This window comes from Pseudomonas sp. NBRC 111123 (assembly GCF_001320205.1).
Taxonomy (GTDB): Bacteria; Pseudomonadota; Gammaproteobacteria; order Pseudomonadales; family Pseudomonadaceae; genus Aquipseudomonas; species Aquipseudomonas putida_J.
The window spans coordinates 1-55,320 of the sequence record NZ_BCAZ01000020.1; the positions used below are offsets into that span (position 1 = coordinate 1).

General features: G+C 63.7%; 58 protein-coding genes and 2 pseudogenes (1 of these 60 only partly in view). 28 read left to right on the forward strand and 32 right to left on the reverse strand.

The genetic code is table 11. The features are described 5' to 3' along the window. The 6 genes from pgm to APH27_RS12365 form a co-directional block, all read right to left on the reverse strand. The coding region (pgm, locus tag APH27_RS12340; protein ID WP_060484946.1) for a phosphoglucomutase (alpha-D-glucose-1,6-bisphosphate-dependent) at positions 1–1,633 on the reverse strand (1,633 nt) is incomplete at its 3' end. A gap of 86 nt (positions 1,634–1,719) precedes the next feature. Then, entirely contained in the window at positions 1,720–3,981 is a 2,262-nt protein-coding gene (locus tag APH27_RS12345) for an ATP-dependent DNA helicase (RefSeq protein WP_060484947.1), read from the reverse strand. Continuing rightward, on the reverse strand, positions 3,978–5,627 hold the full coding sequence (locus APH27_RS12350; protein WP_027918742.1) for a VRR-NUC domain-containing protein: 1,650 nt from the start codon (positions 5,625–5,627) through the stop codon (positions 3,978–3,980). Before APH27_RS12350 ends, APH27_RS12345 begins: the two co-directional genes overlap by 4 nt. A gap of 85 nt (positions 5,628–5,712) precedes the next feature. Next, the gene (locus APH27_RS12355; RefSeq protein WP_060484948.1) at positions 5,713–7,026 is read right to left on the reverse strand and encodes a PLP-dependent aminotransferase family protein; all 1,314 of its coding nucleotides are present in this window, start codon (positions 7,024–7,026) and stop codon (positions 5,713–5,715) included. Next, positions 7,026–8,390, reverse strand: a complete 1,365-nt coding sequence (locus APH27_RS12360) for a hypothetical protein (protein ID WP_060484949.1) — start codon at positions 8,388–8,390, stop codon at positions 7,026–7,028. The genes APH27_RS12355 and APH27_RS12360 overlap by 1 nt, the downstream gene beginning before the upstream one ends. A 462-nt stretch (positions 8,391–8,852) precedes the next feature. Beyond that, positions 8,853–9,875: a zinc-dependent alcohol dehydrogenase family protein gene (locus APH27_RS12365; protein ID WP_027918745.1), complete on the reverse strand. Its 1,023-nt coding sequence runs from the start codon at positions 9,873–9,875 to the stop codon at positions 8,853–8,855. Between the two features lie 206 nt (positions 9,876–10,081). Between APH27_RS12365 and APH27_RS12370 the strand changes: the two genes are divergently transcribed. Then, positions 10,082–10,996, forward strand: a complete 915-nt coding sequence (locus tag APH27_RS12370) for a LysR family transcriptional regulator (protein WP_060484950.1) — start codon at positions 10,082–10,084, stop codon at positions 10,994–10,996. Positions 10,997–11,226: 230 nt separating this feature from the next. Here APH27_RS12370 and APH27_RS26840 read toward each other — a convergent pair whose 3' ends face one another. The 3 genes from APH27_RS26840 to APH27_RS26850 are packed head-to-tail and all read right to left on the reverse strand — an operon-like array spanning position 11,227 to position 11,781. Beyond that, positions 11,227–11,370, reverse strand: a complete 144-nt coding sequence (locus APH27_RS26840; RefSeq protein ID WP_256250580.1) for a hypothetical protein — start codon at positions 11,368–11,370, stop codon at positions 11,227–11,229. 12 nt (positions 11,371–11,382) lie between these two features. After that, positions 11,383–11,508, reverse strand: coding sequence for a DUF1214 domain-containing protein (locus APH27_RS26845; protein WP_371262710.1), 126 nt, complete (start codon positions 11,506–11,508; stop codon positions 11,383–11,385). Between the two features lie 15 nt (positions 11,509–11,523). Continuing rightward, positions 11,524–11,781, reverse strand: a complete 258-nt coding sequence (locus APH27_RS26850) for a hypothetical protein (protein WP_256250581.1) — start codon at positions 11,779–11,781, stop codon at positions 11,524–11,526. A 154-nt stretch (positions 11,782–11,935) separates the two neighbouring features. Here APH27_RS26850 and APH27_RS26855 point away from each other — a divergent pair. Then, positions 11,936–12,136, forward strand: a pseudogene (locus APH27_RS26855) (transporter); the annotation flags it as partial. 87 nt (positions 12,137–12,223) lie between these two features. On the opposite strand, the gene feaR reads toward APH27_RS26855, so the two are convergent. Further along, entirely contained in the window at positions 12,224–13,123 is a 900-nt protein-coding gene (gene feaR / locus APH27_RS12380; RefSeq protein ID WP_060484951.1) for a transcriptional regulator FeaR, read from the reverse strand. A gap of 270 nt (positions 13,124–13,393) precedes the next feature. On the opposite strand from feaR, the gene APH27_RS12385 reads away from it, so the two are divergent. Continuing rightward, positions 13,394–14,020 carry an NIPSNAP family protein gene (locus APH27_RS12385; protein ID WP_027918754.1) on the forward strand — a complete coding sequence of 209 codons (627 nt, stop codon included), beginning with the start codon at positions 13,394–13,396 and terminating at the stop codon, positions 14,018–14,020. Here the strand turns inward: APH27_RS12385 and APH27_RS12390 are convergent. Both APH27_RS12390 and APH27_RS12395 read right to left on the reverse strand, forming a co-directional pair. Further along, a complete protein-coding gene (locus APH27_RS12390) occupies positions 14,006–14,947 on the reverse strand; it encodes a ketopantoate reductase family protein (RefSeq protein WP_060484952.1) in 942 nt (313 codons plus the stop codon). The genes APH27_RS12385 and APH27_RS12390 overlap by 15 nt on opposite strands. A gap of 83 nt (positions 14,948–15,030) precedes the next feature. Next, the gene (locus APH27_RS12395; protein WP_050437211.1) at positions 15,031–16,242 is read right to left on the reverse strand and encodes an MFS transporter; all 1,212 of its coding nucleotides are present in this window, start codon (positions 16,240–16,242) and stop codon (positions 15,031–15,033) included. 294 nt (positions 16,243–16,536) lie between these two features. On the opposite strand from APH27_RS12395, the gene APH27_RS12400 reads away from it, so the two are divergent. Genes APH27_RS12400 through APH27_RS12410 form a run of 3 tightly spaced genes read left to right on the forward strand, consistent with a single transcriptional unit; the run spans position 16,537 to position 19,450 of the window. Next, on the forward strand, positions 16,537–17,676 hold the full coding sequence (locus tag APH27_RS12400; protein ID WP_060484953.1) for a tyramine oxidase subunit B: 1,140 nt from the start codon (positions 16,537–16,539) through the stop codon (positions 17,674–17,676). A gap of 29 nt (positions 17,677–17,705) precedes the next feature. Next, positions 17,706–18,128: a RidA family protein gene (locus APH27_RS12405; protein ID WP_027918757.1), complete on the forward strand. Its 423-nt coding sequence runs from the start codon at positions 17,706–17,708 to the stop codon at positions 18,126–18,128. Between the two features lie 26 nt (positions 18,129–18,154). Continuing rightward, entirely contained in the window at positions 18,155–19,450 is a 1,296-nt protein-coding gene (locus APH27_RS12410; protein WP_060484954.1) for an FAD-binding oxidoreductase, read from the forward strand. On the opposite strand, the gene APH27_RS12415 is transcribed toward APH27_RS12410, so the two are convergent. Further along, positions 19,426–20,388, reverse strand: coding sequence for a helix-turn-helix domain-containing protein (locus APH27_RS12415; protein ID WP_060484955.1), 963 nt, complete (start codon positions 20,386–20,388; stop codon positions 19,426–19,428). The two genes, APH27_RS12410 and APH27_RS12415, sit on opposite strands and share 25 nt — an antisense overlap. 105 nt (positions 20,389–20,493) lie before the next feature. Between APH27_RS12415 and APH27_RS12420 the strand changes: the two genes are divergently transcribed. The 11 genes from APH27_RS12420 to APH27_RS12470 all read left to right on the forward strand — a co-directional run bounded on the left by APH27_RS12420 (position 20,494) and on the right by APH27_RS12470 (position 29,938). After that, positions 20,494–20,751 carry a hypothetical protein gene (locus APH27_RS12420; protein WP_027918760.1) on the forward strand — a complete coding sequence of 86 codons (258 nt, stop codon included), beginning with the start codon at positions 20,494–20,496 and terminating at the stop codon, positions 20,749–20,751. Between the two features lie 203 nt (positions 20,752–20,954). After that, positions 20,955–22,364, forward strand: a complete 1,410-nt coding sequence (locus APH27_RS12425; RefSeq protein ID WP_027918761.1) for a circularly permuted type 2 ATP-grasp protein — start codon at positions 20,955–20,957, stop codon at positions 22,362–22,364. A gap of 3 nt (positions 22,365–22,367) precedes the next feature. After that, a complete protein-coding gene (locus tag APH27_RS12430) occupies positions 22,368–23,318 on the forward strand; it encodes an alpha-E domain-containing protein (RefSeq protein WP_027918762.1) in 951 nt (316 codons plus the stop codon). Then, complete coding sequence (locus APH27_RS12435; protein ID WP_027918763.1) at positions 23,315–24,094, forward strand: transglutaminase family protein; 780 nt, start codon at positions 23,315–23,317, stop codon at positions 24,092–24,094. Before APH27_RS12430 ends, APH27_RS12435 begins: the two co-directional genes overlap by 4 nt. Positions 24,095–24,135: 41 nt before the next feature. Next, complete coding sequence (locus tag APH27_RS12440; RefSeq protein WP_027918764.1) at positions 24,136–24,858, forward strand: proteasome-type protease; 723 nt, start codon at positions 24,136–24,138, stop codon at positions 24,856–24,858. A gap of 114 nt (positions 24,859–24,972) precedes the next feature. Continuing rightward, on the forward strand, positions 24,973–25,395 hold the full coding sequence (locus tag APH27_RS12445) for a nuclear transport factor 2 family protein (RefSeq protein ID WP_060484956.1): 423 nt from the start codon (positions 24,973–24,975) through the stop codon (positions 25,393–25,395). Next, on the forward strand, positions 25,392–26,144 hold the full coding sequence (locus tag APH27_RS12450) for an SDR family oxidoreductase (protein WP_060484957.1): 753 nt from the start codon (positions 25,392–25,394) through the stop codon (positions 26,142–26,144). The genes APH27_RS12445 and APH27_RS12450 overlap by 4 nt, the downstream gene beginning before the upstream one ends. Before the next feature lie 3 nt (positions 26,145–26,147). Next, positions 26,148–27,395 carry an NAD(P)/FAD-dependent oxidoreductase gene (locus tag APH27_RS12455; RefSeq protein WP_060484958.1) on the forward strand — a complete coding sequence of 416 codons (1,248 nt, stop codon included), beginning with the start codon at positions 26,148–26,150 and terminating at the stop codon, positions 27,393–27,395. Further along, on the forward strand, positions 27,392–28,204 hold the full coding sequence (locus APH27_RS12460) for a DUF1365 domain-containing protein (protein ID WP_027918823.1): 813 nt from the start codon (positions 27,392–27,394) through the stop codon (positions 28,202–28,204). Before APH27_RS12455 ends, APH27_RS12460 begins: the two co-directional genes overlap by 4 nt. After that, positions 28,179–29,438 carry a cyclopropane-fatty-acyl-phospholipid synthase family protein gene (locus tag APH27_RS12465; RefSeq protein WP_060484959.1) on the forward strand — a complete coding sequence of 420 codons (1,260 nt, stop codon included), beginning with the start codon at positions 28,179–28,181 and terminating at the stop codon, positions 29,436–29,438. The genes APH27_RS12460 and APH27_RS12465 overlap by 26 nt, the downstream gene beginning before the upstream one ends. A 2-nt stretch (positions 29,439–29,440) precedes the next feature. Further along, positions 29,441–29,938 carry a DUF2878 domain-containing protein gene (locus tag APH27_RS12470; RefSeq protein WP_060484996.1) on the forward strand — a complete coding sequence of 166 codons (498 nt, stop codon included), beginning with the start codon at positions 29,441–29,443 and terminating at the stop codon, positions 29,936–29,938. Positions 29,939–29,981: 43 nt separating this feature from the next. On the opposite strand, the gene cynR is transcribed toward APH27_RS12470, so the two are convergent. Then, the gene (cynR, locus tag APH27_RS12475) at positions 29,982–30,869 is read right to left on the reverse strand and encodes a transcriptional regulator CynR (protein WP_060484960.1); all 888 of its coding nucleotides are present in this window, start codon (positions 30,867–30,869) and stop codon (positions 29,982–29,984) included. Between the two features lie 111 nt (positions 30,870–30,980). On the opposite strand from cynR, the gene APH27_RS12480 reads away from it, so the two are divergent. The 3 genes from APH27_RS12480 (at position 30,981) to APH27_RS12490 (ending at position 33,428) form a co-directional block, all read left to right on the forward strand. After that, positions 30,981–31,640: a carbonic anhydrase gene (locus tag APH27_RS12480; protein WP_060484961.1), complete on the forward strand. Its 660-nt coding sequence runs from the start codon at positions 30,981–30,983 to the stop codon at positions 31,638–31,640. Between the two features lie 29 nt (positions 31,641–31,669). Further along, positions 31,670–32,140, forward strand: a complete 471-nt coding sequence (gene cynS, locus APH27_RS12485; RefSeq protein ID WP_027918772.1) for a cyanase — start codon at positions 31,670–31,672, stop codon at positions 32,138–32,140. A gap of 64 nt (positions 32,141–32,204) precedes the next feature. Continuing rightward, on the forward strand, positions 32,205–33,428 hold the full coding sequence (locus tag APH27_RS12490) for an amidohydrolase family protein (RefSeq protein WP_060484962.1): 1,224 nt from the start codon (positions 32,205–32,207) through the stop codon (positions 33,426–33,428). Between the two features lie 11 nt (positions 33,429–33,439). Here the strand turns inward: APH27_RS12490 and APH27_RS12495 are convergent. Further along, a pseudogene (locus tag APH27_RS12495) lies at positions 33,440–33,953 on the reverse strand (SDR family oxidoreductase); the annotation flags it as partial. Positions 33,954–33,992: 39 nt separating this feature from the next. On the opposite strand from APH27_RS12495, the gene APH27_RS25865 reads away from it, so the two are divergent. Together APH27_RS25865 and APH27_RS12500 are read left to right on the forward strand one after the other, a co-directional pair. Next, positions 33,993–34,139, forward strand: coding sequence for a hypothetical protein (locus APH27_RS25865; RefSeq protein WP_256250583.1), 147 nt, complete (start codon positions 33,993–33,995; stop codon positions 34,137–34,139). Between the two features lie 81 nt (positions 34,140–34,220). Then, positions 34,221–35,057 carry an outer membrane protein OmpK gene (locus APH27_RS12500; RefSeq protein ID WP_060484963.1) on the forward strand — a complete coding sequence of 279 codons (837 nt, stop codon included), beginning with the start codon at positions 34,221–34,223 and terminating at the stop codon, positions 35,055–35,057. Positions 35,058–35,079: 22 nt separating this feature from the next. Here APH27_RS12500 and APH27_RS12505 read toward each other — a convergent pair whose 3' ends face one another. Genes APH27_RS12505 through APH27_RS12520 form a run of 4 tightly spaced genes read right to left on the reverse strand, consistent with a single transcriptional unit; the run spans position 35,080 to position 38,606 of the window. Beyond that, entirely contained in the window at positions 35,080–36,009 is a 930-nt protein-coding gene (locus tag APH27_RS12505; RefSeq protein WP_060484964.1) for a LysR family transcriptional regulator, read from the reverse strand. Between the two features lie 17 nt (positions 36,010–36,026). Beyond that, entirely contained in the window at positions 36,027–36,536 is a 510-nt protein-coding gene (locus tag APH27_RS12510; RefSeq protein WP_060484965.1) for a flavin reductase family protein, read from the reverse strand. A 24-nt stretch (positions 36,537–36,560) separates the two neighbouring features. After that, entirely contained in the window at positions 36,561–37,592 is a 1,032-nt protein-coding gene (locus APH27_RS12515) for a methionine synthase (protein WP_060484966.1), read from the reverse strand. A gap of 27 nt (positions 37,593–37,619) precedes the next feature. Further along, positions 37,620–38,606, reverse strand: a complete 987-nt coding sequence (locus APH27_RS12520; protein WP_060484967.1) for a DUF1852 domain-containing protein — start codon at positions 38,604–38,606, stop codon at positions 37,620–37,622. Positions 38,607–38,827: 221 nt separating this feature from the next. On the opposite strand from APH27_RS12520, the gene APH27_RS12525 reads away from it, so the two are divergent. Then, entirely contained in the window at positions 38,828–39,961 is a 1,134-nt protein-coding gene (locus tag APH27_RS12525) for an aminotransferase class V-fold PLP-dependent enzyme (RefSeq protein WP_060484968.1), read from the forward strand. 86 nt (positions 39,962–40,047) lie between these two features. Here the strand turns inward: APH27_RS12525 and APH27_RS12530 are convergent, their stop codons facing one another. From APH27_RS12530 to APH27_RS12545, 4 genes are read right to left on the reverse strand one after another with little or no spacing between them, the layout of a single operon-like run. Beyond that, positions 40,048–40,515 (reverse strand): DoxX family protein, encoded by a 468-nt coding sequence (locus tag APH27_RS12530; protein ID WP_060484969.1) that lies wholly within the window; start codon positions 40,513–40,515, stop codon positions 40,048–40,050. A 10-nt stretch (positions 40,516–40,525) separates the two neighbouring features. Further along, the gene (locus APH27_RS12535) at positions 40,526–41,281 is read right to left on the reverse strand and encodes a DNA-binding domain-containing protein (protein WP_060484970.1); all 756 of its coding nucleotides are present in this window, start codon (positions 41,279–41,281) and stop codon (positions 40,526–40,528) included. After that, positions 41,266–42,111, reverse strand: a complete 846-nt coding sequence (locus tag APH27_RS12540; RefSeq protein WP_060484971.1) for a DUF692 domain-containing protein — start codon at positions 42,109–42,111, stop codon at positions 41,266–41,268. The genes APH27_RS12535 and APH27_RS12540 overlap by 16 nt, the downstream gene beginning before the upstream one ends. 16 nt (positions 42,112–42,127) lie before the next feature. Beyond that, a complete protein-coding gene (locus APH27_RS12545) occupies positions 42,128–42,415 on the reverse strand; it encodes a DUF2282 domain-containing protein (RefSeq protein WP_027918783.1) in 288 nt (95 codons plus the stop codon). A gap of 195 nt (positions 42,416–42,610) precedes the next feature. Between APH27_RS12545 and APH27_RS12550 the strand changes: the two genes are divergently transcribed. Beyond that, a complete protein-coding gene (locus tag APH27_RS12550; RefSeq protein WP_060484972.1) occupies positions 42,611–43,192 on the forward strand; it encodes a sigma-70 family RNA polymerase sigma factor in 582 nt (193 codons plus the stop codon). Next, complete coding sequence (locus tag APH27_RS12555) at positions 43,179–43,820, forward strand: DUF1109 domain-containing protein (protein ID WP_060484973.1); 642 nt, start codon at positions 43,179–43,181, stop codon at positions 43,818–43,820. Before APH27_RS12550 ends, APH27_RS12555 begins: the two co-directional genes overlap by 14 nt. Positions 43,821–43,934: 114 nt before the next feature. On the opposite strand, the gene APH27_RS12560 is transcribed toward APH27_RS12555, so the two are convergent. Further along, the gene (locus APH27_RS12560; protein ID WP_027918786.1) at positions 43,935–44,651 is read right to left on the reverse strand and encodes a murein L,D-transpeptidase catalytic domain family protein; all 717 of its coding nucleotides are present in this window, start codon (positions 44,649–44,651) and stop codon (positions 43,935–43,937) included. A gap of 95 nt (positions 44,652–44,746) precedes the next feature. Next, entirely contained in the window at positions 44,747–45,781 is a 1,035-nt protein-coding gene (locus tag APH27_RS12565) for a L,D-transpeptidase (RefSeq protein WP_060484974.1), read from the reverse strand. Positions 45,782–46,041: 260 nt separating this feature from the next. On the opposite strand from APH27_RS12565, the gene APH27_RS12570 reads away from it, so the two are divergent. Beyond that, positions 46,042–47,562: an NCS1 family nucleobase:cation symporter-1 gene (locus tag APH27_RS12570; RefSeq protein ID WP_027918788.1), complete on the forward strand. Its 1,521-nt coding sequence runs from the start codon at positions 46,042–46,044 to the stop codon at positions 47,560–47,562. 275 nt (positions 47,563–47,837) lie between these two features. On the opposite strand, the gene APH27_RS12575 is transcribed toward APH27_RS12570, so the two are convergent. From APH27_RS12575 to pstS, 6 genes are all read right to left on the reverse strand, one after another. After that, a complete protein-coding gene (locus APH27_RS12575; protein WP_060484975.1) occupies positions 47,838–48,458 on the reverse strand; it encodes a hypothetical protein in 621 nt (206 codons plus the stop codon). After that, entirely contained in the window at positions 48,458–49,156 is a 699-nt protein-coding gene (locus tag APH27_RS12580) for a hypothetical protein (RefSeq protein WP_027918790.1), read from the reverse strand. The genes APH27_RS12575 and APH27_RS12580 overlap by 1 nt, the downstream gene beginning before the upstream one ends. A 94-nt stretch (positions 49,157–49,250) precedes the next feature. Beyond that, complete coding sequence (gene pstB / locus APH27_RS12585) at positions 49,251–50,012, reverse strand: phosphate ABC transporter ATP-binding protein PstB (protein ID WP_050437214.1); 762 nt, start codon at positions 50,010–50,012, stop codon at positions 49,251–49,253. Positions 50,013–50,087: 75 nt separating this feature from the next. Further along, complete coding sequence (pstA, locus tag APH27_RS12590) at positions 50,088–50,981, reverse strand: phosphate ABC transporter permease PstA (protein ID WP_027918792.1); 894 nt, start codon at positions 50,979–50,981, stop codon at positions 50,088–50,090. After that, positions 50,981–51,946 carry a phosphate ABC transporter permease subunit PstC gene (gene pstC, locus APH27_RS12595; protein ID WP_027918793.1) on the reverse strand — a complete coding sequence of 322 codons (966 nt, stop codon included), beginning with the start codon at positions 51,944–51,946 and terminating at the stop codon, positions 50,981–50,983. The genes pstA and pstC overlap by 1 nt, the downstream gene beginning before the upstream one ends. A 74-nt stretch (positions 51,947–52,020) precedes the next feature. Then, positions 52,021–53,049 carry a phosphate ABC transporter substrate-binding protein PstS gene (gene pstS / locus APH27_RS12600; protein ID WP_027918794.1) on the reverse strand — a complete coding sequence of 343 codons (1,029 nt, stop codon included), beginning with the start codon at positions 53,047–53,049 and terminating at the stop codon, positions 52,021–52,023. A gap of 187 nt (positions 53,050–53,236) precedes the next feature. On the opposite strand from pstS, the gene ppk2 reads away from it, so the two are divergent. After that, the gene (ppk2, locus tag APH27_RS12605; RefSeq protein WP_027918795.1) at positions 53,237–54,154 is read left to right on the forward strand and encodes a polyphosphate kinase 2; all 918 of its coding nucleotides are present in this window, start codon (positions 53,237–53,239) and stop codon (positions 54,152–54,154) included. A gap of 18 nt (positions 54,155–54,172) precedes the next feature. Here ppk2 and APH27_RS12610 read toward each other — a convergent pair whose 3' ends face one another. Next, positions 54,173–54,664, reverse strand: coding sequence for a GNAT family N-acetyltransferase (locus APH27_RS12610; RefSeq protein WP_027918796.1), 492 nt, complete (start codon positions 54,662–54,664; stop codon positions 54,173–54,175). 170 nt (positions 54,665–54,834) lie between these two features. Between APH27_RS12610 and APH27_RS12615 the strand changes: the two genes are divergently transcribed. Continuing rightward, positions 54,835–55,320, forward strand: partial view of a type 1 glutamine amidotransferase domain-containing protein gene (locus APH27_RS12615; protein ID WP_060484997.1) — the 5' portion only. 198 nt of this gene lie beyond the right edge of the window; only the first 486 of its 684 coding nucleotides appear in the window; the start codon lies at positions 54,835–54,837; the stop codon falls past the right edge of the window.

Genomic DNA, 55,320 nt, shown 5'->3' on the forward strand with positions numbered 1-55,320 from the left:
CAATCGCCGCATCCACCAGCACCTGCGCTTCTTCCACCAGGCGCTTGAGGTGCGCCTCGTCGACGAAGCTCTCGGCGTAGATCTTGTAGATGTCTTCGGTGCCCGATGGCCGCGCGGCAAACCAGCCATTGGCCGTCATTACCTTCAAACCACCAATCGCCTGGCCATTGCCCGGCGCATGGCTGAGGATCTGCACGATTGGCTCACCCGCCAGTTCGGTCGACTTCACCTGCTCAGGTGCCAGCTTGCTCAACGCTGCCTTCTGCCGTGCATCGGCCCTGGCCTCGACACGGGTGGCGAACGGCTTGCCCAGCGCTGCGGTCAGCTCGTTGTACGCCTGGCTCGGATTGCGCCCGGTGCGGGCAGTCATCTCGGCCGCCAGCAGCGCCGGAATCAGGCCATCCTTGTCGGTCGCCCAGACCGTGCCGTCCTTGCGCAGGAACGACGCACCGGCGCTCTCTTCACCGCCGAAGCCAAGCGTTCCGTCGAACAGGCCCTGGGCAAAGAACTTGAAGCCCACCGGCACTTCGTACAGCTCACGGCCCAGGCGCTCGGTAACGCGGTCGATCAGGCCGCTGGATACCACGGTCTTGCCCACCGCGGCGTCGCTGCGCCATTGCGGACGGTTGCGATACAGGTAATCGATGGCCACCGCCAGGTAGTTGTTCGGCTGAAGCAGCCCGTCAGCGGTGACGATGCCATGGCGGTCGTGGTCCGGGTCGCAGGCAAAGGCCACGTCAAAACGCTCGCGCAGGCCGATCAGGCCTTGCATGGCGTAAGGCGACGAAGGGTCCATGCGGATCTGGCCGTCCCAGTCCACGCACATGAAGCGGAAGGTCGGGTCGACTTCGGTGTTCACCACTTCCAGATTCAGCCGGTAGCGCTCGGCGATCGCCGACCAGTAGCGCACCCCTGCCCCGCCCAGCGGGTCAACGCCCAGGCGCAGGTTGGCGCCACGAATGACGTCGAAGTCGATGACGTTTTCAAGGTCAGCCACGTAGTGGGTCACATAGTCATGACGGTGGGTCGTGGCGGCCTGCAGCGCCTGGGCATGGTCCATGCGCTGGACCCCGGCAAGCCCTGCGGCCAGCAGTTCGTTGGCCTTGGCCTCGATCCACTTGGTCACATCGCTGTCGGCCGGGCCGCCGTTGGGCGGGTTGTACTTGAAGCCACCGCTCTGTGGCGGGTTGTGCGACGGGGTGATGACGATGCCATCAGCCAGGCCCTGACTGCGGCCACGGTTGTAGCAGAGGATGGCATGCGACACCGCTGGCGTCGGGGTGTATTCATCGTCCTTGGACAGCATCACCTGCACGCCATTGGCGGCCAGCACTTCCAGGGCACTGGCCGCGGCCGGCGCGGACAGCGCGTGGGTGTCGGCGCCGATGAACAGCGGCCCGTCGATGGCCTTTTCCTGGCGGTACAAGCAGATGGCCTGGGTGATCGCCAGCACGTGGTGCTCGTTGAAACTCAGGTCGAACGAGCTGCCCCTGTGCCCCGAGGTGCCGAAGGCCACGCGCTGGGCCGCCACGGCGGCGTCAGGGCGGCCGGTGTAGTAAGCGGTGAGCAGGCGGGGGATATCGACCAGCACGCTGGCCGGAGCCGGCTTGCCTGCCAAAGGACTGAGCGTCATGCAAAAACCTCGAGTTCAACAGATGTTGGTGTTGGAACACGCAGTGTACTGGGAGTTGCAATGTGGCGCGATGGGGCCGCACAGGATTATTTGGCGGCCACCTGCCACCAGGCCGGGAACATCTGCTGTACTCGCTGTTCGGCGAATCGCTCGTCGATCAGCACCAGCACACCGCGGTCCTGGTCGCCACGGATGACCCGCCCGGCAGCCTGGATGACCTTGCGCACACCGGGGTACAGGTAGGCATAGTCGAAACCAGCGCCAAACTGCCGCCCCAGGCGCTGCTTGAACTGTTCGTTGACCGGGTTGACCTGGGGCAGGCCAAGGGTGGCGACGAAGGCCCCGATCAGGCGGGTTCCAGGCAAGTCGACGCCCTCACCGAACGCCCCACCGAGCACGGCAAAGCCTACCCCTTGCCCGTTTGCCACGAAGCGATCGAGAAAGGCCTGGCGCGCGGCTTCGTCCATGCCTGGCGCCTGGGCCCACAGCGGGATGCCAGGGTGGCGCTCGGTAAGCAGGCTGGCCACCTGCTGCAAGTACTCGAAACTGCTGAAGAACGCCAGATAGTTACCTGGCTGGCGCTGGTACTGGTCGGCAATCAACTCGGTAATCGGCGCCAGTGAAGCCTGGCGTTCGCGATAGCGGGTCGAGACCTGGCTGGCGATACGCACTTCGAGCTGCTCGGCGCGGAACGGCGCTGCCACCTCCAGCCAGGCGGTGTCGGCCGGCATGCCGAGCAGGTCGGTATAGAAGTGCCGTGGGCTCAAGGTGGCGGAAAACAGCGTCACACTGCGCGCCGCCTGCATGCGTGGGGCGAGCAACCGGGCCGGGGTGACGTTGCGCAGGCACAGGCTGGCCAGCTGCCGCTTGCGCGGGCCTTCGCGCAGGCTGATGTCGAACAGGAAATGCTCGTCGAACAGCTCGGCCACCCGGCTGAACTGCAGCGCCTGGTAGAAGAACTGCAACACCTGGGCATCGACCTCGGCGGGTTTTTCGTTCATGCGCTCCTGAATCAGCCCGATGCACTGCTGCAGGGCCCGCAGGAAGGCCTCCGGCAATTGTTCACTGGCCTGGTACGGAGCCTGCTGCCCCTTGTACAGCGCATTCCACTGCCGATTCAGCCGGTCCAGGGCGCTGCCGAGCCCCTGCGGCTTGCTTTGACGCAAGGCGAGCAACTGGCCCTGGTCGAGGGTGGCGCTGTACATGCCGCGGCCGCGCTCGACCAGGTTGTGCGCCTCGTCCACCAATACCGCGACCCGCCACTGGTTTAGCTGGGTCAGGCTGAACAGCAAGGCGTGGGCGTCGAAGTAATAGTTGTAGTCGGCCACCAGCACGTCCACCCAGCGGGCCATTTCCTGGCCGAGGTAATACGGGCAGACCTGATGCGCCAAGGCCACCTCGCGCAAGCTGGCACGGTCGAGCATGGGCCGCAACGCCGCTGCCTCGCGTGCAACGGGCAAGCGATCGTAGAAGCCTTGGGCCAGCGGGCAGGACTCGCCATGGCAGGCTTTGTCCGGGTATTCGCAGGCCTTGTCCCGGGCGATCAGCTCCAGGGTGCGCAACGCGGGCTGCGGCGTGCCCGCGCTGATCTGGCCCAGCGCGTCCAGCGCCAGCGCCCGGCCCGGGGTCTTGGCCGTGAGGAAAAACACCTTGTCCAGCTGCTGCGGGACCATGGCCTTGAGCAGCGGGAACAAGGTGCCGAGCGTCTTGCCGATACCCGTACTGGCCTGGGCCATCAGGCAGCGCCCGGTACTGACGGCTTTGTACACGGTTTCGGCCAGTTGCCGCTGGCCTTGGCGGAACTGGGGGTAAGGAAAGCCCAAGGCTTGCAAACCCTGGTCGCGCTCGACAAGGCGCTGTTGCTGAGCCACGGCCCAAGCAAGAAAACGCTGGCACTGCATTTCGAAGAAGTGTTGCAAGGTATCGGCGCGGTAGTGCTCGCTGATCAGCGTCTGGCTGTCGTTGTCGACATCCAGATAGACCAACGCCACCTCGATGGCTGGCAACTGCCGCGCCTGGCACAGCAGCCAGGCGTAGACCTTGGCCTGAGCCCAGTGCAACTGGCGATGATTGGCCGGCTGCCGCGCCAGGTCGCCGCGGTAGGTCTTGATCTCTTCCAGGCGATTGGCGGCCGGGTCGTAGCCATCGGCGCGCCCGCGTACCTGAAGGCCTTGGTACTCGCCCTCAAGGGCGACCTCCGCCTCATAGCCTGCGGCGCGCCGGGCGACCACCCGGCGATGCCCTTCGATACCTTCCTGAGCCGTGGGTGACGGGGTGAAGCGCAGGTCCAGGTCACCGACCTTGGCGCTGAACTCGCACAGCGCCCGCACCGCCACGCGATAACTCACGCTGGCTCGCTCCAGCGCACGTGGCACACCGCCACCGGCAAGCCGTGCTCGGCGCAGAACTCCAGCCAGCGCAGTTGATTGTCCTGCAAGCGATCACCGGGCCCCTTGACCTCGACCATTCGATAGCGCTGCTGCTCTGGCCAGAACTGGATCAGGTCTGGCATGCCGGCGCGGTTGTTGCGGATGTCCTGCAACAGGCGCAGGAAACACTGTTTCAAGTGCGCGGCGGGCAGGCACGTCAGCGCCTGATCGAGCAACCCTTCGTTGAGCATGGACCAGAACACGAACGGTGACTGCAGGCCTTGCTTGGCCGCGTAGCAATCGAGGATGGCCTGGCGATGGGAGCCATCGTCCAGGCGGCCCAGGCAGGCAGCGAGCTGCACTGCGCGCCGTTGCTGGAAATCGCTGTCATGCAAATCCTGGGGCGCCGCCTGGAACGGGTTGAAGAAGGCCCCCGGCACCGGGGCGAAGATCGCCTCCCAGCACAACAGGCCAAACAGGCTGTTGAACAGTGTGTTCTCCACGTAGTGCGCCTGCCCACCGGTTTGCCCCAGGTACTGCCGCACCGCTTCCTCGACACCCAGCGCTGCCTGCTCGCGCGGCAGTTCCAACTCGATCAGCTCAGGCACAGCCGCGCGCCGGCGTGGCTGTGCGGGGCCGCCGAGCTTGCGTGCCAGCCGCGGCAACATGCGCTCCAAGGCCTGCACTTCCAAGGTGTTGGCCGGTTCGGCAGCCAGCTGCCGGGCCAATGCGTGGGCCTGCTCCCAGCGCTCGCTGCGCTCGAACACACGAACCTGGCGAATACGCGCTTGCGCATGGCTGCTACGGGCATACACCGCCAGCGCCTGATCCCAGTCACCGAGGCGCTCGCATTGCTGGCCCACGGCAAACAACAGCCGGCCATGGCGCCGTGCCAGCCACGGGTTGTCGATCGTCAGGCCGGCCAGTGTCGCCAGGATCGATGCCGGCTCCTCACCCAGTTCCAGACGCTCGCCGCACTGGTGCAGCGCCATGGCCTGGTCGACCTCGCTGCGCTGCTGCAGGGCACGTGAGTCGCGGCTGAAAGGCACCTGCTCGAAACGCAGCAGGCCCAGGTCAGCCAGCACGAAGTCCGACCAGTCCTGATAAAGGTTGCCAAAAAACAACAAGCGTATGCGATCACACAGCGGCTGCAGGCACCACTGCACGATACTGACCGGGGCCTGGGCAAACCACTCGTGCAAGGGCCTGGGAGCCAGCGACAGAGGCCGCAACTGCTCCAACAGGTCGCCCTTTGCCGCGCGCGGGCGGGCCAACTGCCCGGCGAAGCCAAGGGCGAGTTCGTCCTTGCGCAACAGTGCGAACAGTTGCTCGAGGCTCAGGACCTCCGGCTCGCGCACCCAGCCCAGCGCCAACAGTGGCTGCAAGGCGGCCGCAGTGTCACCGATTTCGGCATAGTCCAGGCGGTCGCAGCGAAACAGCTCGCCCTTGCGCATCACCATGCGCACCATCAGCGCCTGGGCCGGCTGCGCCAGCGCGGCAAACGCCTGGACAAACGCCAGTTCCTGCGCATCGAGCAGGTCGGTATAACGTGACTCGACCCAGCGCAATACCTGGCGGAAATTGTGCAGGTAATACAGCGGGTCATCGACGGAGTGGGCAATCACAAGGCGGGGTCGGGCAGTAAAAGTGAGCACTGTTTATACATACAGATTGCGCGCACAGGCAAGCACCAAGGCTCATTCCGCCGGGCTACCGACGAATGGCGTCAAACGCCAAGGCTTTTGCCAGGCGTTCCAGCGCCTCGACCAGCGCCTTGGGCTGCTCGCCCAGCCAGGTCAGCGCCAGGAACTGCCGATAACGCCCATCCAGACCGAACTGCTCACCTGCCAGCACCTGCAATGCCGAGTCCGCCGTCGCTGCCACGGCTTGAGCGCTTACCATCGTAGGTGACAGGCGCACCCACAAGGCATACCCGCCCTCAGGCATGTCGAAGTCCACCTGCCTGCCCAACACCGTGCGCAGCTGCTGGCACATTTGTTCCATCCGCCCATGCAGCAGCGCCCGCGTCCGGGCCAGGTGCTGATCGATTTCGCCCGTGGTGATCATCTGCGCCAGCGCCTGCTGACGCGTTGGCGCAAGTTGAAAAGCACGCTGGGCGAATGCTTCTACCAAAGCTTCATGGCGCCCCAACAGGTAGGCATAAGGTGCCTCGGCCCCTACTGTCGCCTCCAGCGAACCCAGCACCAGCAGCCAGCGCGGGTCCACCCAGTCGCGCAACCGTGAGCACGGTGGCACGGAAAAGCACAGCTCGCTGTCCAGATCATTTTCCAGCAACCAGACCGGGTGCGCTGCCAACAGATCGGCGATCTGCTGCTGATCGCGCTCAGGCATCACTCGCCCCACTGGGATGGCCAGGCACGAAGGCATTATCACCATGCGCACCGGTTCATAGCGCAGCAGCCTGGACAGACTGCCGATATCAAGGCTGCCGCCGCCATCCAGCGGGACTTCAAGGACCCGCATGTCGCAGCGTTGCAGGGCCCGCAGGATACGCCAACAGCACGGTGAGGTGACCAGCACGGTACTGCCCTGCAGCGCCAGAGCCTGCAACAGCGTTTCCAGCAACGCCTGCACATCAGGGCCCAGATGCACATCCTCAGGTCGCCAGTATTGCCGGGAAGAGCGGGTATAGCGCTCGGCCAGGGCGTCACGCAGCCGTGGCCCGCCCAGCACCCGCGTGGGCCGCGCACGCAGCCGCCCCAGGCGCCGCTCATGGGCGAACAACGCGCGCTCCAGCAACGGCTGCGCGGGCAGCCCATGGCCTGCATCAGCCCTGCCGACCTCCAGGCTGACCTGGGCGAAATAGCCGGACTTTGGTACCGACTGCACACGCCCTTCCTGCTCAAGCAGGCTGTAGGCCGCCTGTACCGTCGCCAACGAAACACGCAAGCGCCTGGACAACGCCCTTAGCGACGGCAGGCGTGGCTGCCCGCCTCGCTCGGCCTCGTCGATCAACGCGATCAGGTAACGGTACACCGCCTGGTAGGCAAACTCGCGCCCCATCAGGATGAAGCCTTGCGCATCGCGGAGTCCAAAAACCGCAGTTGCACATCACGCCGCGCCAGGTGGATCAGCAATTGACGGACACCCGGCGCCAAGCGCCCCTTGTAGACCATGCGCAATTGCGCCAGCGGCAGGCCGCTGGTATTCACGATCCAGTCCTTGACGGCATCAGGGCAGGTTTTGCCTTGCAGGGCCCGATGCAGGTAGGGCAAGGCCACCAGCATGTCGGCATGGCGCGATTGCAGGAACCGCTCCAGACCCGCCCCCTGGTTGGCAAAGGGCCGGTACAACAAACAGGCGAGCTGGGTTTGCTCTAGCCCATAGGCCCTGGCAAAGCGCGCCTGCTGGGGCGCCTGAGGCTTGCCAGGAACATCCTGGCCGGCCAGGCGCAATGCTTGCCGGGGGGCAGTAGGCGCCTTGCAGCGCCCGCTTGTCTCGTGCAACTGCGCCAGCGCCAGAGGGTCGACAAATGCCGCCAGCGGTGCGCTTTCGCCCGCCGGCTCGAAGCCCCAGCCCATCATCAGGTCGAGTTCGCCTTCACTGAGCAACTGGGCCAGAAGATCGTCAATCACGATGACCCGCAGCGGCAATGGCCTTTCCTGGGCGCTGAGCGGCGCGCCAATCACCCCGCCCGGTGAGCCTGCGACAACATGCAAATGGCCCAGCGACCTGGCCAGGCTGTCGACGCATTGATGCAACGAGCCAGCACTGGCTACACCTGCCTGGCGCAGGGTCCGGCGGGCCCAGGCCGCAAAACGCCGCCGCTGGCTGGCAGGTATGGCGGTTATCAGGGCATCGGCGCCCGGGTACGCGGCCAGCGCCAGGCGCATGGCATCGGCCAGTTCCAGATGCGTGCGACTGCCCAGCAGTGCTTCGGGGTGTGCATCAACGAGGTGGCCGAACATCAGCAAGGCTTGGCGTGACAACGGCAAATGCCGATCCATGTTGTCAGCCTGGCAACAGAACGGCACCACTGCTGCCCCCTCGACCATCTGCAACTGCACACGCGGATCATCATGCATGAACAAGGTGTTGAAGGTGCGCTCATGCTGCTCCAGCAATACGCCGCTGGTTGCCGGCACACAGGTGACCAGTACCCGCAACTTGAAGGTCACAGGTGCGCGCAAGGCAATGCTCAACTGCGCGGCACGCAACACGGCCAACAACCGGGCACTACGATGGTCTCCCCCGTGAACCACCAGCAACCTGAACGTACCGATGTATTCGGGCCCGCCAGCGGCTACCAGCAAACGCTGGATCAGCAACTGCAGCGAAGCGCGTTGCTCCTTGGTCATATGTTTCAGCAGGCGTTCCAGCACCTGCTGATAAATAAAGTGCATAGCCTGGTCGTGAACAATACTCACGGCATCACCTCACAACTTCATTCAACACAAAAGCACGCCACCTGAGGGTTCAGTGCAGCGGATTTAACTTGAAGAAATTTCCTACAATCAAACAGGAAGCTTTGAAGTTGCAGTACGCTGTCGCCACACCCTTGAAAGAGATGAGCCTAACCAGGAACTCTCCACCGCCTTGAACCGCGCACTGCCGCGCCTATTCGTCTTCACTGCACGCTCCTTGCGCCAACTATCAATGCGCCATTATCGAGCGTTGAATAGGGATTAAAAGATACAGATCTAAATGAAAAAACCATTCAGAAATCAGTAAACACGGGACCTGCAATGTATAAAAGCCTACTAAAGACCCGCTTATAACTCCCCGGCAACATCAACTTACAAAGTTAACAACTACAACCTCATGAAATATAGCCGCGCAGAATGCAAAAAACCGGGCATATGCCCGGTTTTTGTTTGCCAGTTATGCCGTCAGCGCGACGCCATATCCAACACTACCCGCCCGCCACAGGGGCATTCGTCCATGTAGCGATGGGCCTCGACCACATCCGCGAACGGATACACCTTGATGATCTGTGGCGTCAGCAACTGATCGGCGGTGAACTGGTTGATATCGCGCAAGGCCCGTTGCAATGCCACTTGGTCCTGGCTGATGCCCAGCTCCGGCTTGCCGGTGAAGTTGCCGATACAGTGCACGTAGAACTGGATGTTCTTCTGGAACGCCGCACAGGCCGGGAACGGCGTCTGGTTGCCCCCCTGCAGGCCATACAGCACCAGGCTGCCACGCGGCGCCAGCACATCACCCAGCAACGACATCTGCGGCCCGCCCATGCCATCGAGGACCATGTCGACGCCGCGGCCATCGGTGTACTTGCCAACCTGCATGAGCAGGTCCTGCTCTTCGGTGACGATCACCTTGTCGGCACCCAGGCCCAGCAGGTATTCACGTTGTTCGGGCTCCTTGGTGGCCGCGAACACCTTGAGGCCGAGCGCCTTGCCCAATTGCACGAATGCCGGTCCGGCACAATGGCTGGCATCGGTGACCAGCGCGGTCTGTCCGGCCTTGGCACGCGCCAGGTCGACGTAGGCGAAATAGGCGATCAGCAGCGGCGTGTAATGCACGCTGGCTTCGATCGGCGTGAGAATATCCGGATACCGGGTGATGGCGGTGCGCGGCAGGACGATGACATCGCCATACACCGGGTGATCGTTGGCACTGGTGGCCGGGAAACTGGCGACCCGGTCGCCCACTGCGATATCTTCGACGCCTTCGCCGACCGCTGTCACCACACCGGCCATCTCGTGGCCGATCCCCGCAGGCAGCCGCGCTTGAGATGGCGCCAGGTTCTGCCGCCAGAGCACGTCATACCAGCTTACGCCGATAGCCTCGACGCGGATCTGCACCTCGCCGACGGCAGGTGACGGTTCGGCCTGCTCCTCGCAACGGAGCACATCGGCAGCGCCGAACTTGTGGAAACGGATCATGCGGGACATCGCATACCTCGCCTTTGTGAATCTCGTATTACCACGGACTTTATCCGGGCTTTTGCCGTTAGACCATCAGTGGCTATTAATAGTCGACATGCCTGTCATCGATTGGGCACCTGACTTTCCTGTGCATTGGCCCCCGGAAATCGGTGCAGGGTAACAGCCTTTGGCCTTAATATTCACCCCTGCCCCACTTTAGGCGAAGCGCACCGATGAATCGAAACGACCTGCGTCGCGTAGACCTCAACCTGCTGATCGTGTTCGAAACCCTCATGCATGAGCGTAGCGTGACCCGTGCCGCCGAGAAGCTGTTCCTCGGCCAGCCGGCCATCAGCGCGGCCCTGTCACGCCTGCGCAACCTGTTCGATGACCCGCTGTTCGTGCGCACCGGCCGCAGCATGGAGCCATCGGCGCGGGCTCATGAAATTTTCGCCCTGCTGTCGCCGGCGCTGGATTCGATCTCCACCGCAGTCAGCCGCGCCGCCGAGTTCGACCCGGCGACCAGCAACGCGGTGTTCCGCATCGGTCTGTCGGACGACGCCGAGTTCGCCCTGCTGCCACAGCTGCTCAAGCGCATCCGCGCCGAAGCCCCCGGCATTGTCCTGGTGGTGCGCCGGGTCAACTACCTGCTGATGCCGAACCTGCTGGCCTCGGGCGAGATTTCCGTTGGTGTCAGCTACACCAGCGAACTGCCGGCCAACGCCAAGCGCAAGGTGCTGCGGCGCAGCAAGCCCAAATTGCTGCGCGCCGACAGCGTGCCAGGCAGCATCACCCTCGACGACTTCTGCGCTCGGCCGCATGCGCTGGTGTCGTTTGCCGGCGACCTGTCTGGCTTCATCGATGAGGCGCTGGAAGAAATCGGCCGCAAGCGCCATGTGGTGCTGGCGGTGCCCCAGTTCAATGGTTTGGGAAGCTTGTTGGCAGGGACCGATATCGTCGCCACGGTGCCGGACTACACGGCCGATGCCTTGACTGCAGCCGGCGGGCTGCGCGCCGAAGACCTGCCCATGGAAGTGCGTACGTTCGAACTGCACATGGCCTGGCGCGGGGCGCAGGACAATGACCCGGCGGAACGCTGGCTGCGGTCACGGATACAAATGTTCTTCGGGGATCCCGACAGCCTGTGACGCTGGCGCTTACTTTAAAAAGCAGGATACCGAATACTCGGTGTGCTGCCAGGCGCTCGCTTGCCTCCAGGGCGCAATCAAGGCGTTAAGCAGCCAACCTGGCACCCTCGGAGCCAGGCCCGAAAGTGCACTACCCTCCTCACGAATCCGTGCGAAGTCACTTCGACAGGCGGGAACTTGTATCCACCGCCTTGCACTGCCTAGCTTGGGCCAGGCAACCTCAGGACGATTTAGGCATTCTTTTGCGGAATTGGCAGGTAATCAGGGTTGCCCTCGTCACCCTTGGCGCTCCGCTCGAGGGTGTATTCACCTTTGTCATCCGGCTTGAGGGTACGGTCACCGCGGCGATGGCGGTTGATGGCGTTGTGGGCCATCAGGCGGTTGTCTTAGGCGTAGACGGTGAAGGGCCAGAACTGGCTGACTTCAGGTGCCTTGAAGTGCATGACGTAAGGCTTGCCATTGGCGCCATTGATCGGCTTGCCATCGGCAGCGGTCTCGGTGCGCAGGTAGATACTTTCATCCGGTGGCTACCCCCACTGGCCGATGTAGCTGCCCACGGCAAACAGGTCCCGGGGCCCGTCACTCAACTGCTCGCGCGTACCCAGCAGCTTGCCGGCATCGGTCATCTTCGGTGCCAGTTCCTTGTTGTGCTTCATGCCCAGCTCTTCACCCTTCTTCGCGGCCGCCAGTGGCTCCTGGGTGAAGTTTTCCTTGCAGGGCTCGACGCCGACTGACTCGTACTGGTTGAGCCATTCTTGCCAGCCTGGCCCATGTTGCCGTCGCACAGCACGAAGTTCACCCGCTGCAGCCAGTGGGTCTTGGCCGGGTCGGGGTCAGTGCGCTGCTTGGCTTTTGGGCCGGGCTCGCCCAGGTAGGTTGAAAGCGTACGGACGTTCCAGTCGTCCATGCAGGCAAGCGCCTTCTGCCTGATGCTTCGACTTCGATGGCAACGAAGGCGGCAACGCCCTGCTGTACCTGCTCGGTACCAGCCGGTTCATCAGCCACCAGATCGACGCGCGCTCGGCCATCGGCTTTGGCATGTGCGGCAACTTTGGCCTGGCCTTGGACCACGACGATGACTGGGCAGGCCGCTCTTTCACCCAGGAAGCCGCGGTGATCGGCATGTCGATGCAGCCAACCTTGGGGGCAGCACCTATCGCCACCTCCCTGCCAGCTTCCGGGTCGTGCCTGCCCAAGCGATGCAGGCGTTTTAGCCCCCTCCCTGACCTACTGCCCCTGGCTGCGATAGCTGCGTGGCGCCATGCCCAGTTGCTTTTTGAACGTCTTGGAAAAATGCGCAGAATCGGCGAAGCCCCAACGGGTACCGATGTCGGTGATCGAGCGATGGCCATAGGCAGGGTTACGCAAGTCCTGAGCAGCCCTGAGCAGGCGCTCGCGCAGGATGTAGCGGCAGACGCTGTCGCCGCTGGCCTCGAACAGGCGATACAGCTGGCGGCTGGAGATGCCCAGTTCCTCGGCCAGGGCGACAGGCGTCAGGCGCGGCGAGTCCAGGCGTTGCTGGATCAGTGACTGCACTTCGTGCAGGTGCAGGCCGGGCGAACTGTCACGTGCCCGGTATTCCAACACCGAGCCGAGCAGCCCGACCAGCGCGGCCTGCAGCCCGTCACCGTCTTCCGGGCAGGCCCACTGTTCGAGCTCGCCTTCGGCCACCTGGCGCACCAACGTCGCCAGCAACTGGCCACACACGCCGGCAGTGGACAATTTGCCGAAACGGCTGGGGTCCAGGTTGTTCAAGCGCTCACGGGGCACGTGAATGGACACGTGGGAGAACAGCCCGCGGGGGATCATCTTCATCGCCTGCGCCGAGTCCAGCAAGGCCATGTCACCTTCGCGCAGCTCAATTACCCGGTCGCCCAGCTCGATGGCCATTTCCCCCTGCTGTTGTAACACAAGGAAACAATGTGTATCGCCGTCAAGCCCCGCCTCATGCCCCGAACGGGCGATCGCGTGGGCATTGCTACGGATATGGGCGACCTGCGTGGTGCCCAGCAGCGAGGGGCGCAAATCGCCGATGAAAAGGCTCTGGCAGTGGTCGTAGCGCGTTTCGAAGCGCCCGCATACAGCGTGGACACTCGCGTTCCAGACAGACATCGCTTGACCGTTCATGGACCACCTCTATCAAGAGCACGCGCCATATTAGTGCAATATTCACGTGATTTTGGGTAACAAAAAGACTGATAGGCGAACCGTAAGCACATACCGCGCCACATTGCCTTTCGCCACCTACCGCCGGGCCGTCGTTGCACGTAACGCAACAACATTGCGCCTGGCTGTCATTGAGCGCCCCACCCACTGACCGTTAGCGTTTCTTACCGTTTTGCCCGGGCGTTGCCGTGCGGGGAAGGTCCGGGCTTTTTTATCCAGGAGCTACGCTTGATGTCCCACCCTTACGAACTGCTGCGTTTCACCTTGCGCGTGCGCACACCCGGCCAAGCCCTGCCGCGTCTTCAGGAGGCCTTGCAGGCTGCCATGGAAGGTGTCGAGCTGATCGGCTGCTGGGTGTCCGAGATCGGCCCGCAAAACACCATTGCCGTGCTGCGCCGCTTCGCCAGCGTCGAAGTCCAGGCGGCCGAACGCGAGCGTGTGCTGCTGGCCAGCGACGCCTTTGGTATCGGTGAGTTCGTGCTCGAGCAGCACATGGACGACTACCGCCTGTTCCCCTTCCTGGAGCCGCTGGCCCCCGGCAAGCACGGGCCGTTCTATGAGCTGCGCGAGTACGACCTGGTCAGCTCCGGGTTGGCACCGACCCTGGCCGGCTGGCGCAAGGCGGTAGGGCCGCGCACCGCTGAACCGTATTCGCCAGTGTATGCGGCGTTCTACGCCACCAATGGCCGGGTGCCGCGCTACCTGCACATCTGGCCCTACGCCAGCCTGGAGCAGCGCCTGGATGTGCGCACCCGCGCGGTCGGCGACGGCGTGTGGCCGCCGGAGAATTCTGCCCCGCAGTTGCAGAAGATGAACTCGGTGGTGTATCTGCCCGCCGCCTTCTCACCGCTGCACTGACAAAAGCGTACGGCGCCGCTGCGCCCTGCGCAGCAACCTGTCGATGGCGGCCATGGCCGGGGCTTGCACGCCCTGGCACCGGGCATGGGCGAGCAAGGCGCCGGACAGCGCGTCGATCTCCATGCGCCTGCCATGCTCAAGGTCCTGGAGCATCGAAGGCTTGTGCGCGGCGTGCACGACGAATGCCTGCTCCACTGCCTGCGTGACCCGCAGCGGATCCAGCGCCACACCCACTGACGCGGCAATAGAGGCAGCTTCGGCGACCAATGTCAGGGCCACTTCGCGCCCACGCGAGCATCGGCCAAGCTCGCCGACATTCTCCCCCGTCAGGGCACACAGCGAGTTCAGGGCCGTGTTGAAGGCGACTTTTTCCCAGAGGCTGACCTCGATGTCCGGGTCCTCGATGCAGTGCATGCCGCCGCGGCGCACGCAATCGATCAGAGCTTGCAATGGGCCGAGCGGCTGCGGCCCAGGCAACAGCCCGCGCAAGCGCACTTCGCCAGCGCCGCAACTGCGCACGCTACCCGGCGCCAGCACATCGGCCGGGTAGAGGGTCATGCCTATCGCCAGGCAATGGTCAGCCACGAACTCGCGCAGCACCGGCACGCTGTCCAGGCCATTCTGCAACGTCACCACCAGGGTCTGCTGGCCAAGCAGATGCTGGCTTGCCTGCATGGCCTGGCGGGTGTGATAGCTCTTGGTCAGCATCAGCAGGACATCGACCTGGCCGTGCAACTGCTCGGCGCGCGCCGCCCGCGGCCAGTAAACGCGCGCGCCCTGTTCGTCCTCCAGGCGCAGGCCATGGGTGCGCAGCGCGTCGAGCAAGCGCTCATCGACATCGACCAGGGTCACCTCGGCACCGGCATCGATCAACCTGGCGGCAAACAGGCTGCCCATCGCCCCTGCCCCGATCACTGCAATCTTCATGCTTGGTTTCGTCCTTATCTGCGTGAAATGAAAAAGCTCGCCGGGTCATCCCCGGCGAGCCTCTTCTACCCAGGCTGCATCCATCACAGCTTTGGCAAGGTCACCGCGTCGCCAATCGGCTCGCGTTTGCCCGCCTGCTGCGAGCGCAGCACGGCAGCACCGTAGATCGCCAGCACGCTGATCGAGCAGGCGCCGGAGAACAGCAGCACTGCGGTGTAACCGTAAGATTCGATCAGCAGGCCACCGACCGCCGGCCCCACCGCCGCGCCGACCGACAGGCACAGCGCACCCAAAGCAACCAACCGCCCCGACAGGTCGAACTCAGCCATTACGCCGAAGGTGTAGGCGAGCACGAAACTGATCGAGAACAGGAAGCACATCACCCCGGCCACGTAGGTGGTCAGCGAGTCGAACTGCGCCAACAGCACCAGGCCGGCCACCTCGGCCGCGATGATCACCGCCACCGGCAGGAAGCGCCCGGCCTTCAGGCCGACCGACGAGGCGATGAAACCGCCGCCGGCGTTGATGATGAAACCGAGCGCCAACACCGAGCCAATGGTGTCCGAAGACAAGCCGCTCTTCTTGCCCATCAGCTCAAGGAATGCCCACACCGACATGATGCCGGTCAGGAACACCAGGCTGGCGAGCAGGCTCAGCCAGGCAATGGTGCGGCTCTCACGGCACACCACCGGCGCCCCGCCTGCGCGCGCCTCGAGCTGCCGCGCGCTGCGGCTCGGCACCCACGGCAAGGGCGCTACGCCCATCAGCAGCATGCTGATGACCAGCGTCACCAACATGCCCTGGAAGCCCCACAGCGGCGCCACGGCGACCGGCAACACGATCAACAGCACGGCGCCGGGCACCGTCTCCATGCCCAGCTTGAAACCGAATGCCCGCTCAGGTTGCGCGCTGTCGCCGAAAATGGTCATCGCCAAGGCATACAGCCCACCGGTACCGGCGCCTGCCAGGGCCATGAGCAGCATCAGCGTCTCGTACGTGGGGTTGCCCAGCATGCCCGCCAGCGCAGCCGCCACCAGCAGCGAGGCCAGGGTGGAAATGACCCGCCAGCTCAGGCGCTGGATCCACAGCAGCGAGGCCAGGCCGAGCACCCCGAAACCGAGGTTCATGGCCATGGCCAGGCTGCCCAGTTGCTGTTCGCCATAACCGAACTGCTCGGCCAAGGCGCCAAACAGTACCGGCAGCACATTAAGCAGCAGCGCCCCGCCAGCGGAAACCAGGCCTGCGCAGATGTACACGGATGTCTTGTCAATCGGATTGGATGTTGTTGTTTTCATGGGCTGATCCTGAATTGAGGTGCCTTGCGACCGCCACAGTGTGCCGCGCTCGAAGGCGCACGGCATGTACCGCATTGCCGGGCTTTTGGTCATGGCTGCCAACGCCATTGTGGCCCGAAATGCATCGATAACGCGCAAAGCCCCGGGCTAGAGAGCACGAACCGGCATGGCTGCAGTCACCCCGTCATTCCTGACCAATTCGGGATAGCCGCGCGCCCTGGGGCATTCCTAACATCGGCACCGTCAGCAGCAGCCCCCGCTGCAGGCACCTCCCCCATGCCTTCGAGACAAGCCATGACTACAACTACAAAAATCGACTTTCTCTACCTGTCCGAGCAGGACATGATCCGCGCCGGCGTCACCGACATGCTGGCCTGCGTGAACACCATGGAACAGATGTTCGCCCTGCTGCACCACGGTGACTACCGCATGGCCGGGCCGAACAGCGATTCCCACGGTGCGATGATCACCTTCCCCAAGGACTCGCCCTTCCCCAACATGCCCAAACCCACCGCCGACCGGCGCATGATGGCGATGCCGGCCTACCTGGGCGGCGACTTCTGCACCGCCGGGGTCAAGTGGTACTGCTCCAATATCGCCAACCGCGACAAAGGCCTGCCGCGTTCGATCCTGATGTTCACCCTCAACGACCCCGACACTGGCGCCCCGTTGGCGCACATGTCGGCCAACCTGCTGTCGGCCTACCGCACCGGCGCCATTCCCGGAGTCGGCGCACGCCACCTGGCCCGCCGCGACGCGCGGGTGATCGGCCTGCTGGGCCCTGGCGTCATGGGCAAGACCACCGTGGCCGCGTTCATGGCCGTGTGCCCGCAGGTCGATACGCTCAAGCTCAAGGGCCGCGGCCAGAAAAGCCTGGACGACTTCATCAGCTGGGTACGCGACACGTATCCGCAGATCACCACCATCGACGTGGTGGACAGCATCGAGGCCGTGGTGCGTGGCTCGGACCTGGTGACCTACTGCACCTCCGGCGAAACCGGTGACCCGTCCAGCTACCCGCTGGTCAAGCGTGAGTGGGTCAAGCCCGGCGCGTTTCTCGCCATGCCGGCAGGCTGCAGCATCGACGCCGGCATGGAACAGGCCGACGTGCGCAAGGTGGTCGACAACACCGGCCTGTACGAAGCCTGGTTCGAGGAGCTGCCCAAGCCCGCACACAACCATGTGCCGCTGGTAGGCGTGCGCTTCATGGACATGATCGCCGAAGGCAGCCTGCCGGCTGATCAGCTGGAGGACATCGGCAAGATCGTCGCAGGCGTCGCGCCCGGCCGGCGCAACGACGAGGAGATCATCATCATGTCGGTGGGCGGCATGCCGGTCGAGGATGTGGCCTGGGGCACGGTGGTGTACCGCCAGGCGCTGGAACGCGGTGTCGGCGTGCGCCTGAACCTGTGGGAAAGCCCTGCGCTGAGCTGATTCATCCATCCAACCCTGAGGCCAATGCCATGTTGCAAATCACCAAACTGAAAACCGGATCGAAATACGAGACCCTGGGCAGCTACTCGCGCCTGGTGGCCGTGGACGACTGGATCTTCGTCTCCAACACCGCCGGGCGCAACCCGGCGACGGGCGAAATCCCCGAGGACCTGGAGGCCCAGACCCGGCAGGTGTTCGCCAACATCGAAGCCGCGCTCAACGCTGTGGATGCAACCCTCGCCGACGTGGTGTGCTCACGGGTGTTCATCCAGAACCCTGCGGATGTCGCCACCGTGATGACCCTCGTCGGTGAAGTGTTCCGCGGCGTCGACCCAGCCAGCACGGTCACCTGCCCACCTCTGGGCTCGACGGTCTACCGGGTGGAGCTGGAGGTCACCGCCTACCGTGGCGCATCCCGCGCCACCCCCCACCTGATCGACCTGCAGCGCTAGTCCATCCGCTTCGAGGAGAACCGCCCATGTCCCCTGTCATCGCGCCGGTGCACTGCGCAACCACACCCCCCAGTGCCACCACCGTGGTCATCATCGGCGGCGGCATCGTCGGCCTGACCGCTGCACTGACCCTCGCCGAACGCAACATCCCGGTGGTGGTGCTGGAGAAGGGCCGCATCGCTGGCGAGCAGTCCTCGCGCAACCTGGGCTGGGTGCGCAAGACCAGCCGTCACCGCGAGGACCTGCCCATGGCCCTGGCAGCGGACCGCCTGTGGGCGCAGATGCCCGCCCGGGTCGGCCGCGAGGTCGGCTATCGTCAGGCGGGCATCCTGTTCGCCGCCCGCGAGCCCGGGCAAATGGCCCTGCACGAAGCCTGGCTGGCGTCGGTGCAAGGCCTGCCAGTGGGCTCGCGCCTGTTGAGCAACGCCGAAATCGCCCGCCGCGTACCGGGTGGGCAAGCGGCCTGGGCGGGCGGCATCTTCACCGAAAGCGACGGCCGTGCCGAGCCAACCTTGGCCAGCAGCGCCATTGCCAAGGCCGCCATGGCCCGGGGCGCGGTGATTGTCGAGCAGTGCGCCGTGCGCTGCGTCACCACCGCCGCCGGGCGCATCGACGGCGTGGTGACCGAACACGGCGAGATCCGCTGCGAGCAGGTGCTGCTGGCGGGCGGCTTGTGGTCACGGCGCCTGCTGGGCAACCACGGGGTCGCCCTGCCAAGCTTGCCGCTGAACTGCTCGGTGCTGCGTACGGCGCCCATGGAAGGCCCGACCGACATCGCCGTGGGCGGCCCCGATTTCTCGTTCCGCAAGCATATCGACGGCGGTTTCATCATCACCCAACGGGGTGCCCTCGACGCGCACCTGACCCTGGATCATGCCTTGCTCGGCCCACGCTACCTGCCGCAGTTCCGGGCACAACGGGGTTTGCTGCGGGTGTCGTTCGGCAAGCCGTTCTTCAAGGACCTGGCGCTGGCGCGGCGCTGGTCGGCCACCGCGGTCTCGCCATTCGAGCGCATCCGCACCCAGGACCCTGCCGCCAACCCGGCCTTGAACCAGGAGGCGCTGAACAACCTCAGGGCCGCCTGGCCGGTATTCAAGCAGGCGCGCATCGAGCAGGCGTGGGCCGGCACCATCGATGTGACCCCCGACTCGCTGCCTGTGATAGGGCCAGTCACGCAGCTACCGGGGATGGTGCTGGCTACCGGCTTCTCCGGCCACGGCTTCGGTACCTCGCCAGCGGCCGGCCATCTGGCGGCGGACCTGGTCGATGGCAGCACGCCCTTGGTGGACCCGACCCCTTACCGCCTGGAACGCTTTGCCTGACCAAGGCTGTCCTGGCGACGGGTGTGCGAAGGCAGTTCACCGAACAGCGCACGGTAGGCCCCGGAAAAATGCCCGAGGTGGGTAAAACCAAGATCACTGGCCACCCGGGCAACGGTGAACTGCTCGGCTGCGGTGCGCTGCAGCCGTTGACGTACGGCATTCAGCCGTACCGTGCGCAGGTACTCGACCGGGCTAAGGCCGGTGACGCCCAGGAAGCTGCGCTGCAAAGTGCTGCGGCTGACATCCAGCCGCTCGCAGATCTGCAGCACTGACAACGGCTCGTCCAGGCAATCCAAGGCCATCTGGTGCGCTTGCCGGACCAGGTAGGCGCTGACCGCAACATTTCCCCCACGCCCGCTGCCGTCCTGGCTGACCTGATCCAGCAGCACCAGCATGCACTCGAGCAGCGAGTCTTCGAGCTGCGCTTCCACCAGCGCTTCACCCTGCAGCGCCGCATCGATCAACCCCTGCAGTTGCTGACGTACCGCCCCCAGAAAAGCCGGGCTGACGTTCAGCCGGGTGGTGCGGTTCAACGCACGCAGTTCCTGGGCGCTGAATTCACGCTCGGCCAATTGTTCCAGACGACCGGCATCGACACTGACTGCCAGCAGGTCCATGCCCTCGGGCGCATGGACGAAAAACTCCTGACCACTGTGAAGAAGGGTGACATCCGCACTCCCCACGCTGCTGCCCTGGAACACCCCGGCGCCCGCGCTGCCAGCGGGTATTGCCAGGCAAAAACGCCGCGCCGGCGCCACCCCGTGCTGGACTACACGCTTGTCCAGGCACTCATGAAAAATCTGGAAGCGCTCTGCGGTGAGATGGGTGAGTTCGGTGTGGGCGCTGCCGGCGCTGATCTGGTCGTAGGTCTGCTGCCAACCGAGGATCGCGCTGGCATGGGTGTTGACGTCATTGAAGCGATGGCGTTGGGCGTGCATGGCGTTTCTGTTACCTCACGTGCATGTGGCGCAGAGAAGCAAAGAGTGGGCCATCCGGGTAAGCAAGCAGGTTATCCTGCAAGCCCACGCCCTCACGAAATTGCCATGTCCACCGCTGCCGGTGCGGCGCCCATCCTGCGCGCCGATCGAGAGTCGCGCAACGCCGCCCAGGTACTCGGCCTGTGCCTGCCCAGTGATACCCGCGATCTGGGCCTAGGCGGCCGCGGCCTCGGTGCTGGCCCTGGCGGCGCTGAATTGTGCCTGGCAGCCACGGCGTTGAACCTGCACAGGCGGTTGGTGCTGCAAAGGCAAGCACCCACTCGGGTCAAAATCGGCAGCAGGATGCATAACGCGCCTTTTTGATGCACGCCGGGCGGCATCTGCGCCCATGGGCAGCGACCACAGCGCGCTGCGTCGCTCTTCAACGCCTCGATAAAACCACGCAATTTCAGTGATTTACCGCACACCCCCACGCCTTCCAGCGCTGCGCCGAACTTTCGGCACCTTCATTGCAATGGCCTTTTGCATGCACAACGCACTGCCAGCAACGGTGGCAAGGAGTGGCTATGTCCCGGGCTTTTTTCAATGAGATGTACGAAGCGAACGGCAATTGCCGCCCGCATTATCAGGAGTTCGCCCGCTGGTTGGCCAATACCCCGCAGGAGCTGCTGGAGCAACGTCGGCGCGAAGCCGACCTGCTGTTTCACCGGGCCGGCATCACCTTTACGTTGTACGGCGACAAGCAGGACACAGAGCGCCTGATTCCCTTCGACATCATCCCGCGCAGCATTCGCGCCAGCGAATGGCGCATGGTCGAACGCGGCTGTATCCAGCGGGTGCAGGCGCTGAATCTGTTCCTGCAGGACATCTACCACGACCAGCGCATCCTCAAGGCCGGCATCATCCCGCCAGAGCAGGTGCTGGCCAACGAGGGCTACCAGATCGCCATGCAGGGCCTGGACCTGCACCGTGGGCTGTATGCCCATATCGCCGGCGTCGACCTGGTGCGCGATGGCGATGGCAGCTATTTCGTGCTGGAAGACAACCTGCGCACCCCCAGCGGGGTCAGCTACATGCTCGAGGACCGCAAGATGATGATGCGGCTGTTCCCCGAGCTGTTCGCCGCCCAGCGTATCGCCCCCATCGACCACTACCCCAACCTGCTGCTGGACACGCTCAAGAGCGCCAGCCCGCTGGACAACCCGACCGCGGTACTGCTCACCCCGGGGCGCTTCAACAGCGCTTATTTCGAACATGCCTTCCTGGCGCGGGAAATGGGCATCGAACTGGTCGAGGGCGCGGACCTGTTCATCCGTGACGAGCATGTCTACATGCGCACCACCGCCGGCCCGCAACAGGTGGACGTGATCTACCGCCGGCTGGACGATGACTACCTCGACCCGCTGTCGTTCAACCCGGACTCGATGCTGGGCATACCGGGGCTGATCTCGGTGTACCGTGCCGGCAACGTGGTGCTGGCCAACGCAGTGGGCACTGGGGTGGCCGACGACAAGTCGATCTACCCCTATGTCGACGACATGATCCGCTTCTACCTGAGCGAAGAGCCGATCCTCAACAACGTTCCCACCTGGCAATGCCGCCGGCCTGCGGAGCTGTCCCATGTGCTGGCCCACCTGCCCGAGCTGGTGGTCAAGGAAACCCAGGGTTCCGGTGGCTACGGCATGTTGGTCGGGCCGGCCTCGACCAGCGCGCAGATCGAGGATTTCCGCGCCCGCATCAAGGCCCGCCCGCATGCCTACATCGCGCAACCCACGCTGTGCCTGTCCACCTGCCCGACCTTCGTCGACAGCGGCATCGCCCCGCGCCACATCGACCTGCGCCCGTTCGTGCTGTCAGGCAGTGAAACCCGCCTGGTGCCCGGTGGCCTGACCCGTGTGGCGCTGCAGGAAGGCTCGCTGGTGGTCAACTCGTCGCAGGGCGGCGGAACCAAGGACACCTGGGTGGTGGAGGACTGAACCATGCTTTCGAGAACCGCTTCCGACCTGTACTGGATGTCGCGCTATCTGGAACGTGCAGAAAACCTCGCGCGCATGCTCGAGGTCAGTTATTCGCTGTCGCTGATGCCCCAGGCCGGGCGCAGCGACGGCCATGCCGAGCTGGCCATGTCGCTGCTGGCTTCCGGAACGCTGGATGACTACCGCCGCCGGCACACCACGCTCGACACCGAGCGCATGCTGCACTTCTTCGCCCTCGACGCGACCAACCCGAGCAGCCTCTATTGCTGCCTGCAGGCGGCCAGGACCAATGCCCATGCGGTACGTGGCCGCATCACCGCCGACATGTGGGAGAACATCAACGCCACCTGGATCGAGATGCGCAACATCGCCAGCAACGGCCTGGGCCGGTATGGCATCAGCCAGTTCTGCGACTGGGTCAAGGAACGCTCTCACCTGTTCCGCGGGGCGACATCGGGCACCATCATGCGTAACGATGCCTACAGTTTCATCCGCCTGGGGACCTTTCTGGAGCGGGCGGACAACACCCTGCGCCTGCTCGATGCACGTTATGAGATGTTTGGCGAAGCCTCCGAAGAAGTCAGCGACGACTCTGCCCGCGGCTATTACCAGTGGAGCGCCTTGCTGCGCGCGCTGACCTCGTACGAAGCCTTCAACGAACTCTATCGCGCCGCACCCAGTGCCCGGCCGGTGTCCGAGCTGCTGTTGCTGCGGGTGGACGTGCCGCGCTCGCTGCATGCCTGCATCGAGGAACTGGACCAGATCCTGGCCAGCCTGCCGGGCAGCACCGGCCGCGCTGCCCAGCGCATGGCCGCCGAACTCAATGCACGCCTGCGCTACACCGCAGTCGACGAAATCCTCGAAGCAGGCCTGCACCCATGGCTGACCGACTTCCTCGGGCGCATCAACCAACTGGGCCAGGCGGTCCATCACTCCTACCTGGAGGTCGTATGAAACTGTCCATTCGCCACGACACCACCTACAGCTACGCCAGCGACGTCTGCAACAGCATCCAGTTCCTGCGCCTGACACCACGCAGCAGCCAACGCCAGCGCATCCACGAATGGCACCTGGACCTGCCCAGCAAGGTGAAGGGCCAGATCGACCCGTATGGCAACATCCTGCATGTACTGACCCTGGACAAGCCCCATGGCCACCTGGCACTGACCGCCAGCGGCCAGGTAGAAATCGACCCGGCACACGAGCAGGAGGCCGGTGAACAATCACCGCTGCCGTTCCTGCGCGGCAGCCACCTGACCCAGGCCGACGACACACTCAAGGCCTTTGCCAGCCGCCACTGCGGCGCCCACCGCGACCGCGCTGCGCTGATCGGGCTGATGCAAGGCCTGGCCGAGCACATGCCGTACCGCCCGGGCAGCACCTCAGTGGGCACCACCGCCATCGAAGCGTTCAACGGTGCTGCCGGGGTCTGCCAGGACCACACCCACGCCTTCCTGGCCTGCGCTCGCAGCCTGGGCATACCGGCGCGCTACGTCTCCGGTTACCTGTGCACCGAGGACGAGCAGCACCTGGCCAGCCACGCCTGGGCCGAGGCCTGGGTCGACGACGCCTGGTACAGCTTTGACATCACCAACCGCCTCACACGGCCAGAGCGTCACCTTAAGCTAGCCGTGGGCCTGGACTACCTCGATGCCTGCCCGGTCAGGGGCGTGCGCCGGGGTGGCGGCGCCGAGTCGATGCAGGCCAGCGTCCATGTGCACCGCCAGTGACCGGCGCTGCATCCGTTGACAGCGATAACAAGGGAACCCGCATGACTTACTGTGTCGCCATGCACCTGGCGGACGGGCTGGTCTTCATCAGCGACTCACGCACCAATGCCGGTATCGACCAGATATCGACCTTTGCCAAGTTGTTCGTGTTCAGCCTGCCGGGCGAGCGCCTGATCGTCCTGCAGACTGCCGGCAACCTGGCGACCTCGCAGTCGGTGGTGAACCTGCTCCAGCAACGTACCCACGGCCCTGGCCCGCACCTGCTGAATGTTGCCACGCTGTACGACGCCACGGTGCTGGTCGCCGACACCCTGCGCGAGGTGGTCAGCCGCGACCGCAGCAAGCTGACTGCCGGCATCGACCTGAGCTGTTCGTTCATCGTCGGCGGTCAGATTGCTGGCGGGCCCATGGCCATCTTCAACGTCTACGCACAGGGCAACTTCTTCCAGGCCACGGCAGATACCCCCTTCTTGCAACTGGGCGAAAGCAAGTACGGCCGGCCGATTCTCGACCGCAACCTGCGCTACCACACGCCCTTGGACGAAGCGCTGCGCTGCGGCCTGATTTCCTTCGACTCGACCATTCGCAGCAACCTGTCAGTAGGCATGCCGCTGGACCTGCTGGTGTACCGCAAGAACAGCCTGGAGGTGCACGCGCGCCAACGCATCAGCGCCGACGATGCTTACTACCAGCAGATTCGCAGGCAATGGAGCGACGGCCTGAAAAGGCTCCTGGCCGAACTGCCAGCGCCTCCGTACGGTTGAAGGCCAGATGAATGCCGAGTGATAAAACTGTACAGAAATTCTCTTCTGTATAGCGTTATCCGGATACCTGCACTATACCTTGTACATCAGCCTAATTTTGTACAGGTATTGTGCATGTCCAACTACCTGCAGCACTTCACCGAACGCTTTGCCACGCTGGGTGCACACAATCTTGACCAGCTTGGCGAGTTGTACAGCGAGGATGTCACTTTTCGCGACCCGCTCCATCAGATCAGCGGGCTCACAGCCTTGCGTGGCTATTTCGCGCAGCTTTATGCCAACGTGGCCGAGGTTCGCTACACCTTCGAGGGCCTTGACGAACCACAGCCGGGCCACGGCTACATCCGCTGGACCCTGCACTACCGCCACCCACGCCTGGCCGGCGGGCAGCCGATCAGCTTGCAAGGCTGCAGCCATCTGCGCTGGCGCGGGCGGGTTCACTTTCATCAGGACTACTTCGACGCCGGCGCGTTGCTGTATGAGCATGTGCCCGTCATGGGCCGGGCGGTTCGCTGGCTCAAGAGCAGGCTGGCATGAGCCGCTGCTGGCTGACCGGTGCCAGCAGCGGCATCGGTGCGGTACTGGCGCTGCGCCTGCTGGAGCAAGGCCACCAGGTAGCGCTTGGGGCGCGCCAGGCAGACAGCCTGGCGGAGCTGGCCGCACGCTTTGCCGGCCAGGTCCTGCTGGCGGTCGGCGATGTCGACCAACCTGAGCAGGTGGCACGCATCGCCGCGCAGATCGAACAGGCCTGGGGTTCGCTGGACCTGGTGATCCTGAATGCCGGCACCTGCGAGTACCTGGAGCCGGGGCAGTTCGACCCGGCCCTGGTCGAGCGGGTGGTCCGCACCAACCTGATCGGCACCAGCCATTGCCTGGCGGCCGCCCTGCCCTTGCTGCGCCGCGGCAAACGCCCGCACCTGGTGGTCATGGGCAGCTCGGTCAGCTGGCTGGCGCTGCCACGGGCCGGTGCCTACGGCGCGTCCAAGGCAGCGCTGCGCTATCTGGTCGAGTCGCTGCGCCTGGACCTTGCCAGCGAAGGCATCGATGTCACCCTGGTCAGCCCCGGCTTCGTCGATACCCCGCTGACGCGCCGCAACGACTTCCCCATGCCGCAGCTATGGAGCGCCGAGCGCGCCGCCGGGTACATTGCTGCGCGCCTGCCACACCGCCCACTGGAGATCACCTTCCCCGCCACCTTCATCCTGTTGCTGCGCCTGCTCGGCGCACTGCCGGCACGCTGGCGCCTGAAGCTGGGCCAGCGCCTGGCGCGTCAACCCCAGGGCTGAGCCATGCATATCGCCATCATCGGCAGCGGCATCGCCGGCCTCACCTGCGCCCACCTGCTGTCCCGCCGGCATACCGTCACGCTGTTCGAAGCGGCGGACCGGGTCGGTGGGCATACCCATACCGTCGATGTGCACTGGCACGGCCAGCACTATGCGGTGGACACCGGTTTTATCGTCTTCAACAACTGGACCTACCCGCACTTCATTCGCCTGCTGGAACACCTGGGCGTCGCCTCGCGGATCACCGAGATGAGCTTTTCGGTGCACGACCCGCGTACGGGTTTCGAGTACAACGGGCACAACCTGCGCAGCCTGTTTGCCCAGCGCCGCAACCTGCTGTCGCCAGGCTTCTGGGGCATGCTGGGCGATGTGCTGCGTTTCAACCGCCAGGCGCCGGCCGACCTCGACCAACAGCGTATCGATGGCGCGACCACCCTGGGCCATTACCTGCGCGACAACCGCTACGGCCAACGCTTCATCGACCACTACATCGTGCCCATGGGTTCGGCCATCTGGTCGATGTCACGGGCCGACATGCTGCAGTTCCCGCTGCAGTTCTTCGTGCGTTTCTGCCGCAACCACGGCCTGCTGTCGGTCAACCAGCGCCCGCAATGGCGGGTGATCGAGGGTGGTTCACGCAGCTACCTGGCGCCGCTGTGCCGGCCCTTTGCCGAACGCATCCGCTTGAGTTGTCCGGTGCAACGGGTCAGCCGCGACGACGAAGGCGTGGACGTGGCCTGGGCAGGCGGCAGCGAACGCTTCGACAAGGTGGTGTTCGCCTGCCACAGCGACCAGGCCCTGGCGCTGCTGGACGCCCCCAGCGAGCACGAACAGGCCATCCTCGGCGCCATCCACTACGCCAGCAACGACGTGGTGCTGCACACCGATACCCGCCTGCTGCCCCAGCGGCGCAGGGCCTGGGCCAGCTGGAACTACCGCCTGGGCGGCAGCGAACAGGCACCCGCTGCCGTTACCTACAACATGAACATCCTGCAAGGCATCCAGGCGCCGGTCACCTTTTGCGTCAGCCTCAATCAGACCGCGCTGGTGGACCCCACGCAAATACTCGCCCGCTTCGAGTACGCGCATCCGCAGTACAGCCTCGCCGCCGTGGCCGCCCAGGCCCGTCAGGCCGAACTGCAGGGCCCGCTGCACAGCTACTACTGCGGCGCCTACTGGGCCAACGGTTTTCACGAAGATGGCGTGCTCAGCGCGCTGACCGTCGCCAGCCACTTTGGAGAACAGCTGTGAACAGCAGCCTGTGCCACGGCTGGCTCAGCCACCGGCGCTTGACGCCCGGGCACCACGCGTTCCGTTACCGCGTCGGCATGTTCTACCTGGACCTCGACGAGCTGCCGCGCCTGCTGGGCCTGTCCCGCTGGCTTGGGCGCTCGCGCCTGGCACCGTTGTGCTGGCGCGAAAGCGACTACCTGCCCGCATTGACCCGCCAGGGCATGCCCCTGGTCGAGGCCGCACGCCTGCTGGTTGGCCAGGCCACCGGGCAGGTGCCCCAAGGTGCCATTCACCTGCTGACGCAACCACGCTGCTGGGGGCTGTCGTTCAACCCGGTAAGCGTCTACTTCTGCCACGACTGCCAAGGGCAGGTGGCGGCCGTGCTGCTGGAGGTGCGCAACACCCCCTGGCGCGAGCGCTTTCACTATGTGCTGCCGGTGCAAGGCAACCTGGCCCAGCCATTTGCCGTGGCCAAGGCCTTCCACGTCTCGCCGTTCATGCCGATGGACATGGACTACCGGCTGCGCTTCGCCCTCGATGCGCAACGTGTACACGTGCACATGGAAAACTGGCGCGCCGGGCAGAAGGTGTTCGACGCCGACCTCGCCCTGCAACGCCAGCCGCTCGACCGCGCCAACGTGCAACGCCACATCCTGGCCTTCCCGTGGATGAGCCTGCGCACCGTCACCGGCATCTACTGGCAAGCCCTGCGCCTGCTGCTCAAACGCACACCCGTATACGACCATATCGCCAGCCAGCACGACCTGGCGCCAGGCCAAGCCATCCACGAGGAGCCAGACCATGTCCGAACCGACCTTGAGCGTTAGCAAATCAGCCAGCATTGCTCCGCTGCTCGGCGGCCTGGCCAGGCATGCGGTGCTGGCGCAGCTGAGCCAGTTGAGCCACGGCCAGCTGCGCCTGATCAGCCGGGACCGGCAATGGACCTTCGGCGACCTCGCCAGCCCACTGTACGCCGAGGTGGAGATCGTTGACGATGCCGCCTGGGGCCTGGTGGCCGGCAATGGCTCGATCGGCGCCGGCGAAGGCTATATCCATGGCTACTGGCGCAGCCCGGACCTGGCCGCGGTGACCCGGCTGTTCGTCGCCAACCTCGACGTGCTGGACGCCATGGAGGGCGGCCTGGCCCGCCTGGCGCGCCCGGCCCTGCGCCTGCTGCACCGCTTCAACCAGAACAGCCGACGCGGTGCGCGGCGCAACATCCTGGCCCACTACGACTTGGGCAATGCCCTGTTCGAACGGTTGCTTGATCCGACCATGATGTATTCCGCTGCGCGCTTCGACAGTGCCGAACAAAGCCTGGAGCAGGCTCAGATAAACAAGCTCCGGCTTATCTGCGAGAAGCTCGAACTCAAGCCCGACGATCACCTGCTGGAAATCGGCAGCGGCTGGGGCAGCCTGGCCATCCATGCCGCCGTGCAGCATGGCTGCCGGGTCACCACCACCACCCTCTCCGCCGCGCAGCACGCCCACACCTTGCAGCGGGTCAAGGCGCTGGGCCTGGAAGGGCATGTCACCGTACTGCACGAGGACTACCGCGACCTGCGTGGGCGCTTCGACAAGCTGGTGTCCATCGAGATGATCGAGGCCGTCGGTCACCGTTACCTGCCCACCTACTTCCGCCAGTGCGCTTCGCTGCTCAAGGACGATGGCCTGATGCTGCTGCAAGCCATCACCATCCGCGACCAACGCTATGCCCAGGCCCGGCGCTCGGTGGACTTCATTCAGCGCTACATCTTCCCCGGCGGCGCGCTGCCCTCGCTGAGCGTGCTGCTCGACACCGCCAGCCGCCAGACGGCGCTGAACCTGGTGCACCTCGAGGACTTCGGCCAGGACTATGCACGCACCCTGCGCCATTGGCGCGACAACCTGCGCCACTCGTGCACAGAGCTGATCAGGCTTGGTTACGACGAGGCCTTCCAGCGTCTGTGGGAGTTCTACCTGTGCTATTGCCAGGGCGGCTTCGAGGAACGGACCATCGGCGTGGCACAGATGCTGTGGGCCGGGCCCAAGGCGCGACGGGCGCCGCTACCGGGCGCCTGAACATGGGCCGCCGTGGCTGGCTGCTCGGCAATGCGCTGTGGCTGCAGGCCGGCTGGTGGCTTTGTGTATTGGGGGCACACAGGCCCTGGCTGTTGCTGATCGTGCTGGCCGGCCTGCTGCTGCACCTGCGCCTGAGCCCCGGCGGTGAGTGGCGCGTGCTGCTGGCAATTGCGTTGGTTGGCTGCCTGCTGGACAGCACCTTGGGAATGCTCGGCGTATTCAGCTTCGGCCAGTGGCCGCTGCCGCCCTGGCTGGCACTGCTGTGGCTTGTGTTGGCCAGTGGCATGCGCCACAGCCTGGCAGGGTTTGCCCGGCCAGCGTGGCGCGCGGTGTTGCTGGGCATGTTCGGGGGCCCGTTGGCTTACCTGGCCGGCGCCCGGCTGGCCGGTGTCGACCTGCCACTGGGGCGCCTGGAAACCGCGCTGGTCCTGGCGCCGGTCTGGGCACTGGCGCTGCCGTTGGCCTTGCGCTTCGCAGCAAGGGCAAAGCAGACCGTTTGAGCCCACGCCGCAGCTGACCCTCGGCCTGTTGCGCGCACGCCTTTCACTTTTCCAGCGCCGCTGCCACCTCTGCAGCCAGTTCGATGAATGCGCGGGCGGTTGCACGCTGATAACCGCCCCTGCGCTGCATCAATACCGCCGTGCGCTGCAAACGGACCGGTTCGAGTGCAATGGCAACCAGGTCTTCATTGGCAAGGGCAATGGTTGCAGGCAGCAAGGTCGACAGGGACGTACGGCGCACGATCTCGATCACTGCACTGATGGTGTTGGCCTCCATCCGCACCCGTGGGTGAATGCCATGTTGCTGGAAGAAACGGTCGATCTGTTCGCGGGTGGCGAACTCCCCGCTGAGCACGATCAATGATTCAGTGCTCAGCGCTTGCAGCCCGATACCTGTTGCCTTGGCCAAGGGGTGCCGGCGGTTGACCACCAACGCCAAGGTCTCGACCAGTAACGGGCTGGCCTCGATGTCCTGGGCCTGAACGTCCTCGAATGCGATCCCCAGGTCCAGCTCGTCTGCAAGCAGCATTGCTTCCATGCGCTCCTGGGACATTTCACGCACGTTCAGGGTGATGTTCGCATAACGAGCATGGAACGCCTCGACCAAGGGGCCGACCAGGTAGGAGGTGAACGTTGGCGTCACGGCCACCCGCAGCAGGCCGCGGCTGAGGTCGCTGACGTCATGAATCGCACGCTTGGCTTGCTCCAGTTCCTGCGCGGCCCGTCGTGCATAACGCAGGTAGACCTCCCCGGCATCGGTCAGCCGTGTGCTACGCCCCGAGCGATCGAACAGCTGCGCGCCAAGGCTTTCCTCCAACTGCCGGACCTGCTGCGACAGTGCCGGCTGCGACACATGCAGGGCCGTTGCGGCGCGGGTGAAGCTGCGGTGTTGCGCCACGGCGAGGAAGTACTGGATGTGTCGGGCAAGCATGGCAACTCACATAAGATAATCTGATGGAGCCAATCATAAATGAGACTTTTACCTTATGCCACGCGCTCCGTAATCTCTGCTCCAACACACCGCGACATTGAGGCAGCAGCCATGAAAGACATCATCGACGGTTTCCTGAGGTTCCAGCGCGACGCCTTCCCCGAGCGGGTCAAGCTGTTCAAGGACCTGGCCACCCAACAAAGCCCAAGGGCACTGTTCATCTCCTGCTCCGACAGCCGCCTGGTACCGGAACTGGTGACCCAGCGCGAGCCCGGCGACCTGTTCGTCATCCGCAACGCCGGCAACATCGTGCCCTCCTACGGCCCTGAGCCAGGTGGCGTATCGGCCTCGGTCGAATACGCCGTCGCGGCGCTGCAGGTGGCCGACATCGTGATCTGCGGCCACTCGGACTGCGGCGCCATGACCGCCATCGCCACCTGCAAGTGCCTGGAGCACATGCCCGCCGTAGCCGGCTGGCTGCGCTACGCCGACTCCGCGCGGGTGGTCAACGAAGCCCGCCAGCACCCCGACCAGCCGACCAAGGTCGCGGCCATGGTGCGCGAGAACGTTATCGCCCAACTGGCCAATATCCAGACCCACCCGTCAGTGCGCCTGGCCCTTGAAGAAGGCCGCGTGACCCTGCACGGCTGGATCTACGACATCGAAAGCGGCCGCATCGATGCCTTCGATGGCCGCAGCGGCAGCTTTGTGTCACTCGCCGCCAACCCCGACGTATGTGCCGTTTCCCATCAAGCCAGGCACGTTGCCTGACCGCAATTTCCACCCAAGGAGATACCCCCATGATCCACTCGCACGCTACCCAAAGTGCTCGCCAGGCCCTGACCGAAGTCATCCTCATGGCCAAGGCCCGCAAGGACCTGTCTTATGCCCAGATCACCGAGGGCACCGGCCTGTCCGAAGCCTTCGTCACCGCCGCCCTGCTCGGCCAGCACCCACTGCCCGCCGATGCCGCCAAGGTGGTAGGCGAAAAGCTCGGCCTCGACGTTGACGGCATCGCCCTGCTGCAGACCATCCCGGTACGCGGTTGCATGGAAAACGGCGTGCCGACCGACCCGACCATCTACCGCTTCTACGAGATGCTGCAGGTGTACGGCACCACCCTGAAAGCGCTGGTCCACGAGAAGTTCGGCGACGGCATCATCAGCGCCATCAACTTCAAGCTGGACGTGAAGAAGGTCGACGATCCGGAAGGCGGCTCCCGTGCCGTCATCACCCTGGATGGCAAGTACCTGCCGACCAAGCCGTTCTGATCCTGCTGTAAACGGCTCACCGCTCGAGTGCGGTGGGCCCGAGCTGACGTGAGGAGCAACGCCCATGGATATCATCTTTCGAAACGTGCGCATCGATGATGCGCAACCCTTGCTGGACGTGGCCGTGCACAACGGCAAGATCGCCCAGATCGCCCCGGCGATTGCCGCCCGTGCTGCGCAGGAAGTCGAGGGCAACGGCAACGTGCTGATTCCGGGGTTCGTCGAAGGCCACCTGCACCTGGAAAAGGCCAACGTCATGCAGCGCAAGGCCAATCGCTCCGGCACCCTGAAGGAAGCGATCGCGGTGACCGCCGCGCTCAAGCCGACACTGACCCGCGAAGACATCCTCGAGCGCTCGACCCAGGTCCTGCGCGCCCTCGTGCAGGCGGGCAGCAGCCATGTCCGCGCCCATGCCGAGTTCGACCCGGCACAGGGCTTTACGGGGCTCGACGTGGTGCTCGAGCTGCGCGAAAGGTTCCGCGACGTCATCGACATCCAGGTGGTCGCGTTCCCCCAGGAGGGCATCCTGAAACTGCCGGGCATGCAGGCCATGATGGTCGAGGCCATGGAGAAAGGCGCCGATGTCGTCGGCGGTATTCCCTACAACGACGATTCACCTTTCGATCACATCGATTTCGTCTTCGACCTGGCCAAACGCTACGGCAAGGACATCGACTTCCACCAGGACTTCGCCGATGACGCCGAGCAGATGACCATCGAGTATGTGGCCCGGCGCACCATCGCCGAGGGCTATCACGGCCGCGTCTGCGTCGGCCACCTGACCAGCCTGGCCGCGGTCGAGCCCGACCGGCAAGCGCGCATCATCGAACTGCTGCGCGAAGCCGACATCAGTGTGATGTGCCTGCCAGCCACCGACCTGCACCTGGGTGCCCGTGGCGACAGCCATAACGTAAGGCGCACACTGACCCCGGTGCGGGCGTTGCGCGATGGCGGCGTGAACGTCTGCCTGGCCACCAACAACATTCGCAATGCGTTCACCCCGTATGGCACGGGCGACTTGCTGCACATCGCGCAACTCGCCATCCCGGCCTGCCACCTGGGCGGCGCCGATGACCAGGCCACGGTGCTGCCGATGCTCACGACCCGCCCGGCCCGGGCCTTGGGGTTGCGCAACTATGGCCTGGAAGTGGGCAAGGACGCTGACCTGGTGCTGGTGGACACGCAGGCGGTCAGCGATGTGATACTTGATCTGCCGGCACGGCTGATGGTGCTCAAGCGTGGCAAGGTGGTGGCGACTGCGGAGCATCGGCGCTCGGTGGTTTTCTGAAGCGTGCGCCGTTATTGCTGCTGGCGCGTGGCACAGACCACGATCTCCCTGATGCCTACCGATTGCGGCTGGCCATAGGCGAAGTCGATCACTTCAGCGATGTTGTCGGCGGTCAGCACGCCGCCCATGCCTTGCTTCCAGCTGTCGTAGCCCGCCTTGATGGCCTCATCGCTGGTGTGGCTGAGCAGTTCGGTCTCCACCGCGCCCGGCTCGATGGTGATCACCCGCACATTGCTCGGCGACAGTTCTTCGCGCAGGTTCTCGGACAGCCCGCTGACGGCGAACTTGGTACCGACGTAAGCGACATGGTTGGGGAACGTTTTTGCGCCCGGCAACAGAGCTGACGTTGATGAGGGTGCCTTGCTTGCGCTCGACCATGCCGGCAACCACGGCATGGATGCCGTTGAGCAGGCCACGCGCATTGATGTCGAGCATGCGGTCCCATTCCCCAGGATCCTGGGTAGCGATGCTGCCCAGCAGCATCACCCCGGCGTTGTTGATGATCGCATCCACCGGGCCGAAGCGGTCGCAGCCGGGCTGGGCACGGCCATCGTCCCCGAATCACTGGCAGCCGAACACCGCGGTGTGCACGTAGAAGCATTGCCACAGCTGGACCTGCGGCGACGCATCGGCTTGTGTTATTCCGCCCAGGCGCTGGCGCTCGTAGGCGTTGCCCAACTGCGTGACGCGCTCGATTCGGCGGCGAGCTGAGAGGGCCTGCGGAAATTTGACAGCCACCGCCAGGCAAACTACTGAATAAGTGCCTGAAATCGCAATGTGAGGAACATGAACATGGAACGTACCCTGGCTTGCCTGCTGATCGCGAGTGGCCTGCTGGCGGCCGGGCAGGCCCTCGCAGGCGGAAAGGACCTGGCGCCAGGGCCAGTCGTCAACGACGGGCCGCTGCTCTGGCACAACGAAAGCCTGACGTATCTCTGGGGCAAGAACTACAAGGTCGACCCGCCCATCCAGCAAACCTTCACCTTCGAGAGTGCCAGCAACTGGACGTGGGGCGACATCTGGTTCTTCGTCGACCAGATCAACTACAACGGCAAGGACAGCGCCAACAACGGCAAGAGCAGCTATTACGGCGAGTTCAGCCCGCGCCTGTCGCTGGGCAAGATCACCGGCAGCGACCTGTCGTTCGGCCCGATCAAGGATGTGCTGATCGCCAGTACCTACGAGTTCGGCGAGGGTGATGTCGAGGCTTACCTGCTCGGCCCAGCCGTCGACCTGGCCATCCCCGGCTTCGATTACTTCCAGCTGAACGTCTACTACCGCAAGCCCGACGGCAATCGCGTGCCCTCCGGCGCGTGGCAGGTGACGCCGGCCTGGGCCATCACGATCCCCGTCGGCAACTCGGACATCCTGTTCGACGGTTTCATGGACTGGGTCGTCAACAACAAGGACGCCAGCGCCAGCCACCGCAATCAGTCGGACTACCACGCCAACCTGCACTTCAACCCGCAGCTCAAGTACGACCTTGGCAAGGCCATGGGCTACGAGGCCAAGCACCTGTACGTGGGCCTGGAATATGACTACTGGTCGGACAAATACGGCATCAGAGACTCCAAAGGCTTCACCACCGATCAGAACACCGCAAGCGCCCTGGTCAAATATCACTTCTGAGGTTGCCCAACGGCAGCGAATGTCAGGCAGTGGGGCCTGACACCGCATTGACGCCTTCCAGCGTCGTAAAGGAAATGTCTTTTGCAGTGAGCAGGAAGTCACTCATGTACGGCACAGCGAGCATGTCGCTGCGCACCGCCGCGAACAGCGTCGCCTGCAAGCCTTTCTCGCCCAGGCGCCTGGCGATCACATAGCCGCGGGTGGTGTACTCGTGCACCGCCCAGTTCGGCAGGCAGCACACGCCACGGCCGCTGGCCACCAACTGCATCATCATCACGGTCATTTCTGCCGTGCGTACCTGGGCCGGTTCGATGTCAGCCGGGTCGAGGAAGCCGGTGAAGATGTCCAGGCGGTTGCGTTCGATCGGGTAGGTAATCAGCGTCTGGCTGGCGATGTCGGCAGGTTCCACATACGCCTTTTCGCGCAGGGCATGATGCTTGTCGATGGCCAGCATGGCCTCATAGCCGAACAGCGGCACGTAGGTGATCCCGGGCAAGGCCAGCGGGTCGGACGTCACCACCAGGTCAAGATCCCCCCGCTGCAGCGCCGGCAACGGCGCGAACGCCAGGCCCGATGCCAGGTCCAGTTCAACCTCCGGCCAGGTGCTGCGAAACGCGTCCAGCGAAGGCATCAACCATTGGTAGCAGCTGTGGCACTCGATCGCGATGTGCAGCCGATCGGCCGTGCCATTGGCCAGCTTGCTCAGGTTGCGCTCCGTGGTGCGGATCAGCGGCAGCACCTGGTCGGCCAGTTGCAGCAGCTTCAGGCCTGCGGTGGTGAAGCGTACCGGTTTGGACTTGCGCACGAACACCGGCATGCCGACGCGATTTTCCAGCTCCCGGAACTGGTGCGACAGCGCCGACTGGGTCAGGTGCAGGCGCTCGGCGGCTTCGGGCATGCTGTCCGTTTCGCGCAAGGCATGCAGGGTGCGCAGATGTCTCAAATCGATCATGGGAAGCCGGCAAGCCCTCACGCCGCGCCATGCGCGGCAAGGTTGCAATATTGTCCTTTGAAATACAGCAAGGGTTGCGTCACCGCAGTTTCTTGCACGCTCAGCGCCTTCACCTCACCCACTACGATCAGGTGATCCCCGGCAACGTGTTCGGCGTGAATCTCGCAATCCAGCCAGTGCAGGCTGCCCGCAATAAGCGGATTGCCAAACGGCGACGGCTGCCATTGAACGCCACGCCACTTGTCAGTCCCTTTGCGGGCGAACTGCTTGGAGATGCCGACCTGTTCACCCGACAGGATGTTGACCGCGAATCGACCCGCCTGGCGCATGCCGGGGTAACTGGCCGAGCTTGCCATCACACTGAACGAAACCAGCGGTGGGTTCATCGACACGCTGTAGAACGACTGGCAGGTGAAGCCGACTGGCTGGCCCTCGACCCACGACGTGATCACAGTAATGCCGGATGCGTAGTGCCCGAGCGCTTCGCGAAAGTGCAATGGCTCGATGGCCGTACTGGGAAGTGACATGTTGATTCCTGGCGGTCGGGTTCTTCAATGGCTCGCGAGTTCTTTGCGGACGATCTCTGCCCCCGCACTCAAGGCACTCAGCTTGCCGCTGGCCACCCGGCGCGGCAGCGGCGCCATGCCACAGTTGGTGCACGGATAGAGCTTGTCGGCATCGACGAATTGAAGCGCCTTGCGCAAGGTATTGGCGACTTCCTCAGGTGTTTCAATCGCGTGGTTCGCCACGTCAATGGCACCGACCATCACGTTCTTGCCACGGATGAGTTCGATCAGCTCCATGGGCACATGGGAGTTGTGGCACTCCAGCGAGATGATGTCGATGCTGGACGTTTGCAGCTTGGGGAAGGCTTCTTCATATTGCCGCCACTGCGAACCCAAGGTTTTCTTCCAGTCGGTGTTGGCCTTGATGCCGTAGCCATAGCAGATATGCACGGCCGTTTCGCATTTCAGGCCTTCGACCGCCCTTTCCAGGGCGGCCACACCCCAGTCATTCACCTCGTCGAAGAACACATTGAACGCGGGCTCGTCGAACTGGATGATGTCAACGCCGGCAGCCTCCAGCTCCCGGGCCTCCTGGTTGAGAATCCTGGCAAATTCCCAGGCCAGTTTTTCGCGGCTTTTGTAATGGCTGTCGTACAGCGTATCGATCATGGTCATGGGGCCTGGCAGCGCCCACTTGATCGGCTGCCGGGTTTGCTGGCGCAAGAACCTGGCATCCTCGACAAATACTGGCTTTTGACGCTCAACAGTACCCACCACCGTCGGTACGCTGGCGTCATAACGATCACGGATCCTGACCGTCTCACGTCGCTCGAAGTCAACACCGCTCAGGTGTTCGATGAACGTGGTGACAAAGTGTTGGCGCGTCTGCTCGCCATCACTGACGATATCGATGCCGGCGTGCTGCTGCTCTTGCAAGGCCAGGCGCAGCGCATCCTGTTTGCCTTCGATCAGTGCCTCATCTTGCAACTTCCAGGGTGACCAGAGTGTTTCCGGCTGCGCGAGCCAAGAGGGTTTAGGCAAGCTGCCAGCGGTGGAAGTAGGTAGCAGTTTTTTCATCGCAAATAACCTTGTATGCCTTGTCAATCAACGCGTGTAATCAGCGGACCACTGCTCGAGCACCGCGTGGTAAGGCTTGATGAAGTGTTCTTCGACAAAGCGCCCTTGTTCGATGGCCAGCCGGCTACGTTCCTCGCGGTCGTAGACAATGCGAGTCAATGAGTAATCCTGGTGTTGCAGGCTGGGCTGGTAGGCTTTGCCTGCGGCGGAATTGGCATTGTAGATTTCCGGCCGATAGATCTTCTGGAAGGTTTCCATGGTGCTGATGGTGCTGATCAACTCAAGGTTGCTGTAGTCGCCGAGCAGATCACCGGAAAAATAGAAAGCCAAGGGCGCGACGCTGTTCGGCGGCATGAAGTAACGCACGTTCAAGCCCATTTTCTCGAAGTATTCATCCGTCAGTGAATACTCATCTTGCAGGTATTCAAAGCCCATTACAGGGTGCTGATTTTCAGTCCGGTGATACGTCTTGCTGCTTGAAACGCTCAGGCAGATGACCGGTGGTTTGGCAAATTGCTCTTTATACGCCGCTGAGTTGACGAAGCATTTGAACAGCTTGCCATGCAGTTCACCAAAGTGCTCAGGCGTGCTGAAGGCCGCCTGGTCTTTATTGTGGCCCAGCAGTAATACGCTGAAATCATAGTCGCGCACGTAAGACGAAAAATTGTTCCCGACCATGCTGGCAACGCGCTCGCCAGTGGTACGATCGACGACGTTGGTTTTCAGTATTTCAATCAACGGCAATGCATGATCACGGCGTTGCGCGGCGATGCTCATCTCGACGGAAATAATCTCAAGTTCGACGCTGTATCGATTTCCTTCGGGATTGTCCCAATGCGCCAAGGCGTTGAAACGGTTGTCAATCATCTTCAACGTATTGCGCAGGTTTTCCTGACGGCGTGCGCCTCTTGCCAGGTTGGCGAAGTTGGTGGTGATACGCGTGGTTTCAGCAGGACGATAGTGTTCGTCGAAACAGATGCTGTTGATGGAAAACTTGAAGTCTGTGCTCGTCATGGCTGACCGTCTCACTCGAATACTTAAATAATCTCCAACTGATGGGCATTCTAGGTTGTGGGTCTGATCGCATGGAACTGAATTGATTTCACAGCACCTTTAGCCACGCTCATGACGGCCTCGGCACCTTCAGTTGCAGGGGAAATTCCATTTAGTTCAAGAGACCTTTAGCGGCCAGGCGGTGGTCTATGCTGAACCTTCTCTGTCGAAGGAATTACCCCATGTCAAAGCTTTATCCCAGTATTGATCCAGAGGGGCTGATCGAGTACTCGGTGGTCTACACCGACCGCTCGCTCAATCATATGTCGCAGGCATTTCAAGGCGTGATGAAGAACATCTCCAGGACCCTGAAGCAGGTCTACAACGCCCAGGCCGTCGCGGTAGTCCCGGGCAGCGGAACATTCGGCATGGAATCGGTAGCGCGCCAGTTTGCCACCGGCCAGCCATGCCTGGTGATACGCAACGGCTGGTTCAGTTATCGCTGGAGCCAGATCCTTGAGATGGGCAACATTCCGGCGGCCACCACGGTGCTGAAAGCCCGGCCGGTCGATACCGGTCGCCAGGCTGCCTACGCCCCACCCCCTCTGGAAGAAGTGCTGGCGGCCATTCAGGCGCACAAGCCGCAGATTGTCTTCGCCCCCCACGTTGAAACCTCCTCCGGGATTATCCTGCCCGACGATTACCTGCGGGCCGTTGGCGACGCCGTGCATGCAGTCGGGGGGCTGTTCGTGCTGGACTGCATCGCCTCAGGCACGCTCTGGGTCGACATGCACAAGTGTGCAGTCGACCTGCTGATCAGCGCACCGCAGAAAGGCTGGAGCGCTTCCCCGTGCTGCGCCTTGGTGATGCTCAGTGCGTTGGCCCTTGAGCGCATCGAGCAGACGCAGAGCAGCAGCTTTGCCTGCGACCTGAAAAAGTGGCTGCAGATCATGCAGGCCTACGAACAGGGCGGGCATGCCTACCACGCGACCATGCCCAGCGATTCACTCGCGCGGTTCAACGACGTGATGAACGAGATGCAAGCTTACGGTTTCGACAAGGTCCGCAGCGAGCAACAAGCGCTGGGCGATCGGGTGCGGGCCATGTTGACCGGCAAAGGCATCAAGAGCGTGGCCGCAGCCGGCTTTGAGGCCCCGGGCGTAGTGGTCAGCTACACCGATGACGCCGACATCAAGAACGGTAAGAAATTTGCCCGGCACGGCCTTCAGATAGCGGCTGGCGTGCCGTTGCAATGTGACGAGCCGGCCGACTTCCAGACCTTCCGCATTGGGCTGTTCGGGCTTGAAAAACTGCACAATATCGAGCGCACGCTCAGCACCCTTGAGCAGGCTCTGGACGAAGTGATGGCGGACTGAGCCCTCCTCCCCCGGCGGCAGCCTCTGCCGAACGGCAGTACGCGTTCGGCGGCGGGCTGTAACACCGCGGGGCAGGCACTCATCGGTCAGCGCACCTTCAGCAGGTAGTCCAGGGACAGCCTGCCCGCCCCCCGCGCGATCAACAGCAGCAGTAGTCCCGCCCAGGTCAGGTGCGTGGGCCATGCATCGGGGTAGACGAACACTTCGATTACCGTGGTCATGCCCAGCAGCGCCAACGCCGACAGCCGTGTCATCAGGCCAAGCACCAGCAGCAGCGAGAACAGGTGTTCGGCGTAGGTGGCCAGATGCGCCGCCAGCCAGGGGGACAGCAGCGGCAGCGCGTACTCGGTGCGAAACAGCTCGTAGGTCCCCGGTGTGATGGTCAGCCAGCCTTCGACCTTGGTGCGCCCGGAAAGGAAGAACACCGCGGCAATACCGAACCGGGCAACCAGGCACAAGACGGTATCACCAATGTGCTGTTGTACGGTGTCGGCAAGCCGGTTCCAGGTGTGCCGCAGGTTGCTGGCCAATGGCGTGGAGTGAACGCGGTCCATGGTGGTGTCCTCAAGCAAAGCTGAGCGGGCAGAAGACCTGTGCGCCGAGCAACCGGCCGAGCAGGTCGGTGAAGTCCAGGTCCGGTTGGGTGAGTTGGGCAAACTGTGAGGCCAGTTCAAGGGGCTGTCGGGCTGCGCAGGCTTGCAGGAACGCACAACCGCCCTTCTCCAGTGGTTGATGGCAAACGCCCTCGGGGCCGCCGACGAACAGCACGCCCTCGCCGGCCCAAGGGTGATCGTCCGCCCAGTCCAGTTGCTCGCGGCCGCAGCGCCAGAGGCTGTAGGCCGGATGCTGCTCGCACCAGTGCCAGCGGACGCTGCCACGGGGGCGCATGACACTGCGCGCAAGGTCGCTGGCAGTCATGCCCGCCAGCTCGGCAAGGTCGAGGCAAGGTTCATCGAGGGCACTGAATGCCTCGCTCCAGCAGGCATCCAGCCGGGCGACTTCGGCCAGGTAGGGCAAGCCGTGTTGCGCCTGCCACTGCTCAAGGTAGTCTGCAAAGGCTGCGCCGTAGTGAATCAGCCGGGTATCGCTGGGCGGCGCTTGCCCCGCATAGTCCGCTGCAGCCGCTTCCATCCATTGGCGCCCGACCAGGGTCAGGATGCTGGGAAAGTTGGCGCACAGCGCCTCCACGCAACCGGCCATCACCGTGTTGCGGTACACCGCGAACGCCGCCTGTTCGGTGAGCGCCGCCAGCCCGGGCGCCGGGCGCCCCTGCAACGCTGCGACGAAGGCGTCCTGGTACTGGCTCAAGGTAAGCTGCATGGCTGCACTCCCGGACCGCTCAGGGTCGACTGGGCCATGGCGCGTTCGCCAAGCAGCTCGGTGAACGGCGGAACATTGCCATCACGCTCCAGCAGCGTCGGGCGCGGGCCGACCCGTGCGATCAGGCGCCGGTAAAGCGCCCAGACGGGCTCGGCGACACGCGCATCATGGGAATCGATCAACAAGCCGGCTTGCGCGTCCTGGCTGTAGCCCGCCAGGTGGATTTCGCTGATGGCCTGCGCCGGAAAACGGTCCAGGTAGTCGGTGGCACTGAAGCCCAGGTTATGTGCACTGACGTACACGTTGTTAACGTCCAGCAGCAAGCCGCAACCAGTGCGCCGGGTCAGCTCCGCAAGGAAATCGATCTCATCCCAGTCGTGCCCTTCCAACTGCAGGTAATGGCTGGGGTTCTCGATCGAGATACGCCGCCCGAGCGCGTCCTGGCTGCGCTGGATGTTGCTGCCGATGCGGGCCAGGGCCTCGCTGCTGCGCGGGAACGGCAGCAGGTCGGGATGATAGTCGCCGCGCCAGGTCGACCAGGCCAGGTGCTCGGACACCAGCACCGGCCGGACCTGGTCGATCAGCGTGCGTAACCGTTGCAGGTGCAGCGGATCAGGGTCGGCATCAGCCGCCAGCGACAGCGCCACACCGTGCAGCGACAGCGGATGGCGCTCGGCGATGCGCCTCAACCAGGCAAGGCGTGGGCCGCCGACCATGTAGTTCTCTGGGTGAACCTCGAACCAGAGCCCCTCGGCGCTGCACGCGAGGGCCTGGGCGTAGTGCTCGGCCTTGAGCCCGATCCCGGCGCCCAACGCTACATTGCCGTTCATGGTCGGCCTCCTCTGCTCAGGCCTTGACCGGAGTCAGCGAGCCCATGCCCGCTGGAGTCTTGATCGACGTGCAGGTGCCTGCCGGGACGTTTTTCCAGTGCATGCCGTCGTAGTCTTTCTTGGCAGAACCTGCGCAGGTGGTGCCGGCGCCTGCCTTGCAGTCGTTCTTGCCGGCCATGGCGACGCCATAGCATTTTTCCATGGCGGCGCCGCTGCCGGCCGGCTGGGTGGGGGTGGCCGCCAGGGCGGCACTTGCCAGCGAAGCGAGGGCCAGGGCGGCGGTGGCGAGGGCTAAGGTTTTCATGCTGAAGTCTCCAGGGTGTGTGGCCGTGGCACGTTTACCGGCGGCTCATGGAGTAGTTCGTGGCATGCCCGGATCGGGTTACAGCCCTGGAAAAATTTTTCGCTCAACCGGCTGCGGCCACCTAAGGTTTCAATCCAGGGGGCCGCCAACGGTGGGCTCACAGAAAATGCACCCACGGTGTAACCCAGGCGGCCCATGCAGCGAACTAACTCACAGGCACTGCTCGATGCGCGCGAAGCCCAGCTGCAAGCCTTGCTGCTGGCAGGCCTGGCGGGTGATGCGCAGGCTTACCGGGCATTCCTTGCGGCCCTGGCACTGCATATCCGGGCGTTTCTGCGCCGGCGCCTGGCCCGGCGCCCTGCCGAGATCGAAGATCTGTTGCAAGAAGTGCTGCTGGCGGTGCACAACGCGCGGCATACTTACCAGGCGCAACAGCCGTTGACGGCGTGGGTGCAGGCCATTGCCCGCTACAAGCTGGTCGACTACCTGCGCAGCAGGGCCCGCCTGGAGGCGCACAGCACGCCCCTGGATGACGACGCCGAGCTGTTCGCCAGCAGCGATGCCGAGCCGGCTGAAGCCAGCCGGGACCTGGCCAGGCTGCTTGAACAGCTGCCAGCGCGCCAGCGGCTGCCGATCGTTCACGTCAAGCTGCAGGGGCTGTCGGTGGAAGAAACCGCCCAACTGACCGGGCTTTCCAGCTCTGCGGTCAAGGTGGGCATACATCGCGGCCTGAAGGCGCTGGCCAGGCTGATTGGAGGCAAGCATGAAAACCGATGACCTGATCAGCCTGCTGGCCGCAGGTGAAGGCCCGGTGCAGCGCAATGTGCCGAGCAGGCGCCTGGGGCTGGCCGTGCTGCTTGGCCTGCTGGCGGCAGTGCTGATGACTGCGGCCCTTTACGGTGTGCGCAGCGACCTTGCCGAAGTGGCGCGCACCCCGCTGTTCTGGGCCAAGGTTGCCTTGCCTGGCAGCCTGGCGGCGCTGGGGCTGTGGCTGACCAGCCGGCTGGCCAGGCCGGGCGTACGCGGTGGCGTGGCCTGGGGGCTGCTTGGCCTGCCCTTGCTGCTGCTGTGGCTGGGCGCGGCGCTGAGCCTTGCCGGCGCCCCCCTCGATGCGCGCGCCGACCTGCTGTTCGGCCGCACCTGGCGCACCTGCGCGCTGAACATTGCCTTGCTGTCGCTGCCGGGGCTGGTCAGCGTGTTCTGGGCCCTGCGCGGCCTGGCACCCACCCGTTTGCGCCAGGCCGGTGCCGCAGGCGGCCTGCTGGCCGGGTCGACGGCCACCTTGGCCTACTGCCTGCACTGCCCGGAGATGGGAGTGCCGTTCTGGGGCCTTTGGTACGTCCTCGGCATGCTGCTGCCAACTGCGCTCGGCGCGTGGCTGGGCCCGCGCCTGCTGCGCTGGTAAGCCCTGCCCGCACGAAACCACTGGGTATGCCTGAGGGGGCGCCGCAACCAGCCGATAAACTGGGCGAACAGCTCCGATTGCGAGTTGATGTCCAGCCTCGCGCTGCCTCGCTCGCTATTTGCTGGCGATCGAGTGCCCCGCCAGCGGGCAGCTCTGGGCGTTGAGGAAGCGCGACGTCTTCAGCCAGTCCTGCTGCGGGTAGTAGGCAAACACATAGCTGCCGCGCTGCAGCGTGTCGATCAGCTTGCCAGCAATGGCCGGCCGCACGGCAGGGCAGCCCTGGCTGCGCCCCAGGCGCCCCAGGCCGGGCACGACCTTGGGGTCGGCATAGGCGGCGGCGTGCATGACAATCGCACGCGACATGCTGTTGTCGTTGAACCCCGGCTCAAGCCCCTGCAGGCGCAGCGAGCGGCCGTGCTTGCCGCTGTAGGTCTGGCCGGTCTCATACAGGCCGATGGAGGATTGGTAACTGTTCGGGGCATTGGAGAACAAGGTCGGCACATCGGCGCCGCTGTTCTTGCCATGGGCGACCCATTCCTCGAACAGCAGTTTGCGCGCGCGCAAGTCGAACACCCAGAGCCGCTTGTCACGCGAGGCCTTGGAGTAATCGATCACCGTCAGCAACTTGTCCGCCTCGCTGTGGCTGGCGCAGGCGTAGGCGCTCAGTGCCAGGGTCAAGGTCGAAAGGCTGGCGTTCGGCGCGAGCTGCTGCAGCTCGGCGGCGCTGGGCAGGGGTTGCGCCTGGGCACTGTGCCAGGCGCCGAGTAAAAACAGGCCAACACTGGCCACCGAGAGCCGGAGGGCGCCCTGCAAGGGATTGAAAATCGACATGGGTTACCCGGGTAAAGACCTGAACCTGTCAGCGAAAAATCCGCCGGTTTAAGGCCAAAAGCCACCACTTTGCTTGATTTCTAGCGCAATGCCGATCATTTCTTGACCAACGGCTTAAGTTCTTCATCGTCGTCGGTGGTGATCACAGTGAATTTCCCGTCGCTGCGAGTCTCCCGGGTAGACGCCCAATCGGTGATCACCAGCATCGTGCCGACATCCATCGCCGCGCGCAGATGACGGCGGAACTCCGCGTTGATGTTCAGTTGCCCCAGTTGTTCATAGGGCGTACTCCCGTATTCAGGGTTGCTCAGGCCCACCACCGACCACCGTAAGGGTAGCCCGTCATCGAGTGCCAGGGCGGATGGTTTTTGCAGCAGCGAGTAAACCGCCATGCCGCTGCGATGCTGGCTCTCTTCAATGGAAAGGGCGGGTGCCGAGCCGATCAACTGGCCACCGCGGTACACGTAGGCGCGCCGGTCAGCGCGGCTGATCAGGATCGACAGCGGCCCTGACGCCGGGTCCGGGTCGTTCCAGAACTGCTGGTTACTCAGTACCAGCGGGCCCTGGGCCTTGCCTGCGTTGACCGTAGGCGCCAGCACGCCGGGGTGGTAGACCTCCACCGGCGCACTGTGGGTATCGGAAACGATGACCGTGGTCGAACTGAAACCCGTGACCTCATACAGCTTCTTGGCAAATTCCAGCGGCAGGCGCACGCAACCATGGGAGGCTGGGTAGCCCGGCAGGTGCCCCGCATGCAGGGCGATACCGTCCCAGGTCAGCCGCTCCATGTAGGGCATCGGTGCGCTGTTGTAGAGGCTGGACTGGTGCTCGACCTTCTTCTGCAGAATGCTGAATACCCCCGTGGGGGTTTCCCGGCCGGCCTTGCCGCTGCTCACGGTGCTGACGCCAATGGCGATGCCGTTGCGATAAACGTAGGCACGTTGCTCGGTGAGGCTGACCACCACCGTCACCGGCCCTACCGGCGAGACCTGCGGGTACCACAGAAACTGGCCAGGCTTTAGGCTGTCTAGCTGGCTCCTGAGTGCAGCCGGAGTGGGCACCTGCAGCGGCGCCGCCTCGACCAAAGTGGCGGCAAGCAACAGGCCTAGCGCTAGCGGTAGATGCGACATCGACTGACCTCCATGGCAACCTGCCACAAGCTTATTCTGAACACCCCTTGCAAGCCACTTGTTCAACACGTCGAGTGCGCGAGGTACCAACGGTGCACAGTGAACGTGCACATAATTCCCACATGAATGCTCAGGCAGCCAGGGACCTGGCTGGCATGAACGCGCCGGGACCGTGAATTCCCCCTCGTTCACGGATTGGTACGAATCTTGTTTGTATACAAATACCAACAATAAAAGTACACAACCATCATGGAGTCCCGATGGCGTCGATTTCCCGTTCCGATGTTGGCCAGCTTGCCGATCTCCCCGCCGAGACGACTGACCCCAGTCAACTGCAAATGAGCCCGCGCCTGTACAGTGCCGACCTTGCTCCGACCCGCGCGGCAAACCGCACCTGGGGGCGCTACAGCCTGTTTGCCCTGTGGACCAATGATGTGCACAACATCGCCAACTACTCCTTCGCCATCGGCCTGTTCGCTTTGGGCATGAGCGGCGCGCAGATCCTCGCCGCCTTCGCGCTGGGTGCGCTGGTGATCTACGGCCTGATGAACCTGTCTGGCTACATGGGGCAGAAGACCGGCCTGCCCTACCCCGTGATGTGCCGGATCAGCTTTGGCATCCACGGTGCCCAGATTCCGGCACTGATCCGCGCGGTGATCGCCATCGCCTGGTTCGGCATCCAGACCTACCTCGCCTCGGTGGTGCTGCGCGTCCTGCTCACCGCCATCGCGCCCGACCTCAAGTCCTATGACCAGAATTCGATGCTTGGCCTGTCGACCCTGGGCTGGGTTACCTTCCTCGGCATCTGGTGCGTGCAAGTGGCGATCTTCGCCTACGGCATGGAGATGGTACGCCGCTTCGAATCCCTCGCCGGGCCGATCATCCTGGTCGCTTTCACCGGCCTGGCGGGCTGGATGTACTGGCGCAGTGGCCTGTCGATCGCCTGGTCCAGCGGCAACGCGCCGACCGGCCCCACGATGTGGCTGAAAGTGCTCGGTGCCGCCGCGCTGTGGGTCTCGCTGTACGGGACCATGATCCTCAACTTCTGCGATTTCACCCGCAACTGCCCGGACCGACGCACGATCAGCGTGGGCAATTTCTGGGGCCTGCCGGTGAACATGCTTGGCTTCGCGCTGATCGCCGTGGTGCTCGCCGGCGCGCAGTTCAGCATCGACGGCAAGCTGGTACAGAGCCCAAGCGAAATCGTCGCCGCCATCCCCAACACCGCCGGCCTGGTGCTGGCCTGCCTGGCCTTCCTGCTCGTCACCGTGGCGGTGAACATCATGGCCAACTTTGTCGCCCCGGCCTTCGTGCTCACCAACCTGGCACCGAAGGTGCTGAACTTCCGCCGCGCGGGCTTGCTGAGCGCCACCATCGCGGTGCTGATCCTGCCCTGGCACCTGTACAACAGCCCGTCGGTGATCGTGTATTTCCTCGGCGGCCTGGGTGCCCTGCTCGGCCCGCTGTACGGCATCATGGTCACCGATTACTACCTGGTACGCCGCAGCCGGGTAAACCTGCCGCAGCTGTACAGTGAAAGCCCCGAGGGCGCCTATCACTATCGCGGCGGGGTCAACCTGCGTGCTGTGGCGGCGTTTGTCCCGGCCTCGCTGATCGCCATCCTGCTGGCGTTGGTGCCGGCATTCGAAACGCTGTCGCAGTTCTCCTGGTTCTTTGGCGCCGGCCTGGGCGGGCTGATCCACTACGCGCTCGCCAACCGCAGCACCCGGTACCTGGAAGTGTCTGGCGAAAGCATCGCCGTGGACAGCGCGCATCACTGAGTTTTGCCTGCCGTCAGATGTGCAGTGCCTGTGAGATCGAGCGCCGCCCGCGCGGCGCATCGCGGATAAATCCGCTCCTACACCTGTTGCAACGTGCCGAACCTGTTACGCCATGATTGCCCGCCCTGGCGCTTGACTTGAGCCGTGCATACCGGCTGACAACCATGGTTGGCCACGTTGCAACAAATGTAGGATTTATCCGCGATGCGCCGCGCGGGCGGCGCTCGATCTCACAGGCGCTGCATCTCTCTGCGTTTATGAGCCCACTCGGACAGTCAGGAAGCCAGCGCTTGCGAACGCCGCGGCGTCGGTGCCTCGTACCGCTGGGGTTGCTGCCAGGCCAGCTGGGCCTGCACCTGTTCAGCGGCATCCATGACCTTCTGCGCCCAGCGGTCATCTTCCGGGTTGACCACGACCACACGGAAACCGTGGTCATAGCCCTCGATGCCGACCCCTTCGGAATCATCGACGTGCAAGTCGATGTCGAACGCTGGTGGATACTTCGAAGGGGCATTCTCAAGCCCGTGCAGCGACAAAACGTGCTGGTGGCGATCGCTGTTGACCACGCCGTCAACGTGAATGCCGTAAAGCATCAGCCAGCGGCGGATATAGGCCGGTGTGCGCCCCGAAGAGGTGTAGATCCAGATGCTGCAGCCCTGGCGGCGCAGGTCGCGGATCAATGAACGCGTGCCGCTGCGCAGCGGTTCGCCCAGCCAGCGGTGGATGAACGTCGGCAGCTTGCTGTGTTCTTCATCGGCGTGGTGAGGCAGGCAGGCCAGTGTGTCATCGATATCGAAGGAAATGCGCATCTGCGGGCGCCTGAATTTACGCCCGATGGCTTGCCACGCACGTCGCCCACTGGCCCTGCCTTGCTCTAGAATCGAATACCTTTCCATCATCGGCTCCCCTGACGGGCCGGCACGCAGGTGCCGCGCAGGAAGAACTTGTCGGGTTCAGGCGCCTTCGCTTCGAGGAAGGCTGCGTACTTTTTCTTGATCTTGGGCAATTCGTACAAAGCCTTCACACCATGCTTGGCGGAGTTGCGAATGACCGAGGACGGGTTGAAGTAGCCCTCGGCGTTGTCCAGCGTCAACACGAACGGCGGCAACCCTGCACGCATCAGCAGGTAGCTGACGATGAGCGACCCCGTGCGGTTGTTGCCTTCGATGAACAGCTGCGGCTTGCTGAGGATGCGTACATAGACCCCGGCTGCCCGCTTCCAGATCGACTCGCTGCGGTACGAGCAATACCAGTTGTACAGGTCCTTGATGCCGCCTTCGACGTTGTTGAAAAAGCGTGCCTCAGTGGCCTCGAGGTGTGGGGCGAACTCGCGGCGGCGCGCCGGGTCACTGCCGCACAGCACGGTGGCGTTGATCTCCAGCATCAGGTTCAGCTGCTGCAGGTCGAACAGGTCCACACCCCGTGCGACATAGTCGTCAATCAAGGCATAGCCTTCAAGCACATTGAGCAGCACCTCGTCGGTGAACGGATCACGCGGCTCGGTGAAGTGCTGGCTGAGTTCGGCAAAGCGGCCCTGCACTTCGCGAAGTGCGCGCTCTACCGCTGGCAGGTCAAGACGACATGTCGCATCCATTGGTAATCTCTTGAAACAGAACAATCGTTAAAGCGACCCACCCCGCTCGGCCTTCCTGGCCTGCGGGGTGGGTCGCCGGGGGGGTGGCGCTGGCTCAGCTGAACTTGCCGCTGATGTAGTCACTGGTCAGTTGTTCACGCGGATTCTGGAAGATCTGCGTGGTCGGGCCCATCTCTACCAGGTAACCGGTGCGGGTGCCCTGGGAGATGTCGACCGAGAAGAACGCGGTGGTGTCGGCCACACGAATCGCCTGCTGCATGTTGTGGGTCACCAGGGCGATGGTGTAGTCCTTTTTCAGCTCGACCATCAGCTCTTCCACCCGGCGGGTGGCGATCGGGTCGAGTGCCGAGCACGGCTCGTCGAGCAGCAGCACTTCAGGCTCAGTGGCGATCGCGCGGGCGATGCACAGGCGCTGCTGCTGGCCGCCGGACAGCGACAGGCCGCTGACCTTCAGCTTGTCCTTGACCTCATCCCACAGCGCAGCGCCTTGCAGGGCGTGCTTGACGCGGTCGCCGATGTCGCCCTTGTAGCGGTTCAAGCGCAGGCCGAAGGCGACGTTGTCGAAGATGCTCATCGAGAACGGGTTTGGCTGCTGGAACACCATGCCGATATAACGGCGCACCACCACCGGGTCCACGCCCTTGCCGTAGACATCCTGGCCAAGGAAGTGCACATGGCCTTCGAAGCGGAAGCCTTTGACCAGGTCGTTCATGCGGTTGAGGCTGCGCAGCACGGTACTCTTGCCGCAGCCGGACGGGCCGATGAAACCGGTGATCTCGTTTTTCCTGATCGGTACGTGGCTGTCGCGGACCGCCATGAAGTTGCCGTAGAAAATCTTGTCCAGCTTGCAGTCCATGACAATTGGCGCTTCGCTGACCAAGGGAGCGGCTCTTTGCGCTGTAGATACGTTCACGGTCGAATGCTCCCTTTCTCAGTACTTGGGCTTGCCGAAAATACGGCTAAGAATGTTGACTACCAGCACGATCATCACCAACACCAGCGAGGCCGCCCAGGCGAGCTCCAGCTGGTTGTCGAACGGCATGCCGGAGAAGTTGTAGATCAGTACGGCAAGCGATGCCGTGGGGTTCATGACGGCCAGGCTGCCGTCGTGGTAGATCCAGTAGTTGCTGAACAGTGCGGTAAACAGCAGCGGTGCCGTTTCACCTGCAGCGCGGGCCACGGCCAGCATGACGCCGGTGAGGATGGCCGGCATGCCGGTCGGCAGCACGATCTTCCAGATCACCTGGGCGCGGGTGCAACCCATGCCATAGGCGGCGTCCTTCATGATCTTGGGCACCATCTTCATGGCTTCTTCAGCAGTCAGCACGACGATCGGCAGCATCAGTACCGCCAGCGCCACGCCACCGGCCGGGGCCGAGTAGGTACCGGTGGTCATCACCACCAGGGCGTAGGCGAATACACCGGCGAGGATCGACGGCAGGCCGGTGAGCATTTTTGCCGCGAAGCGCGAAGCGTTCGCCAGCTTGCTCTCGGGCCCGAGTTCGGCGAGGAACACCGCCGCCAGGATGCCGACCGGCACCGCGATGGCTGCGGCGATGCCGACCATGACGAAGGTACCGGCCAAGGCGTTACCAAAACCACCGCCCATCTCGAAACCGGTGGGTGGCAGCTCGGTGAACACTTCCAGGCTCAGCCGTGCACCGCCGCGGGTGATCAGCATGTACAGCACGGAAATCAGGGGCACGCTGGCCAGCAGGGCCACGCACCAGACCGTGGAGGTCAGCACCAGGCTGCGCAAGGCGCGGCCTTCGAAGCGACGCTGCAGGCTGGGCAATGCCGTAGTTGCCGCTGTGAGGTCAGTCATTATTTGTTACCCCGCTGGGCGTAGAGCATGATCATCGAACCGAACACGTTCACCAGCAAGGTGATGAACATCAGGACCAGGGCGGCGTACATCAGCACTTCGATCTCGTTCGGCCCGGCCTCAGGGAAGTTCAGTGCCAGCAAGGCTGCCAGCGTGTTGGCCGGGGCAAACAGGGACAGGGTGATGGTGTTGGCGTTACCGACCAGCATCGCCAGGGCCATTGTTTCGCCCAGTGCGCGGCCAAGGCCCAGTACCAGGGAACCAAAGATGCCGGTGGCGGCCGACGGCACCATCACCTTGAGGATGGCTTCCCAATGGGTGGTGCCCATGCCATAGGCCGCCTGCTTGGTCTTCATCGGTACGCTGGTCAGCGCATCCTGGGAAACGGCGGCAATGGTCGGCAGGATCATGATCGCCAGCACCAACGCCGCCGGCAGCAGGCCGGGGCCACTCAGGGAGGTGCCGAAGAACGGGATCCAGCCCAGCTCGCTGTTCAGCCAGGCGGTCAGGGGCCGGATGGCCGGAATCACTACATAGATGCCCCACAGGCCATAAACGACGCTGGGGATGGCGGCGAGCAGCTCGACGATGGTGCGAAACACCGCGGCAAGCCTCGCCGGCAAGAAATCCTGGGTCAGGAAAATGGCCATGCTGACGCCGAAGAAACCTGCGATCAACAAGGCAATCAGGGCGCTGTAAAGCGTGCCCCAGATGGCGGGCAAAATGCCGTATTTGCCCTGGTTGACGTCCCACACACTGCCGAACAGCACGTCGAAACCGTGCTTTTCCATTCCTGGAAGTGCTTTGCGTCCTACTTCGTATACCAACGCGAAAACCAGCGCGAGAATCAGCACAACACCGATACGTGCAAGGGCACGGAAGGTGCGGTCGACCAGGAAGTCCTTGGTGGACGGCGGCTGGCACGCGGAGCCTGGGTTATCCGGTATGGCAAAAGGTGTGTTCATTTGGCTGATTCCGGGACTAGGGGCAAACACGCCCGGCACGGTGGGTCACACCACGCCGGGAGCGCCTGACGGTGTTACTGGATGCTTTGCGACGCTTTGCGCACTTCGTCGACAACCGACGGCGGCAGCGGGATGTAGCCCATCGAGTCGGCGATCTTCTGACCGTGGGTCAGGCCGTACTCGACCATGTCACGCATGGCCTTGGCCTTTTCCGGGCTGCCGTTGTCCTTGCGGAAGATCATCCAGGTGTAGGAAGTGATCGGGTAGGACTTGGCACCTTCCGGGTCAGGCAGGTGAGCAATCAGGTTTTCCGGCATTTTCACCGCAGCCAGTGCTTCGGCACCGCTCTCGGCGTTCGGCACGACGTATTGGCCGGCCTTGTTTTCCAGCTCGGCGAAGTCGACCTTGGCCAGCTTGGCGAAGCCGTATTCGATGTAACCGATGGCGCCCGGGGTCTGGCGAACGGTGGCGGTCACGCCGTCGTTTTTCGGCGACTTGATGAACTTGTCGGTGGCCGGCCAGTTGACGGTGTTGCCTTCACCCAGGTCTTTCTTGAAGTCGGCGTTGATGGCCGACAGGTGCTTGGTGAAGACGGCGTTGGTACCGCTGGAGTCGGCACGCACGACCACGGTGATCGGCAGATCAGGCAGCTTCAGGCCTGGGTTGGCCTTGGCGATCAGTGGGTCGTTCCACTTGGTGATCTTGCCCAGGAAGATGTTGGAGTACACATCGCGTGGCAGCTTCAGGCCTTTCGGATTGCCTGGCAGGTTGTAGGCCAGGACGATTTCACCGGCGGTCATCGGCAGCAGCTGTACGCCCTCGCCGACCTTGGCAATGTCTGCTTCGCTCATGGCCGAGTCGCTGGCTGCGAAGTCGACGGTCTTGTTCAGGAAGTCCTGAACACCCGCCCCGCTCCCCTTGGACTGGTAGTCAACGGTAACGCCAGCAGTGTTCTTGCTGAAGTCCTTGAACCAGGTCAGGTAGATAGGCGCAGGGAAACTGGCGCCGGAACCGGTCAGGCGAACGTTGTCTGCGGCAAAGGCCGAAGTGGCGCTAAGCGAGACGGCAACAGCGAGTGCAGCAGACTTCATCAGGCGTATCATGGAAAAAGCGCTCCGTGTGATGGCCGACACACTTTGCAGCAGCTGTGTTACAGCTTTGTGACTATTGAATGGCAGTCGATGCATTACCCCCCTCTAGTACGGGGGCTGACAGGCAGCGGGCTGTCATTTTGTGGTAACCAAATATGACTAAACACGTTGCCATCATCCCCCGACGCGAGTGCCCGCCATGTCCCCCACCGAACACACCTTGATCAGGCGCATCCATCGCGAGCTGCTGGACCACAGTGATGAAGAGCTGGAACTGGAACTGGCCGAGGACGGCCATGACCTCGATGCCCTGTTTGACGAGGACATGGAGGAAGGCAGCGCAAAGGCCGCGCGACGCACCTACTTCCGCGAGCTGTTTCGCCTGCAGGGTGAGCTGGTGAAACTGCAGAGCTGGGTGGTGAAGACCGGCCACAAGGTGGTCATCCTGTTCGAAGGCCGCGATGCGGCTGGCAAGGGTGGCGTGATCAAGCGCATCACCCAGCGCCTCAACCCCCGGGTATGCCGGGTGGCGGCATTGCCGGCACCCAATGACCGGGAACGCACGCAGTGGTACTTCCAGCGTTACGTTTCGCATCTGCCCGCAGCGGGCGAGATCGTGCTGTTCGACCGCAGCTGGTACAACCGCGCAGGCGTCGAGAAAGTCATGGGCTTTTGCAACGACGACCAGTACGAAGAGTTTTTCCGCAGCGTGCCGGAGTTCGAACGCATGCTGGCCCGCTCGGGCATCCAGCTGATCAAGTACTGGTTTTCCATATCCGACCAGGAACAGCACCTGCGCTTTCTCAGCCGCGTGCATGACCCACTCAAGCAATGGAAACTCAGCCCCATGGACCTGGAGTCGCGTCGGCGCTGGGAGGCCTACACCAAGGCCAAGGAAGTCATGCTCGAACGCACCCACATCGCCGAAGCGCCCTGGTGGGTGGTGCAGGCCGATGACAAGAAGAAGGCCAGGCTCAACTGCATCCATCACCTGCTTGGGCAAATGCCCTATGAAGAAGTGCAGGTGCCGACGATCGAGCTGCCGCAACGGGTCAGGAAAGAGGACTACATCCGCAACCCGACCCCGAGCGATATCATCGTGCCACAGGTGTACTGAGACAGCGGGCTGACGGGCTCAAAGCACCATGACCATTTCATGCCAGGCCATGCCACCGTGGTCCGAGGGCGAAGGCCGCACATACTGGTAGCCCATCTTGCGGTACAGCTCGACATGCTGTTGCTTGCACATCAGGTGGATGGTCTGCTTGCCCTGGGCCTTCATGCGCGTGATGAACTCGCCCATCAGCCGCTTGGCGTAGCCCTTGCCCTGGTGGGCAGGGTCTACCACCACCGACATGATCACCACGTTGGGCGCCAGCGGGTCATGGCCGACCAGTTCCTTGAAGGCCTCGTCGGACATCACCACATCGTGGGCGCAGCCGCTGTTGATGAAGCCGACGATGCCATGGGCGTCTTCAAGCAGCAGGAAGCCTTCAGGGTATTGGCTGATGCGCGTACGGATCTTTTCCAGCGTGGCCGCTTCGTCACCCTCGTAGGCACCGATCTCGATCGCGAAGCAGCGCTCGGCGTCACGCACGACAGGTTGGCGGAATGACGTGTTGCTCATGGGTATGCATCCATAAAATGAAATGATCGTGCCCATAGGGTAATTGAGCCGGGCTGCAAACTCCGCATCCTTTTCGAGCGTTATGATGGAACGCCTGCTGCGCGCTGCCCTCCCACCTTTATGCAGGGCGAACAGCGCGCTGCCTATTCACTTCTGGAGCAATGGCCCGCATGAAAAAGATCCTGATGGTGCTCACCTCGCACGACCAGCTGGGGGATACCGGCAAGAAAACCGGCTTCTGGCTGGAAGAATTCGCTGCGCCTTACTACGTGTTCGTCGACGCCCACGCCGACGTCACCCTTGCCTCGCCCAAAGGCGGCCAGCCACCGCTAGACCCGAAAAGCGACGAACCGGACGCCCAGACCGACGCCACCCGGCGCTTTGCCAGCGACACTGACGGGCAGATGGCCCTGGCCGACACGGTGCCGCTGGGCGAAATCGACCCCTACCACTTCGATGCGGTGTTCTACCCCGGTGGCCACGGGCCGCTGTGGGACCTGGCCGAGGACAAAGACTCGAAGGCCTTGCTCGAAGCGTTCTATGCCGCCAACAAGCCGATTGCCGCAGTGTGCCACGCGCCAGGCGTATTCAAGCACGTCAAGGCGCCAGACGGGCATCCGGTGGTCAAAGGCAAGAAGGTCACCGGCTTCGCCAAC

Coding starts and splice junctions, on each gene's coding strand:
- APH27_RS12355 (WP_060484948.1), bottom strand. CDS start 7,026: ATGGGGCGCGAGTTTGCCTACCAGGCGGTGTACCGTTACCTGATCGCG.
- APH27_RS12365 (WP_027918745.1), bottom strand. CDS start 9,875: ATGTCCCGCATGATCCGTTTCCACAAGTTCGGCGCTGCCGATGTGCTC.
- APH27_RS12370 (WP_060484950.1), top strand. CDS start 10,082: ATGAATCGAAACGACCTGCGTCGCGTAGACCTCAACCTGCTGATCGTG.
- APH27_RS26840 (WP_256250580.1), bottom strand. CDS start 11,370: ATGGCCCACAACGCCATCAACCGCCATCGCCGCGGTGACCGTACCCTC.
- feaR (WP_060484951.1), bottom strand. CDS start 13,123: ATGAACGGTCAAGCGATGTCTGTCTGGAACGCGAGTGTCCACGCTGTA.
- APH27_RS12385 (WP_027918754.1), top strand. CDS start 13,394: ATGTCCCACCCTTACGAACTGCTGCGTTTCACCTTGCGCGTGCGCACA.
- APH27_RS12390 (WP_060484952.1), bottom strand. CDS start 14,947: ATGAAGATTGCAGTGATCGGGGCAGGGGCGATGGGCAGCCTGTTTGCC.
- APH27_RS12395 (WP_050437211.1), bottom strand. CDS start 16,242: ATGAAAACAACAACATCCAATCCGATTGACAAGACATCCGTGTACATC.
- APH27_RS12400 (WP_060484953.1), top strand. CDS start 16,537: ATGACTACAACTACAAAAATCGACTTTCTCTACCTGTCCGAGCAGGAC.
- APH27_RS12405 (WP_027918757.1), top strand. CDS start 17,706: ATGTTGCAAATCACCAAACTGAAAACCGGATCGAAATACGAGACCCTG.
- APH27_RS12410 (WP_060484954.1), top strand. CDS start 18,155: ATGTCCCCTGTCATCGCGCCGGTGCACTGCGCAACCACACCCCCCAGT.
- APH27_RS12415 (WP_060484955.1), bottom strand. CDS start 20,388: ATGCACGCCCAACGCCATCGCTTCAATGACGTCAACACCCATGCCAGC.
- APH27_RS12420 (WP_027918760.1), top strand. CDS start 20,494: ATGTCCACCGCTGCCGGTGCGGCGCCCATCCTGCGCGCCGATCGAGAG.
- APH27_RS12425 (WP_027918761.1), top strand. CDS start 20,955: ATGTCCCGGGCTTTTTTCAATGAGATGTACGAAGCGAACGGCAATTGC.
- APH27_RS12430 (WP_027918762.1), top strand. CDS start 22,368: ATGCTTTCGAGAACCGCTTCCGACCTGTACTGGATGTCGCGCTATCTG.
- APH27_RS12435 (WP_027918763.1), top strand. CDS start 23,315: ATGAAACTGTCCATTCGCCACGACACCACCTACAGCTACGCCAGCGAC.
- APH27_RS12440 (WP_027918764.1), top strand. CDS start 24,136: ATGACTTACTGTGTCGCCATGCACCTGGCGGACGGGCTGGTCTTCATC.
- APH27_RS12445 (WP_060484956.1), top strand. CDS start 24,973: ATGTCCAACTACCTGCAGCACTTCACCGAACGCTTTGCCACGCTGGGT.
- APH27_RS12450 (WP_060484957.1), top strand. CDS start 25,392: ATGAGCCGCTGCTGGCTGACCGGTGCCAGCAGCGGCATCGGTGCGGTA.
- APH27_RS12455 (WP_060484958.1), top strand. CDS start 26,148: ATGCATATCGCCATCATCGGCAGCGGCATCGCCGGCCTCACCTGCGCC.
- APH27_RS12465 (WP_060484959.1), top strand. CDS start 28,179: ATGTCCGAACCGACCTTGAGCGTTAGCAAATCAGCCAGCATTGCTCCG.
- APH27_RS12470 (WP_060484996.1), top strand. CDS start 29,441: ATGGGCCGCCGTGGCTGGCTGCTCGGCAATGCGCTGTGGCTGCAGGCC.
- cynR (WP_060484960.1), bottom strand. CDS start 30,869: ATGCTTGCCCGACACATCCAGTACTTCCTCGCCGTGGCGCAACACCGC.
- APH27_RS12480 (WP_060484961.1), top strand. CDS start 30,981: ATGAAAGACATCATCGACGGTTTCCTGAGGTTCCAGCGCGACGCCTTC.
- cynS (WP_027918772.1), top strand. CDS start 31,670: ATGATCCACTCGCACGCTACCCAAAGTGCTCGCCAGGCCCTGACCGAA.
- APH27_RS12490 (WP_060484962.1), top strand. CDS start 32,205: ATGGATATCATCTTTCGAAACGTGCGCATCGATGATGCGCAACCCTTG.
- APH27_RS12500 (WP_060484963.1), top strand. CDS start 34,221: ATGGAACGTACCCTGGCTTGCCTGCTGATCGCGAGTGGCCTGCTGGCG.
- APH27_RS12505 (WP_060484964.1), bottom strand. CDS start 36,009: ATGATCGATTTGAGACATCTGCGCACCCTGCATGCCTTGCGCGAAACG.
- APH27_RS12510 (WP_060484965.1), bottom strand. CDS start 36,536: ATGTCACTTCCCAGTACGGCCATCGAGCCATTGCACTTTCGCGAAGCG.
- APH27_RS12515 (WP_060484966.1), bottom strand. CDS start 37,592: ATGAAAAAACTGCTACCTACTTCCACCGCTGGCAGCTTGCCTAAACCC.
- APH27_RS12520 (WP_060484967.1), bottom strand. CDS start 38,606: ATGACGAGCACAGACTTCAAGTTTTCCATCAACAGCATCTGTTTCGAC.
- APH27_RS12525 (WP_060484968.1), top strand. CDS start 38,828: ATGTCAAAGCTTTATCCCAGTATTGATCCAGAGGGGCTGATCGAGTAC.
- APH27_RS12530 (WP_060484969.1), bottom strand. CDS start 40,515: ATGGACCGCGTTCACTCCACGCCATTGGCCAGCAACCTGCGGCACACC.
- APH27_RS12535 (WP_060484970.1), bottom strand. CDS start 41,281: ATGCAGCTTACCTTGAGCCAGTACCAGGACGCCTTCGTCGCAGCGTTG.
- APH27_RS12540 (WP_060484971.1), bottom strand. CDS start 42,111: ATGAACGGCAATGTAGCGTTGGGCGCCGGGATCGGGCTCAAGGCCGAG.
- APH27_RS12545 (WP_027918783.1), bottom strand. CDS start 42,415: ATGAAAACCTTAGCCCTCGCCACCGCCGCCCTGGCCCTCGCTTCGCTG.
- APH27_RS12550 (WP_060484972.1), top strand. CDS start 42,611: ATGCAGCGAACTAACTCACAGGCACTGCTCGATGCGCGCGAAGCCCAG.
- APH27_RS12555 (WP_060484973.1), top strand. CDS start 43,179: ATGAAAACCGATGACCTGATCAGCCTGCTGGCCGCAGGTGAAGGCCCG.
- APH27_RS12560 (WP_027918786.1), bottom strand. CDS start 44,651: ATGTCGATTTTCAATCCCTTGCAGGGCGCCCTCCGGCTCTCGGTGGCC.
- APH27_RS12565 (WP_060484974.1), bottom strand. CDS start 45,781: ATGTCGCATCTACCGCTAGCGCTAGGCCTGTTGCTTGCCGCCACTTTG.
- APH27_RS12570 (WP_027918788.1), top strand. CDS start 46,042: ATGGCGTCGATTTCCCGTTCCGATGTTGGCCAGCTTGCCGATCTCCCC.
- APH27_RS12575 (WP_060484975.1), bottom strand. CDS start 48,458: ATGGAAAGGTATTCGATTCTAGAGCAAGGCAGGGCCAGTGGGCGACGT.
- APH27_RS12580 (WP_027918790.1), bottom strand. CDS start 49,156: ATGGATGCGACATGTCGTCTTGACCTGCCAGCGGTAGAGCGCGCACTT.
- pstB (WP_050437214.1), bottom strand. CDS start 50,012: ATGGACTGCAAGCTGGACAAGATTTTCTACGGCAACTTCATGGCGGTC.
- pstA (WP_027918792.1), bottom strand. CDS start 50,981: ATGACTGACCTCACAGCGGCAACTACGGCATTGCCCAGCCTGCAGCGT.
- pstC (WP_027918793.1), bottom strand. CDS start 51,946: ATGAACACACCTTTTGCCATACCGGATAACCCAGGCTCCGCGTGCCAG.
- pstS (WP_027918794.1), bottom strand. CDS start 53,049: ATGATACGCCTGATGAAGTCTGCTGCACTCGCTGTTGCCGTCTCGCTT.
- ppk2 (WP_027918795.1), top strand. CDS start 53,237: ATGTCCCCCACCGAACACACCTTGATCAGGCGCATCCATCGCGAGCTG.
- APH27_RS12610 (WP_027918796.1), bottom strand. CDS start 54,664: ATGAGCAACACGTCATTCCGCCAACCTGTCGTGCGTGACGCCGAGCGC.